Source organism: Paenibacillus sp. NEAU-GSW1 (assembly GCF_009737085.1).
Taxonomy (GTDB): domain Bacteria; phylum Bacillota; class Bacilli; order Paenibacillales; family Paenibacillaceae; genus Pristimantibacillus.
This window is the reverse complement of sequence record NZ_WOVL01000020.1, coordinates 1-57,671: the sequence shown is the minus strand read 5'-3', so window position 1 is coordinate 57,671 and position 57,671 is coordinate 1. Positions and strand designations below refer to the sequence as shown.

Sequence of the window (57,671 nt, the reverse complement as noted above, 5' to 3'; positions counted from 1 at the left end):
TCCTCGACATGGTCGAGGAGCGCATCAGGAAGCACTTCCGCTCGGCGCAGCAATTCAATGTCCTGCTGAGCTTTGATAATTCTCATTCTTACATCCCTCCTGAAAATGGAAATGACCCCTCGAAAAAGGGGACTTGGTATGGATCACGAATATGATATATGACTGAAAAGGTATTTGAAGCGATATTGAGGGGTGTTAGGATGCTACAAATGCGAAGAGCTAATATCATTGACCACGAGTTTTTGGTACGAATTGACTTGAAAAACGATGGGTACACAGTTTCGGATGAAGTTGAAATTACAGAACAAGAAAGAGAGGAGCATAGTAAGAAAATAGAACGGTTTCTCACTGACTCGGATAAAGGTGCGTTTATTATTGATGATTCCGATTTTAACAAACCGATTGCAATGATAATGTACTCTATAGCAAATAGGGATTCTGTGTATCCCTGGACAATTTTCCATGAGTTAGATGAAAAGTTATTTCAAAGTGATGGTCGGTTTATGGAAATATTCCAATTGTGGGTTCATCCGAATTATCGCAGACTAGGATTAGCGACAAAGTTAAAACTCAAGTTGGAGGAAGAGTCCCAACATCATCAAGTTGATTTGATTTACACACATACTGAGGAAGCAAATCGCCATGTAATTGAACTCAATGAGAAGATTGGGTACAAAGAGGTTCGGCGTGGTCCAATTTGGGATGAAGTTATCCGAGTAAGTTTAATCAAGAAACTAACGGATGACGCAAGCGTAGTAATGCCTGTTCTATGAGAAAAGGCCATCCGCAAAGGATGGCCTTAAAACTTGCCGTTTCAGACAGCGCGGAGAACCGTATCACAAGTAACGGCGAATTTTCCGAAAAAACGAAGCATTTACGAACAGTAAGCCATTTTGCACACGGTTATTGAGATTGACGATATCGCTAGAGCTGCGATGTCATCGAAGAACTATTTTCACCGAATATGTAAGTAACCGTTGGCTTACGCTTGCGGCGGAAGAGTTAGCAGGCACGGATAGTAAGGTCATCCATATTGCTCGGAAGTATGGTTATGAGAGTCCGGATGCATGGCGTAACGCCTATCGCATAGTACAGGAAAAGGCTCCGGAAACCGCTATGCCGTTTGAACGGAGATATTGGTGATAGGTGAGGAAATCATGCCGCGATTACACTCACTTCAATTTGAAACGAAAGTAATCCGTACGCAAAGGGTTCTTTCCCTGGGTGTTTTCGGCGGCGTAGAAGCTAATATCCATACTGCAATCTCTCGTGTTGTATAAATTATGCCATAAAGTGCGATGGGGATAAGCTTCTGGCAGACAAGCATGGGCACAGGAAAGAATGTGCATCATATCTTCATCTGTATAATGAGATTTCCTATTTAACTCATTCTGCAGGGAGATAAAACGTTGATACATTCCATGCGGACTCGGATCATCCGGGAGGTTAACTGCGGAAGAATAACGATGCAGCAAGAAGTTCGTTACCTCTTGCGGTTTGTTCTCTCCGCTGATCATGTAATAGCGATTTGTTGTATAGGAGTTCTCCCAAACGAAAGACTGTCCATTTCGGTCCCCGATGATATAATGCAGTGGAATATGCGCATAGCTGTGTTTTAGAGAAAGCAGCGCTTCTTTTGCTTCATCAACATTACGGCATCGGTCTAACAAATAACGCATGATTTGTAATTCGTGGAGACCAACATGCAACCCGCCATTTGGTTCTGCAGGGCAGGTTATGAAACTTTCATCATCTGCCAACACGGCCACGGTCAATCCCTCGGAATTGATACCATCAAGCACTCCGCTAACGAGGTCAAAGCTGCACAAATAGAGAGAGGGGTATCCTTTATCGGGATAAACCTCGAAAATATAAGGCTCATTTACAACAGTCACCGGGAAATCGAAATTTCTGCTAAGCATGACAGCACCTGTCGCGGTCGTATGGTTTGGAAAGTAGACGGCAGAGCATCCGAATGATTGCTTCTGATAGATAATACCGCTGCAATCGCTCGAACCTTCGTCGAGCTGAACGCCGAAAGCCTCTGCAATACCCTCCATTCGTTCGTAGTGCTCGGGGTAGTTCTTTTTTAAGTACATGTGTTGGTTTCGGATTCTGATCGGGTCATCTCCACTAATCTGGCGGAGCAAGGTGTATCGATCCAATGCCATTCTCCCAATGTAGTATCCAATATCATGGTTGTTTCCTTGCAGTTCAATGTGTCTGACTGTAAGACCGTTATCCGAAGCGTGTACCATGGTTTCTTTAAGGAATAAGGTCATTGAGATTTTCCTCCGAAAGGTTAATTTTGTAAACAATTATATAACTGATCAGTCAATTAATCAACACGAATTCAAAAAAATATGGTAAGCTTACAACAGAGGTGAGTAAAACTTATGGCCCGCCCAATAAATGAAGAACTTAGACGGGAGAAACGAGCTTTGATTTGCGACGCTGCGAGAAGGCTTTTTGCCGCGAATGGGTTCACTTTAACTACCGTCTCCAACATTGCCAAGGAAGCGGGGATTAGTCACGCTTCTGTATTTACATACTTTTCGAGTAAAGAAGAGCTCATCCATTCGCTAGTGTTAGAACCGCTAGAGGAGAGTCTTATGTTCTACGAATCTATTATTAGTGAACACAACGAACCCATCCAAACGTTAAGAAAATTGATAGAAGTTCAAATGCGTTCGGTCATCGAGCAAGGTACGTATTTGCGACTGTTTCAGCAGGTGTTGGGGCAGCCAAAGCAATTTCCTGAGTTGACCAGAGCTTTGACTGATTTTGGTGAGCAATTCGTAAATTTACTTGAGCCGCTCATCCGTAAAGGGCAAGAATCGGGAAAGTTAAGCGAAGGGGATGCGAAAGTCATCGGCTGGACCTATTTCGCTTATTTTAATGGAGCAGGGTTAATCTATCTGGATTTAAATGACGGTTTAGCTCAATTCACAGTCGAAGGCGCTATGCGTATTTTTGGTTTGCGGGCATGATAATGTATCTGAATTTAAGGCAGCTTGGGATGCAGCAATTGATTAGGATGGTTCTGTGATATCGAGAGAAACCCCGTCATCATTGACTGCCTGCGCGGCGACGACGGCGGCAATCGGGGTAATTTGGGCAACTGGATGATTACATACCAAATGGGTGCCTTTCAATTTCGCCATTAGAGTAAAACGGAGAACTGTATCACAAGTAAAGGCAAGTTTTATCGAACGTGTATTTGAAGTCTTTTTGAAGTTTCAGAAAAGGAAGAGGATGATGTGAACAAGACCGAACGGATGTTGGCTATCGTCATTGAGTTGCAGCGTAAAGGCGTGCTGCGCGCCGAGGATTTGGCTGCCAAGTTCGAGACGAGTATCCGCACGATTTACCGTGACGTTCAAGCGCTAAGCGAAGCGGGCGTTCCGGTGGCGGGTGCGCCGGGGGTAGGCTACTCCTTAATGGAGGGCTACTTTCTCCCTCCTGTCAGCTTCACGGCGGAGGAAGCGGTGGCGCTGCTCATCGGGTCGGACTTCGTCGAAATGAGGCTAGATGCTGAGTACGGCGCGAAGGCCCGCAGTTCGCAGGAAAAGATCGAGGCGATTTTACCGGAAAACGTACGCGAGGAGACCGAACGGATCCGATCGGCGATTCGGCTGCTGGATGAAAGAGGAGCGAAAACGCGCGGGCAGGAAAAAGAGACGTTCGAACAGTTGCGCCGAGCGATTCTGCGGAAGCGCAGGGTTCGTTTCCGTTACTCCAAAAGCTTGCCGGATCCGGACGGATGTCGGCATAGCGAGCGAACGGTTGATCCTTACGGGCTCGTTTTTTCCCAAGGGGTGTGGATGCTTGTTGCGTTCTGCGGGCTGAGGCACGACATCCGGCACTTTCGGCTGTCTCGCATGAACGAGCTTGCCGTACTGGAAGATTCGTTCAGGATCGTACCGGGTTTTCGCTTTCAGGATCACCGGTCTATAGACGATCGGAATGTGACCGTCCTTATGTTGGTCGACCAAGCCATTGCGGACCGGGTTCAGGAATCGGATAATTTCTACATGGAGTCGTTCGAGCCGGGGGAAGAAGGCTGGTTAGCGACGTTCCGTGTCCGGCGGGTGGAGGAACTCCTTCAATGGACGCTCGGATGGGGTGCAGCGGTGCGTGTGCTGGAGCCGGAATCGCTGCGAGAACGGGTGCGCGTGGAAATCAAAAAAATGCTTGAACGCTACTGACAAACTGCTGTCAGTAGCGTTTTTGTATGCTGGATTCAGGTTAAACAAAAAGGAGCTGGTTTCGGCAAATGGATACGAAAGAAACGTTGCGTAAATTCGAGGAGACGGTCAGCGTTTATATTCGAGAATTGGATGGCTCAAGTCTTGATCAGCTGCTTTGGAAGCCGGCGGAGGACGAATGGTCGCTTGGTCAGATGTACATGCATTTAATCCGTTCCGCGCAGTTTATGCAATTGAGGAACGCCGCATTGTGCCTTGAACCGGGCGGCAGCCCGGAAGTCTCACGGGCGGGAAAGACGAAGCCGGGGGAGGATTTGTTCAAGACGGGGAGCTTCCCGCCGGATCGAATTCGAGTTCCCCCGTCCCCGCAATACACGCCGCCGCAACCGGAAAGCAAGGAACAACTTGTCGGCGGGTTGCGGGATACGGTACGTCGGATGGTCGAGATCGAACCGACGATTGCGTCGGAGTTTGATCCGGTTACCCAAGTGCGATTAGAACCGGGTAAGGAGATCGTTCGAAATACGGTTCTCCATCCGCGATTCGGCGGATTGAACGCGTTGGAATGGTTCCGACTGATCGAGATGCACTATCGCCATCATTTGCTCCAGAAGATGCGTTTGGACGACGCTTGGAGGGAAGCGCATGGGTAGCCAGCCAGGGCCGGAAAGTGGAAACCCTTCTTATTGGATAGGCGTCGTCTCGGCGTCGCACGTGCAGCGGGGGGTTAGCGGCGGCTTCGCCCAGATGTGTCACGGTAAATCTGCGCCGTTACGCCGGATGCAACCGGGGGATTGGCTGGTGTACTGTTCTCCTCGCATGGAGATGGGAGACGGCGAGCCGTTGCAAGCGTTCACCGCCATCGGCCGGGTTATAGACGACCGTGTGTACGAATATGCGATGTCCGCGACGTTCGTACCTTACCGGCGGAACATCGAATATGTTCCCTGCAGGGAGGCGAGAATCGAAGGCTTGCTTGATCGGCTGTCCTTCACCCGCGACAAAAATAATTTCGCCTTAGCGATGATATGCTGAACCGCATCACAAATAGTGGTAAATCGTTGTAGTATGGTAAAATTAAGTAACGAAAGGAGTGTTGTCTTATGAAGATGCATGTAAACGATAATAGGGCTAATAAAATTAAGGGGATAACGTATAACTAGCCCGCTAAACTACGGGAGTCCCCAACATTAAGGGGAAGATAAAATGAATCAGCAGCCAGTATTGATCAAGTTAGATAGTGTTGAATTTAAGCTTCAGGGGCAGCACGATTTCTCATGGCTACAATCGCTTGGTAAAGTTTTTTGCGTGTTCGATCAACAGGATTCTGGAAACATTTGTTTCGGAATTGAGAAGGGTGGCAAAAAGCTATTTGTTAAGTATGCGGGTTGTAAACCAATGGACTTTTCCGGAAACCCTCGGGACGCAATCCTACGACTATCAACTGCAATACCGCTATACACAACCTTAGAACATCCGTATCTAATAAAGCTGGTTGATCATTTTGAAACCGAAAACGGGTACGCTGCCATTTTTGAATGGTTTAATGGTGAATGCTTGCATTCACATTGGTTATTTGTAGGAGAAGCATTTAAACATACTCATCCTGATTCACCGTTCTATAAATACAAACAGTTAACGGTTGAGAGAAGGCTGCATTCATTAGATGCCATTTATGAATTCCACAGATATGTCGAATCAAAAGGGTATATAGCCGTCGATTTCTATGACGGCAGTATTTTGTATGATTTTTCTCAGGATATTACTAAAATCTGCGATATTGATTTTTATAGAGAAGCCCCATCTGTCAATGATATTGGAGAAAAATTTTGGGGAGCAAGACGATCCAAGTCTCCAGAAGAATTTACATTAGGAGCTCCTATTGATTCAAAAACGAATGTTTTCACAATGGGGGCTATCGCATTTGGATTACTTGGTGGTGAGATGGATCAATCTTATTCAAAATGGGAAGCAAACAGATCCCTTTACGAAGTAGCTTTAAGAGCAATCAGTAAGGAACGAGAAAAACGATACAACAATATCAATGAATTTAAAAAAGCTTGGGATACAGCTAAGATTGAATAGAATAATAAATACCTTAGGCTGCCATTAAAACAGCCATTCCTTTACTAACGGACACGAGCGGCAAGTGTTTGTGAACGGCGTGGAAGACTGGCAGACGGTGAACGTGAATGGTTAGGCAGAAGAATAAACCGCTCAAAATCCTTATTGGATTTTGGGCGGTTATTCTTCTGATCATAGTTCGACAAAAGCAAGCTCCAAATCATCAAAAGAAGCTACCGTCTGCTTTCCTTTAATCGTTCTGAACTGCCAAGCCATTCAACTTGAGGTTCTGCCTATCTTTCAAAGTCGTATAGTTCCGTTATACGTCAATATCCCCAGTGAAGGGAGTAGCGACTCATGCGAAAGGATCAACTGTATTCCATTGGCCAAGCATCGAAAATTTGCAATTTGAGCATTCAGACGCTTCGTTTCTACGACAAGATCGGATTGGTCAATCCGAGCGAAACAGATAAGTTCACAGGCTACCGGTATTATTCTAATCATGATCTTCTTCATGTCAAAATCGTCCAAGGCTTGAAGTCGCTAAATTTCAAGCTTGAGGAAATCAGTCACACGTTGAAAAGCAATAAGCTAAACAGCATGATGGAAATGATGGAAGCCAAGCATGCGGAAGCTTTACAGGAGATTCGAAGGCTGGAGCAGATCACGACGGCAATTGAACAAAGAATGGCGCAAGTGAATTATCTCCAAGCGTTGAGCGATGAGTTCAAGGAGCTTGATGTCCTGATCGAACTGAAAAACTATCCGGACCGCTGTGTTGCGTTTGACCGTAGGCGCGATGCCGTCGGAATGGAACGTTCGGTTACGCGATTTACCGAGCTTTTTCACAAGATAGAAATGAATGGTCTGACTCCTCATGGATATACCATGTCGGTGTACCATGAGAATATCATGACCTTCGAGCAACATGATTGCGATATTGAAGTTTGTATCCCTGTCGAAAGCGGAGGGGCAGAATCAGCTTCCACGCGCATCATCGAGGGGGGAGAGTTTATTACGGCGCTCTACTGCGGCATTCCCAATAGAGAATCCTGCAAACGGATCTATGGGAAATTGCTCGAGTGGATGTCGACCAACGGCTATGACGAGATCGGCCCCTCCATGGAGCAATACTTAGTGGACATGACGCAAATGGGAAAACCTGAAGATTTTATCGTCGAATTGCAAGTGCCCGTAACGAAACGGTTGACTCTATAGTTGCTATAGGGTTTATTGTGTTCTCATCCGAACAAAAATAGGAGGAGAATGGCAATGAACTTCTTAGCCGCTAAGGAAATGGACGGGAGGCTGTTCGCAGGTGAACGATTGCTTGTCATGGTAGGTTTGCTAGGTATTGTGTTAGCCGCAATCGTTGCTCTTTATATCGGTTTCAATGGAGCGGCTGTACTGCCGGAAGGGGATCTGGAGAGTGCTTTTTCGTTCGATGCCGCACTCGGGGTATTCATCCTGTCTATAGCCGCAATCCTGCCGTTATCCGGCTTTGCTTCTCGCAAACGGGCAATGATCCGATGGGTATTTATTATAGGCGCTCTCTACTCGTACGCGGTGGAGACGATCCAGCATCTTCGCGGCATCAATCCGCGGTACACGCAAGTCGGCACGATCGCCGATTCGATATTCGGCTATTTATTCGCTCTGGAATCGCTCGTATTTATCGTCTTCACCGTGTTGCTTGCGATCCCTTTTTTCCGTAAGGATCGGCCTGTAACGCGTCCGCTGCTTGTTCTAGGCATCCGTTATGCATTCGTGTCAACGATGGTCGCCTTCGCCGGAGGATTATGGATGATTGCGCTGATGGGTCGCTATACAGGAGACGCCGGCAATCTGATCGTCCTTCACGGGCTGAGTTTCCATGCACTGCAAGCACTTCCACTGATCGGCTGGCTGCTTGAGCGGGCAAGAACAGACGGGAAGCTCGCCCGTAGGTGGATTCACGCCGGCAGCATCGCATGGACGATGTCGATCCTTCTCATCTCCATTCAAACTGGTCTCGGTCAAACCATGTTCGAACTGACTGCGCTCCCGGCTCTAACCGGCGTCATGCTGCTTGTATGGCTGGCTGTCGCCGTAGTCTCTGTTCGCAGACTGCTGAAGTCGACGGGGGGCGCATCGCTCTGCAATCTTTTGAAAGATAGAGGACTTTCACGATGATTGAAACCTTATTTTCGATTGCTGGAATTGCGATGCTGGGCTGGGTACTCCTGATCCTGCTGCCTAAGTGGCGGTTCACCCGGTTTTTGGCCAACACTGCTGTCTTCCCCATATACCTTGCACTGTTGTATGCCGTCGGAATCATAACTGCCATAGCGGAGGGCGGGCTCGGTTTCGTGAACGATTTCGGCTCGCCTGAAGGGGTAGTCCGACTCTTATCCGATCCCGACTTTGCTCTTCTCGTGTGGTTGCATGTGCTCTGCTTCGATCAGGCGGTCGGTCACTACGTGTACCGGGACAATATGGCGAATCGTTATGTTCCGCTGCCGTTACAATCGGTTCTGTTGTTTTTCATCCTCATGTTCGGTCCGTTCGGCTTCTTGTGTTATCTCGCTATACGGGCGTTACGCAAAAAGCCGAAAGTCGGATAACTCTTCTCGTAATCTGCCGCTCAATCTTCCCCATATAGCTCGTTTAAATGTGCGATATGAGCCATTCCCTAATCATTCATAGCTTGTAATAACGGCGGCATGCATTTGCCGTATTCGGTGATGGAATTTTCGACTTTGGGTGGAGTTTGGTGCTCCATAGGGACGGGGAAGTCGGCGCTCTTATTCAAGTTCGCCGCTAGAATGTTAAGCTGAACCGTATCACAAGTAACGGCAAGTTTTTAGGGAAAAATCTCGAAGGAGCCTACAATAACGCGTTGACCGGCGTGGGTTGGGGAAGGGCACGCTCAATGTCAAGCTGTACGTGCTGGACTTTCAGTCTGGCAGGATGGGCGATCTTCTTTATTTCCGGCACGTCGCTGTGCTAGACATGCCTTATATTCACTTTCGTTATCTTTTTGACACGGTGCAGAATGAAACGGACTAGCGTAATGTCAACCGCTAGTCCGTTTCTGTTTGTTCATTTTTCGCCTTTTTCAGCTGTTTTCGCTCGACATGGGCCAATCCCCATTGATGTAAGGTTTCCAACACCGGAGACAGGCTCATGCCGTATTCCGTGATGGAGTATTCCACTTTCGGCGGGATTTGCGGATAAATGACTCGTTTAACGAGCTCCTCCTCCTCCAATTCGCGCAGATGGAGTGTAAGCATCCTTTGAGTGATATCGGGCAGCAATCTTCTTAGCTCATTGAACCGCAGTGGTTTGCCTTGAAGCAAATGATAAAGGATAATCGGCTTCCACTTGCCGACGATCGAATCCAGCGCCGTAACAAATTGACATTGGAAAGGGTTCTTGTGCATGCGTTGGCCTCCATTACAGTACCTTTTTTAATACTATACCACATTATTTATCCTTCTTACCATAAGTGAGTTAGTATTATATGATAAATCTAGAAAGTGTATTTATTTTAATTACAGAAGGGAAGTTTTATTTCATGGCAACTGTACTGTACATCACCGCACATCCCCTTGATCCTCAGGAATCTTTTAGCCTCGCCGTAGGCAAACAATTTATTGAAGCATACCGTGAGTCAAATCCAACTGATAAAGTTATTCATTTGGATATGTACAAGGAGAATATTCCACAATTTGATGCTGATGTTTTACGCGGTTGGGGAAAGCTTCGATCGGGCTTGTCGTTCGATCAACTGTCTGATGCCGAGAAATCAAAAGTAGCTCGCCTTGAGGCGATTGTTGATCAATACGTGGCTGCCGATAAGTATGTGTATGTTTCCCCTATGTGGAATTTCTCGATCCCGCCGGTTTTGAAAGCATACACGGATGCGACTTCAATTCCGGGCAAGACGTTCAAATATACCCATAATGGTCCTGTCGGTCTGCTGTCCGGCAAGAAAGCCTTGCACATTCAAGCTAGCGGTTCCGTTTATTCGGAAGGTCCCCTTGCTGAAGTTGAAATGGGATACAGCTATCTGAAAAAGATTTTGCAGTTCTATGGGATTCAATCTATGGAGGCCATTTTTGCTGAAGGAACGGCATCATCAGAGCGAGCTCCAGCCATTAAAGAAGAGGCAATTGCGCATGCTAAGGAAGTTGCCAAACGTTTCTAATAAGGGGTTTGGCATTATTCTTCAAAGCTGATTAAGCCGCCATTCGATTATTTGAGTGGAACAACCCGCGTTTAGATACCGGCAACATGATATTTTTGTGCAAGAATTGCAAGGCCCCGCTTCACACCATTACTTATACTTAAAGCAGGATCTTGATCCGAGGCTTTTTCCAGAGCATTCAAAAAAATGCATGGCGTGGTGCCGATGTCAGCGCGCGACAAAGGCGTTACGCTCAAGACCTATCCGCGGCATGTTCGGGGTTACGACTTTGGTCAAAGCCGATGGCGAAAATCCGTATATTGAAATCCCTCAATTGTGGGAGAGGTGTATTTCCGACGGAACAGTAAAGCGAATTCGTTCCGCTGCAAGTTTGGGGGATCACGGTCAGATTCATGCGGTTTTATACAACAACCAAGGTGAGCGATTCTCCTATATGATCGGTTGTTTTTTGCCTCAGAATGGCTTGCCGCAAGGATTTGAAAAGCTGCGTATTCCCCCACAGATTTACGCGATTTTTTCAACAGGAATCAATCCCGATGGACAGAATGATATCCATGGGTTGTGGAAGCGTATTTGGGGCGAGTGGTTTCCGAGTTATGTACGAAATAGAAGTTTGGATCCCAGTCGTTAACAAAACGGAGTCTAAGGAGTAGTGTCAGAATGGATAATGCAAACCTTGCGCAGCATGCGCTTGCACAGTACGATATAAACGTTGTATCCGTATCGCCCATAGCTCAAAGCGGTGCTGCGGTTTTCAAAATTGAAGATGATCAGGGGTCATTATACAGTCTGCGTGTTCACGAATCGATAATCAGTACGCTTGAGAAAATGTGGACGAGTCCAGATGTGCTGGATTCCGAGTTGGTGTGGTTAGCTGCGCTTAATCGCGATACTGATCTCACCCTCCCCGTACCGCAACTCAATCGGCAAGGGTCGTATGTTACGCAGGTAGGCGATATGAATTGTACCATGCTCAGTTGGGTAGAAGGCGAGCAAAAGCCATTCTTTACTAATGAACAAGAAATGAAATCCACCGCTGAGATGACGGCAGCTTTGCACCAACATGCTAGTAAGTGGGAGCCACCTTCATCTTTTATCCGTCCAACTATTAATCGTGCACGCATAAGGTCTGCTTTGGACTTGCTCAAGCAGCAGATGCAGGAGGGGACGTTAGATGCACAAGATATGCAAATCCTTGAGGCCGCGGGGGAAAGAGCAATGGCCCTGCTTGACACGTTACCTAAAAATAAGTCGACTTGGGGCCTATTGCACGGGGATCTCGTTCCTCCGAATATCGTGTATGTAGACGGTTTTTCAAATCCCATTGATTTTGGCGCGAGTGGATTTGGTTATTTTCTCACCGACTTGGCCATCACATTCTTCTATATTCACCCCAGCGCCAGACAGCAATATATTGAATGGTATAGAGAGCACTTTCCGTTACCGGATGATTATGTGGCACAGATAGAAGGATTGTTTATTGCTATGCGGCTAATCGTGATGAGGAACGCTCTCGGTCTGCCTGACGTGAACGACTGGCTACCGATGGACGTGCAAAAGTCTGCGTCCCGTGAATTCGGCAGGTATGCAAATGGTGAAAGTTTTTTATTCACAGGCACTCCATTCTGGGAATGAGAAACCGTGATTGATTCGGGAAAGAAAACAATAGTTGAATTAATGCGAGTTCGAGTAAGGGCCATCACCGACAAAGTGAGGGCCCTTTCGTCTGCAGAAATCCCGAATTCGCGCCGTGTCGATCAGAACGATTCGATGTCCGTCCTTACGCAGCTCCTGATCGGGAATTGATCGTCGACACATATGCCCTATCTTCCTTAAGAGCCATCTTACTGAGGCTTCTGTACGATGATTGCAGCGCCATCCCCTCCATCAATCTTAGCTCGTTCTCAAATGGGAAGAAACGCTTAACTACCGGCACACGATTGCAATGGAATGGATGTACCATGCTGGACTTAAAGATGGCATGCAAATGGCTCGAATTTTTTTTAGTTATTAAATAATCAAAGCAAACAGATAGAATGTGAATGCCGATTGAGGCACTGTAAGTCAGGTCGTGCCACCTCGTAAGCACAATCGATTTTTAATGATTATCTTTCGACAACTTGAATTTCATACGATATCGTAGTAAAATGGTCGTGAGTTACGATTTCGTATTAATTGGAGAGTGCCTGTCTTGGAGCAAATATTGGAATTTTTTTTGAAAAGCGGTCTTAAACCCTTAAGTCTTATTCCCGAAACATCGGGATTAGAAAGAGAGGTTAATCGATCAGAATTGTCAGCGCTGATTGTGTTATCTTTTCGTGGTGAGATGGCGATGTCCGCACTTGCATCTGAATTAGGCGCGCCGCTTAGTACGATTACAAGCTTAGCCAAACGTCTCGTTCGCAAAGGTCTGATTGAGCGAAAACAGTCTAATGATGACCAACGCGTCATTCTTGTTACACTAACAGATAAGGGAAATCTCTTGGCTCAGCAGGCAAGGAGCGTCGTTGAAAGTGTAATAACCCGCGTTCAAAAAGCCTTAAGTCCAGAGGAGTTAAATCAATTTGTTACATTAGCTCTTAAAGTCGGGAAAGCATTGCAGCAAAAAAACGTGGAATCGGCTATTAATAAGGAACGGAAGTTCAGAAATATCCCGATCGAATAGTGTAACAAATAGAAAGCATATTTTTTTAAATAAATAATACGATTTCGTATTAAATGGAGGAAGCCGATGAGAATCATCATATACACCGGAAAAGGCGGAGTCGGGAAAACGAGCGTTGCCGCAGCAACTGCATTAAGGCTTGCTGAGCAAGGGAATCGAACATTGATATTGAGTACAGATGCAGCCCACAGTTTGTCTGATTCTTTCGATTTACAGTTAGGCAGCGAGCCGGTACAAATTAATGAGCGATTATGGGGACTGGAAGTGGACAGTCTTCAGGAAACTGAAAAACATTGGGGAATCGTTCAGAAATGGCTGTCAGGGATGATAAGTTGGGCCAAGCTGGACGACATTTCTACCGAGGAAATGCTCGTTATTCCTGGTTTGGAAGAACTCTTCAGTCTCATGGAAATCAGGAGCCATGCGATGAGTGGCCATTATGACGCGATCATTGTTGACTGCGCTCCGACTGGGGAAACGTTGAGGCTGTTAAGCTATCCCGATTTGCTCAATTGGTGGCTTGAAAAAGTATTTCCCGTTGAGCGGCGACTCTTGAAAATTGTTCGTCCGGTTGCGAAAGTCGTTACGGGAGGATTGGAACTCCCTGACGATAATGTTCTTAACAGTCTTGCGGCATTCGTACGTGAGTTGGAAAAGCTGCAAAAAATAATACTTGATCCTGAAATTACGTCGGTCAGATTAGTCGTTAATCCTGAAAAGATGGTGATCGCCGAAGCGAGGAGGGCATTTACCTACTTGAATCTTTCAGGGTTCAATACAGATGCGGTTATAATCAATCGGATATTTCCTGCAGAGGCTGGAACAGGTTACTGGACTGCTTGGCACGGTATTCATCAAATGTATGAAGAGGAAATCCGCGACTCCTTTAGTCCGCTTCCGATTCTCCGAATCCCCATGATGGAAACCGAAGTATGCGGGCTTACGATGTTGAAAAGGATCGGCGAAGCGGCATTTGTGCATAAAGATGCTGCCGCTGTACTTTATCGGGGAAAAGTACAGGAAATTCGCAAGGAAAATAACAAATACGCTTTGGAACTAGTTCTACCGTTTGTTCAAAAAGATCAACTTCAACTCAATCAAAGAGGCGACGAATTAACTGTAAAAGCAGGACCATACAAGCGCAAGGTACTCCTACCGAAGGCGTTATTGGGGAGACCCATTGCTGGAGCGCGGTTTTCAGATCAGAAATTGATCATCCAGTTTGGAGATAAAACAACTAAAGGAGAGGATCGGTCTTGACACAAGATACGTGCATTCGTATAGAGGGAGTCAATAAATATTTCGATAAAAAAAGCGTTCTTAATGATATCCGGTTATCCATTTCCCGATCTGAAGTTTTTGGCTTGCTCGGCCCTTCAGGATCGGGCAAAACGACTTTAATTAAATTGATTGTCGGGATTGAACGGGCAGCTTCCGGTGATTTGTATGTCTTAAACGAGAAGATGCCCAATCTATCCATGATGCATAAAATCGGATATATGGCACAGTCCGACGCTCTTTATTCGGAACTAACAGCTGTTCAAAATTTGGATTTTTTTGCTTCGATATTCGGATTAAAGGGCGCAATTAAAAAACAACGAATTGCCGAGGTTACGGAGCTCGTCAATTTGTCTCATGATTTGAATAAACTAGTGATCAACTACTCGGGCGGAATGAAGCGTCGCCTCTCCTTGGCAATCGCAATGCTGCATAAACCGGAAATTCTTATCCTTGACGAACCGACGGTTGGCATCGATCCCGTGCTTCGACAATCAATATGGGGAGAACTACGCAGATTGAGCAAAAACGGTACAACAGTACTCGTTACCACGCATGTAATGGACGAAGCGGAAAAGTGTGATCATCTAGGGATGATACGTGATGGGCGATTGATCGCGATTGGTTCTCCGGAGGAGTTAAAGCAAGAATCATCATCGGAATCGCTTGAACAGGCATTTCTTAAATTTGGAGGTGTAACAGCATGAGCAGAATATTAGCGCTTATCATTCGAATCATCCGTCAATTTTCTCACGACAAGCGGTCACTCGCACTGCTGTTTGTCGCTCCAATCGTGATTATGCTGATGCTGTATCTTGTATTTAATGGTTCCGAATACAAACCGGAGATCGCGGTAGTGAATGCTCCCGAAACATTAATAAGCAAGTTGGAGGAACAGGGGGCAAAAATCCATCGTTACGAAGCAGAAAAAGCAGAGCAGGAATTGAAAGACGATCATATTGACGCGGTGCTCAGCATAAACGATTCCGTACCAGATGTTAGGCTGGAAGGCAGTGATCCGTCCGTTAACAAGGCAGTGCTGCTTACTCTTCAGCAGATTTTTCAGGATGGTCAAATTGAGGAATTGTTTAAAACTCACGTTTCCTATTTGCATGGTTCGGAGGATATGGCGAAATTTGACAATTTCGGTCCCGTTTTGCTTGGATATTTCTCATTCATCTTGGTCTTCCTGCTTTCTGGGGTAGCTTTCTTAAGAGAGCGAACAGGAGGAACGTTAGAGCGATTGATGGCGTCACCGCTGAAACGATGGGAAATCGTTGCTGGTTATTTGGTGGGATTTGGGATATTTGCCGCGATACAGGCTGTGTTAATCGTTTTGTTTAGTATTAAAGTGCTTGGTATGATGATGAACGGTTCCTTCTGGTATGTACTGTTGATTGCACTTTTAATGGCATGCGCTGCCTTGACACTCGGCATATTTCTATCTACCTTCGCAAACAACGAAACGCAGATGAGTCAATTCATCCCGCTTGTCATCGTTCCTCAGATTTTCTTTTCCGGTTTATTTAATGTTGAGACTATGGCTGAGTGGCTACGTGGAATTGGAATTATAATGCCTCTTACTTATGCAGGGGATGCGCTAAGGAACATTATGATCCGAGGGGAAGGCTGGTCTGCTATTGCGGCTGATGTATATGTGCTCATTGGATTTTCTTTGTTGTTTGGTTCGGCAAACGTTCTTGCGTTAAAGAAACATCGGGTGTTATAGGGGAAGGAACGCAGGATCGGAATGAAGCAGTTTTCAACTTCGTGGTGCCTATAACATGACGGATACGCTTACAATGCAAATGGGCGTTATAATGTAAAAACAATAAGAGCGGGGCGCAGGCTACCACAACCTCACGTCCCGCTCTTATTTGCTTTTCTAGCCCTTCTTCCGTGCCTTCTCGTCGTCTACTATCTGATTCAATCTCCCGTCTCGGGTTGGCTCACCCTTAGTGCGTTCCTGGGAGCAAAACTTATCACTCCCATGCTGGCTAAGGTCGGAGTATCGGGGACCATCGCATCGGGAATGGCACTTGGAGGTATTGGCTTCCTGTTACTAACCCATTTATCGGCTTCAGGCAATGCCTGGGGAGTGATTCCAGGGACAATTATTATCGGAATCGGGCAAGCGCATATTAAAACGGATAACTTCAATAACTCACACCAATCTATAAGAAAAAAAGAATCAGTCACCATGCAATTTTTTTAAAGTGCCAATAAGGTCGAGATTATTAAACGGGTCGAGCATATGGAGGGTAAAACCAACAGCTACGAGAACAACAATTACAACCACTGTATTTCTAATTATTTTTGTCAAATCCAATCGTCCCTTCAACGATAGTAACCACTTTAAATATGAGCGAGCGTTTCCCGAATGGTCAGCCGTGAGGCTTGCTTAGCTGGATATGCACTTGCTGCAATGGATCCGAGTACGATAACCGTTAACCAAATAACAACAGCCATAGGTGACAAAACCAAGGGCAGCGGTGACTTAAATGCTAAATTGCCGATCAGCCTGCCGACGTAGAAGGATAACGGGAGCGAAATCACAATAGAGATCGTCCAGCTCAATAGACCGATGAAGACCCCTTCGCTTATGACATTTCGTAATACCGTACCTGATCTACCGCCGATGGTACGCATGATGCCGAATTCTCGGGTACGCTCCACTACATTAATGGCCATGGTGGACATGAGTCCAAGACCTCCAACAACGGCCATCAGCACGGCCATCATAATCAATGTGAATATGAGAATATAAACATGACCATTAAGCGCTGAGTCGAGTCTCGTCTCAGAAATGTCGGTTTTTATACTTACGTTTTCTTTCTCAAGTGCTCGTTCAATCTCTCTAGTAACAGAGCTTATTGTGTTAGTGTCGTGATTGTTTATGACGATTCGCAAGGCATTCGTTTGGCCTGTTTTACCCATTATTTTGGCAAATGCATCTGGAGATACGTAGGCTGATGCGGGCGTTATGATTTCTCGCGCAATGCCGACTACACGCAGATTGACGGGGCCGCCATTTGCGGTTAAGCTGATGCGATCCCCCACCTTGACAGTTGGAAATAAAGCATGCGCTGTATGGTTAAGCACCACAGCATCGGTATCGCCAGGTTGAAGCCAGCGTCCACTTAGCTGCGTTAATTGGATCATTGTGCTTCCCGCAGGAACCGAACGAATGTTAAAGCTGCCATGTCCCCCATCAGGATAGGTTCTTACGATTTCCAGACCATCTGATCGCTGTGCTGCGGCGGGAACAAGATTCCACGACTCTACTTGCTGAACACCAGGAACACTTGCGACGATAGCTATGATTTTTTGTTCTGCCTCAGGATGATTCAGACGAATTTCGAGATCGTAATGCCGGTCAGACGCTGCATCCGCAAGATTGTGTTCCCATGCTGATTTTACATTTAAACTTGTCATGAACATTCCGCCGGCGGCAGCAAGTAGACTAAGCGTGAGCAATAAGCGACCCCTTCGTCGGAAAGTGTTGCGTAAAGCCAAAATAAGGGTGCGATCCAACCCCCGTATTCTCCCGAGCCATGCATCCAACCGACGAGTGCCGAATTTCTTCTTGCTTGTTCCAAAATCGTTGATCGCTTCGCGAACCGTGGTCCGTGTGGCTTTTAAGATCGGGATAAGGGCGATTAACAAGGGCACGAGTACCCCAATGAACAACTGTACGATGTAAACCCAGCGAGGAATAGCCTCGCTGTATAATGTGAAATTCAGCAACTGGGCCACCACACTTGCAAAAAAGCGTCCGACTGCAATACTTGCCGGTAAGCCGATCATAACCGCCACGATGCCAATCAATACGATTAATACAAGATATAGGCTAGCTATTTGGACAGATCTTGCACCAATCGCTTTCATCACGCCGATCTGGCGAACCTGTTGCGCCAATAAACCACCGATCATCGTTGCAGTTAGTATGGCGCTTAATAGAAGTGTCAGTAAGCTAAAGATGAGCATCATGACCAGAATGGATTTCATCTGATTTTGATGCGGATGTTTGCCTGGAGGTGGGATGCGTATCTCATGTACCGTGTTCCCTTGCTGCTTCAACCATACGGATAACTCGCTAACTGTGCGTTCGATTGCTGTCACATGGAGAGGTTGGTCCTTTACAACGATTTTTAGGATGTGCAGTGTACGGCTTTCACCCAACAAGGCTAACGTTGAAGGGGTGATATATCCATATACGGTCTGCTCCTGTCCCGCAGGGGCCAAGCCCGGATCATGGACAAGTCCGGATAGGGTAACTTCTCGTTCGGGTCCATTTGGGGTTTGAATGCTAAGCGCATCGCCAATCTTAGCATTGACAAGCGGCAGCGCTTCTCGTTCCAATACAATAGAGCCATCCGGCGGTGGCCATGCACCAGAATCAGGTCGGAACGTATTGACACGCATCGCATTAAAATCCTTCACGACGAACAACAGAAGCGGCATCCATTCGTCTGGTTTGACCTCGACCCTCCCTACAAGCGTAGAACTTGCTTCTGCGTCTGCGATTCCAGGACGGAGTCGAACGGCATTGACCAACGAGTCGCTCACTTTATCCATCTCAATTAAAGCGGAAGCTGGATTAGTATTCAGATAATTCCTGCTAATCTCGCGGGTGAGAATGGTATATGCACTTAAGATGGTTCCAACGCCTAATACTCCGACAGCAATTGCGATTACCATCATCATGATGCGGCCCTTCGCTGTCCGAAGATCGCGCTGCAACTTCCTCCAACGGGGGCTAATCATTACATGCTCACCTCCGTTATCGCAGGCAATTCAGTGACAACAGATCCATCAGCTAATGTGATCGTTCTCGTAAAGTATCGGCTTAGATCACGCTCATGCGTCACCATTACAACCGTCTTTCCCTCCATCGCTAGGTTTGCGAATAATTGCATGACTGCATCTGACGTCTGGGAATCAAGATTGCCAGTAGGCTCATCGGCTACAAGAATAGGCGGATCGTTAGCAAGAGCCCGAGCAATTGCTGCACGCTGCTGTTGGCCTCCCGACAAATCTGCAGGAAGCTTATCTGCCTGTTCAGCAATTCCAACTTTACTCAATAGGGATATAGCTCTTTCACGCCGTTCACGTGCCGGATATGTTCTGCAAAAATCCATTGGCAGCATTACATTTTCAGCAACCGTAAGAGTCGGAAGTAATTGAAAAAATTGAAAAATGACTCCGACATTTATTCCCCGCCAAATCGCCAATTGCTCCTGACTCAGAGCGTGTATAGCCTTTGAAGCTACGTTTACTTTTCCAGAAGAGGGCGTATCGATACCGGTAATCAAATTGATTAAAGTCGATTTCCCACTGCCTGATTTGCCGACAATAGCGACAAACTCGCCTTTCCGTACCTCTAGGCTCACTTCTCGTAGAGCCATGAAGGAACCAGAGGGCGTATCATACCTTTTGGAGACCCGATTAATCGAAATTAGCTGCCCACTTAGCGATGATTTTTCGCTGGTTTGTTCTCGCATGATTTTTTGCTGGCTCAAAGGCCCAACCTCCCCTTACATAGGATTAGTTATTGAACACGATGTTTCATTTCGATTATAATGTTCTTAAATTACTGGAAACAATAATCAACATTCTTCAAATTGTTAGTTTTGAAACAAAACACTTCAAACTGTTCCTAAAGGGGGGCTACAATGACAGCAATGAAGGAAGACAGACGGATACGGCGTACCCGTAACATGCTGCTTGAAGCTTTGATGGATCTTATAATAGAAAAAGGGTACGACGCCATAACGATACAAGACATTATTGATCGGGCAAACGTAGGTCGAACCACTTTTTATTCTCATTTCCAAGATAAAGAACAGCTTCTGCTCGGAAGCATCGACCAACTACGCGAATTCCTTAAGGAGCAATGCAGCATGCATTCCCTATCGACAGAATCAGGTGGACATCGGTTCTCCTTCAGTTTAGCCATGCTGCAACACGTACAAGGAAATAGGCTTATTTTTAGAGCAGTAGTTGGAAAACAAAGCGGGGTTCTAGTCCTGTATCACATAAAACGTATGCTTACTGAAATAGCTCGAGAAGAAATCTCAGCACTTCTGCCAAGCTCAACTTCTTCAAAAATCCCACAAGATGTAGCGATCGAATTTGTTGTAAATACATTTTGGTCCATTTTGGCTTGGTGGATGGAACAGAATAATCCATATTCCGCAGTGGAGATGGATCAGATGTTTCACACACTGGCGCTTTCCGGCATCAGCGCGCTTTAATGAGTAGTAGTCTTTCTTGGAGTTAGTCGATATTTTTTACGAGGTACACGAAAAAGATCCAATCATCTAAAATGACTGGATCCTCGATAACAAACTAAATTTCAAAATCAATGGTACCATTTTCGGTCAATTCAAACGGACCAGGTGTGACATCTGCATCAGGTCTCTTTGTTCCGAAAAAGTCGGAGTCAAAGCGATATGGAGTGCTGTCCGGTTCCTCATACTTCATATCGGCGTGATAAGTCTTGCCAAGCAGGTCGGTGGTAACCAACATTGCAGAGGTTCCCCGAAGCAACTCGGGCTCATTGACCTGAATTTGCACCCTGCCTTGCGCAGGATTAATCTCAACTTGTATACCCTTCTGCGCATAGAACTTCGCATTGGATTCATGACTACTTGGAACCGCATTGTTAAGAAATAAATTTCCACCCATAGCCACCGGAAGAACTGCATTCCCTATAAAGAAATCCTTTGCGGCATCGCCAAGCTCAGCAAGCTCCTCTTTGGTGTATTCCCACCATTTCTTATCTTTTGCATCAGGATGTTTGTCATAGCCCTCCAGTCCCGCAGCATGCAGATAGCAAATGGAATTGTCCGGAACACCATCCATGACAGTCTTTCCGTCCTCTCCAACTTCATCCCTTGGTTTAAGTGGAAGATGCTCAAAAAAGGTGATTGGAACAGGTGCCTTATTTGTGTCATTATCCCCCAAAAAGATATTGTTGTAGTACCTGTCATCGCCTCCTGTGATATTGGAGTACCCTGCCATTGCCGTCTCGTGAGGGAAGTGATACGGCGTAGTACGGGTAATCTCGGAACGAACGACAAATCTACCTGTAAACAAATTGTGGACAAATGCTCCACCCTGCGCCATATTTCTGAAATTCATGGGAGAGAGGAACAGATTATTGTCGACCATATACGGACCATGGCAAACCTCAACGAAAAGATCTTCAGAAAGGTTGTCGAAAAATACATTGCGGCTGATGCGGGTGCCCTGTGCCTGCCAGTCAAGCCAAAAAGCACGGTAACAGCTATAGATTATATTTTCACTAATTTGAGTATCCAGGGAAGCATGCAGTTTTATTCCCGCTACTTCGGCACCGTGTCTGAGCCGTTTATGGTGAATGTTGTAAATACGGTTCCGATAAATGCTGCTGAAGGCTCCCCCCATATGACCCACAATACCTGCCTGTTCGCAATCATGAATCACATTACCTCGAACGATGTGACTGCCGACTCTATCCTTATGCCAGCCGGAGCGTAATGCTCGCAGAATAACCTCCTGCTCACGTTGAGTACCGCCTTTAATATGCTTCTCCGAAGACTTGGTGTGACCAGTACCGATTTCGGTGCCCAGGCTGATACCAACGCATTTGGATTCACTGATCCTATTGTTTTCAATAATCCAACCCTTGCTCCAGTGAGGTCCGATCAAGCCTTCCTGGTAGTCGGTAGGCGGCGCCCATTGAGGAGAGGCTTGACGAAGTGTGAAGCCGCTTACGGTTATATAGTTAAGTCCTGGTTTCTCGGGCCAGAAGCAATAAGGACGGACACTAATTTCTACATTTTCCTTACGAGGATCTTTTCCGCCAAAATTGGCCCAGATTTTTGTTGTCGTAGAGCCAACTTCGGCATACCACTTTAACAGTGAGTCCTTGGGATATTTGGCTTCGGGCCAAACTTCGGGCTTGTGAACGTGCTCAACACTATCGCATTCATATAGAGATTTGCAATCCAAATATACATCACCGAGATGAACCGGGAAGGGACCGTCAAACACCCAGTCTCCGCTCAATTCCACTTCAAAGGGATTACGAACGGAAAACATGGAATTGGGTACTTCCGTGCTCCAAGCATTGCCTCCTTCAGACTTCCAGTCGGTAATCCGTTCAGCTCCTGTAATGACGACTTCCCCGTCTCCTGCGGATCGATATATGATTCTATGCTCCGCTGTTCCGCCATTAGCCGGGTTAACCCATTCCCTGTATACTCCGGCATGAACAATAACCGTATCACCAGCCATGGCATGAGCCGCAGCGCGTGATATTGTACGAAAGGGTTGATCAGCTGTTCCTTTTAGCTGATCATTCCCTTGTATGGATACATGAAATTCCATAAAGACTCTCCTTCTTCCTACCTTAAAAAAGTCGTAAGAATTCCTTACAAGCTGAAGGCAGGCAATGTATAAAATTATTGTTGTATTAAGTCATTATACTAGAAAAATATTATGGGAGAGATCAGAGAATAGATCAGGATCGTCTTTGTAACAGGCGATAAATTTTTCTATCGACTCTTCATGATGACGATTCATTGTTTTTCAAGCCACAAAATACTTGTAACGCCTCGCGGGTAATACCGGCTGCCGCACGGCACGCCATTCAGCATCTGGTCGCTCCAGCTCCAAATCGCGGATTCGGGGCGGAGCAGCCAATCGACGTGCGCGGCGTCGGCCGCGGCGGCGGATGCGTCCTGCGGCAAACCGAGCAACCGGTGCGCAACGAATTGGCAAAGATAAATTTTACTCAGCCACGAGTTGGAGCTCGTCGACGAAAGCTTCCAGCCTCCGTCTTCGAACAAGCATACGCCAGGAACGAGCACCGTTTGCAAATGCGTCTTCAAAGCGCGGATGTAGCGGCCGAATCGGCCTTCCTCTTCCAAAGCTTCTGCGTTGCCGGTGAAATAAGGGAATACGAGCCCTTCGATTGCGGGGATGATGCGCGAATCGTTGTTCTCCCCGATGACAGCGGGAATGTAACCGCCTTCCGTCATGCTGCCGGCCTGTGTCGCCGCGCAGCGCTCTGCTTGCAAGCCAGCTGCTTGTGCCCACTCGGCCCGGCCGAAATCCCGGAAAATCTTTTCGAGCGCAACGTATGCTGCCCAGCATTTGCCGGCCAAATAAATATTGTTGCGGGCCTGTCCGAGCGACACGTCGAGGCTGTCGTATGTTGTAATTTCCGCGCCGCCCATCGTGCGGCTGCTGTCGAGTCCCATCAGCCCGTTGCGCTGCGTCGGATCCGGATGGTCGCGGTTCATCATGCTTTCCAAGCACTCGCCGAGCAGTGAAAGCCGCTGCCCCAGCCAGTCGCGGTCGCCGGTCTGTTCCGCATACACGGCCGCAGTCAGCACCCAGTTCACGAGCTGCTCGTGCGTCATTTGGGAGAAGCAGTCTGTGATGCCGTGCAGCTCATACGAAGAGTAGCCCGGACGCGAGAATACGTTGGCGACGCCCATGTCATGGGTGAAGCTGATGCCGCCCGGATACGCTTTGTCGTTGCCGGGGAAATGGGCTTCATCGTAATAGGAATAGCGTTCCGCGAACAGATCGAGCTCGTTTTTAACGGTCCATGGATTCATCTTCAATTCGTAGAACAGTTGGTCGACGGTCAGATCGAAAGTATTGATCATCCGATATTCGCCTTCATTGACGATCCACAGCGGCGAACCGTCGCGGTCGAGCAGCTGGGTGTTGCCGTAATAGCTTCGGATGGAGTGCGCCATCATGAATTTCTGATCGGCAGACAACGGGGCGTCGTCGATCATCCGGTTGGCATCATGGCAATCTTGCACATAGTCGTCGAACCGGGCAAGCGCGGCCTCGGTGACCGACTCGAGGTTGCGGTAGTATCGAGAATACCAGTAGGAGCAATCCATACCGGAGGTGACGAGACCGTCCCGGTGGAAAGCGAGCGCGAATCGGTACGTCCGTTTTTGGCCGGCTGGGGTATCGAACAACAGAGCGCCGACGCCCCCGAGACCGAACTGCCGGTTTTCGACGCGAATCGGCTTCAGAATAGCTTCTAGGTTGAAGCCTTGCGCAGATGTGACGTTCGTATCGTTCGTCGCGATGGCGACGTTGCGCCCTTGCCCGACGCCGCGCAAACGACCGTCGGTCGAGTCGTCTAGGCGCCTCATCGCGGCGTACGGATCGTTGCCTCTGAAGCCAAAGAACGCTTGCCGAGGCTGATCGCCTTGGGTGTTGTCGATCGTGATTTCCGCGAGCACGGCGGGAAGCAGCGCTTCGCGCAGCTCTTGTTCGGTTGCCGTCAACGGATCGGGGACCGAGCGGACCTGGGAATAGATGCGGAACGTGAGATCGCCGGCCTGCCAAGTGTCGGTGCATAGCCGGAAATCGCGTGTGATCGCGTCAGGCGGGAATACGGAGACGATCTGGCCGCTGTCGCTAAGGGAAGAACCATGCTCGGCTGCATAACGCTTCGTTTCATCGTCTGCTCCTTCGTAGAAAGGGAGCGCCTCGTAGCTATATCCGTCACGCTTTTGCAGACCAATGTAGACGTTTTGTTTCGGCGGAACGCCGCGCTCGAGATCAAAGCCGCCGGTTGCGCCGGGGAATCCGAGGGTGAAGCTGGCGAAAGCGCCGATCGGGGAATGGTGGGCGTTGAAGAATGAATTTAAAGTCATGCATGTGCCTCCTCAAGGTTAATGGTTGCGAAGATGGGATTCTGCTTTTATCCTAAATATAAATCACATTTTACTTAGGAAGTATAGCAAATCGAACCTGTTTTTACCCAAATCGCAACTAGGAGGGACGTGCCTTGTGGAAGCTGCCGACAGGCGAAAGGCATAGCCGGGAAGCATATATGCTGCCCAATATGGAGGCGACGGTATCGCTGCATTACGCGCATATGCGCACGGTGGAACCGAACTGGTCGTATCCCGTTCACTATCATTCTTTGTTTGAAATTAACTGGGTGCTGGCGGGGAAACAGCTCATGCACGTCAACGGTATGCCCATCGCGCAGGAAACGGGCGACATCTTGCTTATTCGGTCGGGAGAGCGCCATCGCAGCGAGGTGCAGGGCGGGGAAGAAATGTCTTATTTTTGTCTGCACTTCGACATTGGGGAAGCTCGTTTTCGCCGGAGGATGCAGCATACGAACACGGTCGTTTTTCCTCAAGGTTCCGGAATTGCCCGCAAGCTTTACGAGCCGCTCGGCAAGCTGCTCGAAATGACGCGAACGATCCCGCAAGCTGCGGACCCGAACTCGCACATTCGCGTGCTGTCGGCGCTTTTCGAGTTGTGCTCCGTGCTGGGGGATGCGCTGGAGGAGGAAGGAACGGCTGCGGATACCCCTTCGTCTTCGCGGCTTCCCGTGGCGCGGGAAATGGCCCGCATGCTCGAAGAGGCGGCGGAGAACGCCGCGAGCGCAAGCGAGCCGGCAGTCCTGGACGATGCAGGCGGCGAGGGGCGTACTGTGGAACGGATCGCAGGCCGGCTCGGATTTAGCACGGCGTATTGCAATCGGTTGTTTCACGAAGCCTTCGGCTTGTCGCCGCGGCAGTATTTGTCCCAAGTGAAGCTGCAACTGGCTAAACGCTGGCTGCTCGATCTGAGCATTTCGGTATCCGATATCGCGCTCAGACTCGGTTACCGGGACATCGCCCACTTCAGCCGGCAGTTCAAACGCTGGTCGGGCGTCTCTCCGAGCGATTACCGAAAATCGCTTATGTAGCTCTTGGGGCTCGTCAAGCGGAGAGTCGAGCTTTTGGTGAGTATTAGTGAGGGAAATTGTTAATGCCAATTTTCTGTTGACAGGTAATATTTGCTAATTATATACTGAGTCCAATTAGAACATGGCCAAACGCAATGATTGGGAGTATTAAGGAATAGCTATTGCCCAGAGAACTGTCGGTAGGTGCAAGACAGTCAATAGTTTCCCCAACTCGCCCATGAGCGGTAAGATCGAAAATTTGTAGATCCTAACGGCTAACCCCCGTAATCAGGTTCTAAGATTCGTTGTCTTTTTACTTCCAACAACGATCAAGAAGAGTGGTACCGCGAAGGTTAAACCTATCGCCTCTTTGCAGGCGATAGGTTTTTTCTGTTTTCTCAAAAAGTTTGTGATAAGGCAGGTGTTTTGGTAGATGGATCATGTTATTGATTACTACTCCCAATTTGATGAATGGGGAAGGTTGGATAGGGAACCACTTGAGTTTACTATTAATATGCACTATATCAAACAGTATTTAGCTGCATCCGGAACTGTATTAGATAATGGCGCAGGACCAGGTAAGTACGCAATAGAGTTGGCGAAGCTAGGATATAACGTAACGCTATCTGACCTAACACCTAAGTTAGTTGAAATAGCGAAACAGAAGGCATCTGAATTAGGATTGACAGAACAATTTAATGGGTTTCATTTATTAAATGCAACAAATTTAGAAGGGATATCGGACGAGGTATACGATGCTTCTTTGATGCTTGGTCCACTATACCATTTGCAAAAAGAAGAGGAACGAATATCAGCAGTTAGGGAGTTGCATCGCGTAACAAAGAGAAACGGCATCGTTTTTGTTGCTTTCCAGAGTCGGATGAGAATGACAATTACATCTTTACAATACCCACAGCATTGGAAGCCGAATGATAACCTAGATACAATAAATGAGTTCTACGAGAACGGGGTTTTCAATCATAACGATAAAGGCCGATTTACAGGGGCGTTTTATTTTAACATTGATGAAGTAAAACCTTTTATGGAGGAGAATGGATTCGATGCGATAGATTTAATTGGTTCTTCTAGCATTGGTGCAATGCTTTCAAATGAACAAAAGCAGTATTGGGCAGATCAAGGTGAGTATGATAGAATGATTCATTTTCTTATCTCCATTGCTAATGATCCATCCGTTTTGGGGATATCATCTCACTTGCTATATATAGGGAGAAGAAAATAATTGAAAAGAGGCGATATACATGTCTTGTTTCATTTGTAACAAACATTCCGGGACTTCAAACCAACCGCCGGGTGGATATATTTATGAAGATGAACATTGGATGGTTTGCCATTTTCCGGCGGAACAATCAGTTATAGGTCAATTGGTGATAGAATCCAAAAGGCATTTCCTTGATTTCTCTGATATGAATGATGAAGAAGCGAGATCATATGGATATGTAGTCAAGAAACTTTATGCAGCGCTTAAACAGATAACCGGTGCCGAACGGGTTTATTCACTTATAACGATTGATGGTGTCCCACATTTCCATGCACACTTCATCCCTCGAATGAGTCATAGCTTGACCAAAGGTATGACATTTATTTCTCAAGAAAAGTCATGCAATGAAAATGAAGCTGTAGAAATTGCCCAGAAACTGCGCAATATGTTTACCTCTGAGCGGGACGGTTGGGGCCTGAGCCGCCATGAGTGAAGAAATCGGTTCTCGTGGTGCCCCTCTTTAGCGTCCGGTTATTCTATTGGATGATCCAATATTGGTTGTCTCGAAGGCCTTGCCGGCCTTCGGGACAACCTTATTTTTTGCCCCCGCTATCGACTTCATCGAATAAATCAATGATACACCTATATTTTTGTCGGCTAGCCGACTGTTTTTGGTTTAAACCATGAACTATAATCGTAAATACCGATAAGTAAACTTAGAATTACCCAAACAGCCAGAGAGGGGCGCAACGACGATGGACCAAGAGGGTATGTCCTCCTATTCGGAAGGAACCGTAACGGATAGCGGCGAAGCCGAGCAACTCGCGTTAGCGAAGCTCTTCGAGGAATTCGGCACTTCTCGCGACATGAAGAAGAACTCCTTTATCTTCAGGGGCGAGGAAGAGAGTCAGGAGATCTACTTCGTCCAGGACGGACTGGTGAAGATCTCGCAGTTTGCGCAAGAGGGCCAGAGCATCACCTTGTTCCTGCGGCACAAGGGCGAGGTGTTTGGCGCGGCAGAGGTGCTGACGGGGCAGAAGAGGCAACGCTATGCGCGATGCATCATGGACAGCCGCATTCTCTCGATTCCGGCTTCCCAATTCACCGGCTTGCTGAAGAGACATCCGGATGCCCTCTACGCGCTAACGGTGACCAACGCCCGCCGTCTGCTGCAGACACAACGGTACGTGGAGATGCTCATCTCGCGTCCGGTTGCCTGGAGGCTGGCTCAGCTATTAATGCAGCTCGGAGTTCGTGCAGGGAAGGAGACGGTTGTCACGCTTCCGCTTAGCCATGAGGAGATCTCCTATGTCATCGGCTGCAGCAGGCAGACGGTTACGGAAACGTTGGGCCGGTGGCGGGACGAAGGCATCATTCGCTATGAGAAGAAGATGGTTGTCATTCTCGATACCGACGAGTTCCAACAGCACTTGTAATGAAATGGAAGGCTATGGGGGGGCGGAGCATGATCCGGATAGAAGAAGTCGGCAAGACGTTCGCGCAACGGGGCGGGGCGGGCTACACCGCGCTGGAGGACATCGCCTTCGAGATAGGTAAGGGAGAGTTCGTCTCCATCCTCGGCCCTTCCGGCTGCGGCAAGTCCACACTGCTTAATTTGGTGGCGGGGCTGGAGCGGGCGGATCGCGGGCGCGTCGAAGCGAACGGCAAGGAAGTCACAGCTCCGGGGCCTGACCGGATCGTTGTGTTCCAGGACCATGCGCTGTACCCTTGGCTCACCGTGTTGGAGAATGTCGCTTTCGGTCTCAAGCAAAAGGGAATCAAAAAGAAGGAACGCCGCGAGCGGGCCATGGAGCAGATCCGGGCAGTCCATCTTGGCAAGTTCGCAGACCGCTATCCCCATGAGCTGTCGGGCGGGATGAAGCAGCGGGTGGCAATTGCGCGGGCGCTCGTCATGGACCCGGAGATTCTGCTCATGGATGAGCCGTTCGCTGCGCTGGACGAACAGACGAGGCTGCTGCTGCACAAGGAATTGGAGCAGATATGGCTGAACACGCGGAAGACCATTCTGTTCATCACGCATAACATCCGGGAGGCGGTCACATTGTCGGAAAGGGTGCTCGTCATGTCCACTCGACCGGGACGGATCAAGAAGGAGTTCCGCATAAGGGCGGTCCGGCCGCGGGAGCCCGGCGATTCCGTTCTGCACCATATCGAGAGTCAGATCATGGATACGTTAGCCGCTGAACTGGAGAAGGTGGCGAAGGAGGAATACGGCAATGACTACACTCTGGAGAAAAGTCCTCTTTCTCATTCTGCTGTTAGTAATCTGGGAGACGGCATATAGGACGATGCATTGGGGCTGGCGCTTCCCATCGGCACTACAGACGGTGCAGACGTTCTACGACGGGATTGCGAATGGGCAACTGCTCGAAGCGACGCTTAGCAGCTTGAGGCGAATCCTCATCGCATTCGTCCTCTCGTGCGTTATCGGCATGACACTCGGCGTCCTGTTCGCCCGGAGCCGGCTGCTGGACGAGACGTTCGGCTTTGTCGTCGTCGCTTTGCAGACGGTGCCGAGCATCGCTTGGCTACCGTTCGCTATTATCTGGTTCGGGCTGAACGACTTTGCCGTCGTGTTCATCACGACGATCGGGGCGACGTGGACGATGACGATTGCGAGCCGGAGCGGGATCAAGAACATTCCTCCGATCTATCTGAAATCGGCGCAGATGTTTGGAACGGGCCGCGGGTTTCAGCTCTTCTACCAAGTGATGATCCCCGCCGCCATCCCTCAGCTCATTACGGGTATGCGCATGGCCTGGGCTTTCGCCTGGCGGGCGCTCGTCTCCGGCGAGCTCATCGCGCGCGGCATCGGGTTAGGGCAGCTGTTGGAGGAGGGGCGGAGCCTCGGCGACACCTCCCTCATGCTCTGCATCGTGCTCGTGATCGCGATTCTCGGTACCATCTCTGACCATCTTGTTTTCAAGCGCATAGAGAATCGAATCTGGACCCAGTACGGTCTGAATGCTGCAAAAACTTAAGCTTAATTAGGAAGAGGGGAATGATCCATGTTTAAAAAAGCTGCTTATTCGAGTCTTGCGATCGTCTTGATTCTGACTCTGCTGTCTGGCTGCGGCTCCTCTGGTTCGGGGAACAACGGGAGCTCCAAGTCGGCCGACCCAATTACGGTGAAGATCGGCTTGCTCAAGAACGTGACCCATGCTCCGGCCTTCGTAGCGATCAAAAAGGGCTACCTGCAAGACCGTCTTGGCGCTAATGTGAAGATCGAAGTTCAGGGCTTCAACAACGGCTCCGACTTATCGACCGCGATGGCGACAGGCCAGATCGACATCGGCTACGTCGGGCCAAGCCCAGTCATTAACCAATACGTAAGGAGCAAGAACATCAAGATTCTGTCCGGAGCGAACAACGGCGGCGCCGTGCTGGTGGTGAGGAAGGGCTCCGGCGTGACAAGCGTCAAGGACTTGGCGGGCAAGCTGGTCGCTATCCCGACCAAGGGGAGCACGAACGAAATCTCTCTCCGTCTGCTGCTTCAGGAGCAGGGCTTGAAGGTAACGACGGACAAGAGCGGGGCGCAGCTCATTGCAATGGCTCCGGCGGATACGCTGACGGCCATGAAGCAAGGCCAGGTTGACGCGGCGCTATTGCCGGAGCCATGGGGCACGCAGATCGCGAACGAAGGCATCGGCGATATTGCCGTCGAGTGGGATCAGATCCCGCCAAACAAGGGGAATTATCCACTCACGATTATTGTATCAAGTGACGACTTCCTGAAAGATCATCGGGATCTGGCCAAATCCGTTCTTCACGCCAACGAGGACGCAATCAAGTTCATTAAGGATAGCCCGGATGACACGTATTCTCTCGTTGGCGACGAGCTGAAGGAACTGACGGGCAAGGGCTTGGACGCCGAATTGATCAAGGCCACACTGTCGCATCTAAGCCTGACGACGAACATCGACCAAGACGCCTTGAAGACAATGGCTCAGGTAGCGGTCGATGCCGGCTACGTCAAGGGTGTCGGAGCAGACGGCTTGGATCTGGCAGGCATGTACGATTTGTCGCTGCTGAAGGAGACGCAGGAAGGCAAATAAAACCGAAGATGAGAGGGACGATAGCGATGTATATCCAACCACAAGAGAATTTGCGGCCAGACTATCACCCAGATCTGACCGTCGTTCTGCTCGGAACGGGTTCTCCCCGCGCCTTCTATGGTCGAGCGAAGCCTGGATCCGTGGTGCTTGCGGGAGACAAGGTGTTCCTAGTGGATTGCGGGGGCGCTGCGGTAGACCAGCTGATCAAAGCGGGCATCATGCCTCAGCGGATATCCGATGTCCTGTTCACCCATCACCATTACGATCATAACAGTGGATTCTTCGACGTGTTTATCACGAGCTGGCGCACGCATATTACCGCGGAGCGTGTTTTCGAAGGCCGTTCGGTCCCCATGCAAGTGTACGGACCAGAGACAACGAAGGCGATCATCGGCAAAATGCGGGAGTCCTTCGAGTTCGATGTCAAGCTCCGAATCAGCTATAATCTGTCGGATGAAGCGGGCTCGCGAATCGAGTATACGGAATGCAACGAGGGCGTTGTCTACGACAAGGACGGTATCCGGATTACCGCCTTCGAGGTGGACCATCGCCCTGTCTATCCGGCTATCGCTTACAAGTTCGAGTATAACGGCAAGACGGTCGTTATCTCGGGCGATACGATTCCGGTGGCAAACATGGAGAAGCATGCGACCGGGGCGGATCTGCTCGTTCACGAAGCGTATAACAAGCCGTGGCTCGATGCCCTGATCGCGCAATATCCGAAGTACGAGAAGGCGCTGTCGAACCCCGCGAAGTATCATACAACGACGCTAGAAGCGGCGGACATCGCGCAGCGGGCGGGCGTCAAGCATCTCGTGCTCACGCATCACATTCCCGCGCCGGCAGCGAATCCGGAGGCGGAGCAAGCGTATATCGAGGGGATGGCCGGAATTTACACCGGTCCGATCTCAGTCGGTCGCGACTTGATGGTCTTCGAATTAAAGTAGCGGACAACCGTTTAAAGAAGGGCACCCGACTCGGTGCCCTTCTTTTTTCGCTCTATCGATGATATGCTGAACCGTACCACAAGTAACGGCAAGTTTTTGTATTCGACATGCTGACTTTTTCGTGCATGAAATGCACGGCACTCATTTTTTATCCGCGATACTATTTATCTCGTAGGGAGGAGAAACGATGGATTGGTTGGGTAGGATGAACAACGCCATGGAGTATATCGAAACAAATCTAGCGGACGATATCTCATATGATAAAATAGCGCAGATCGCCTGTTGCTCTACATATCACTTTCAGCGAATGTTTCCGTTTATTACCGGAGTATCGTTATCGGAGTACATTAGACGCCGACGGATGACATTAGCAGCATTTGAACTGCAGACAACAGATGCAAAGGTTATTGATGTAGCTATGAAATATGGATACGATTCGCCGGAAGCGTTTACACGGGCGTTTAAGAATCTTCATGGGATCATACCGACATCAGCGCGCGATAAAGGGATTTCTCTAAAAGCCTATCCTCGTATGTCCTTTCATATTTCAATAAAAGGAGATGTCGAGATGAACTACCGAATTGAACAAAGAGGATCTTTTGAAATGTTTGGAGTCTATGGTTTAATAAATTCGGACCAGAAAACAGCATTTTCTGAAGTTCCTCAATTCCGCGAAAAATGTGATGATGATGGCAGCGTTGATCTAATGAACGAATTACTGGGACGTTTCGGTGACACCGTTCTGCACGCTGCCTTATATGATCACACTAAAGAGTCTTTCAAATACATGATTTGCTACAATCTTCCAAAGGGACTGGAGATACCGGAGAGATTTACAAAACTTTCTGTCCCGGCATTAACGTGGGCTATTTTCCCGGAGCCGCAATGCGATTTGCAAAAACTATGGGAACGAATATATTCGGAGTGGTTTCCGACGTCTGAATATGAACAGGTTGAAGGTCCAAGTTTCGAAATGTATTACGGAATGGCAATGCATGTTACCGGGGAGATTTGGATACCAGTAAAGAAAAAGTAATTCGGAGTTAGGTCAAATTAGGGCCATCCCGCAAAGGATGGCCTTAAAAACTTGCCGTTAGAACTGCCGTATTATATTAATAACAAATGGAGAATTCATATGATTAGATTCAATAACAAATATATGATTTCATTTATACTGCTATTTCTAGCGGAACTTGTAATCGCTCTATTTTTGCACGACTCATTCATTCGTCCATATATAGGTGATATGCTGGTTGTTGTTTTAATGTACTGTTTTATAAAATCAATATTTTCTGTTCATACAAAATTACTGCCTTTTTATATATTTGTTTTCTCTATAAACATTGAAATTTGTCAATGGTATGAATTTGTGAAGCTCATACATATGGAAACGAATGTGTTCATTAAAACGTTATTCGGCTCTGTATTTGACATAAAAGATATATATAGTTACTTTGCAGGGTGTTTAATATTATATATTTTGCAAAAAATCCAACAATTGAATAAATCAAATGTAAGAGTAACTAGAAAAACGATTTGCATGATTTTTGCTTGTATTGTACTTACAATGGGCAATCTTGTAGCAGCACTTGTTTACAACGGAATCATATGATTTGGGGAGAACGGGACTATTCCGAAATTATTCAGGGGCTGTTAGGCATTGGGGCGGCAGATATTGATGATATCATCCTAAATGTTTTAGGTGGATGGATTGGTATTTTAGTGTATAAGTCTTTACTGTTCATATTACGGGATGGATGTGAAGAGAGTACAAACTGCAATCGCAGTAGTATCTGTGATTATAGGATTACCTGTAATCTATTATTACTTATTCATAATAAAAATGAGATTCTGAACTGTTATATGACTAGGCTGCAGGGTCAAAATCTTTCTTGACTTGATTATAGTCATTTGCTACTTTTACTTTAGGAGAGTAATGAAAGGGGATTCACTCTATGCCAACAACTTTGTAATGGATGCCTATTATGAGACAATCTTTCTTTTGGCTGCTTTTTATCCAAGGGAGTAGTTTGTTCATTTAATCCATTACAAGGATGCAATGTATGGAGCGTTATTAGCCATCAGTGCAGTTACCTTTATGGTTGCTGCATTTTTTGCGCTCATTTTCTCCTATAACCTCGGTATTTTGTTTCCTTCCAATTAGGAGGAACTGAAATGAATATCCAAGTTGATGAGTTGAAATTTTCTGTTATTAGTAACTATAAAAACGATGAAATACTAAGGAAAAGCTTTAATCAATTAGCAAACGACGTTTTCGGAATCGATTTCGAGCAATTTTATCAAAAGGGCTTCTGGGATGATCATTATATTTGCCACTCAGTTGTAATTGACCATAATGTCGTTTCCAATGTTTCGATAAGCAAAATGAACTTAATAATTGGTGGAACAAACCAAAGAGCAATTCAGATTGGGACAGTTATGACGCACCCCGACTATAGAGGTAACGGATTTTCTAGCGCATTAATGAAGCATGTTTTAGAAACTTATCGAGATGAATGTGAAGTGTTCTATTTGTTTGCGAACGACAGCGTGCATCACTTTTATCCGAAATTCGGGTTCACTCCTTGTAGTGAGGCGCACTTCAGCATGAAAGTTGCTCCAATCTCAATCGTTAATAGCGGGTTGCGAAAAATAGATTGCGCCAATGAAGAAGATCTGAAAATGATCAATAAAATCCTTCAAACGCGCACTCCTGTTTCAAATCAATTTGGTATTAGCGATAATCAGGGAATTTTTATGTTCTATGCATTACATGTCTTTCAAGATTCGATTTATCTTTTTGAAGACGAAGAGGCTATCATCGTTTATCAACATGAAGGGAATGTACTTCACCTGTATGATGTGGTGAGTAAGTACAAGGTCGATTTAATAAGATTACTTTCTCATATTGGTAATAGTGATACTGAAATCATTCAATTTCACTTCACGCCTGATCGTTTTACTGAAAATGCGAATTATGAGCTTAAGAGTCAAAGTGACTTATTATTTATGAAGTCGAAGAATGATTTGAACTTAAACTTCGCATTTTGTGCCCCTATGTTATCGCATGCTTAAGAATGCTGATGGAGATTCCGTTGTCATGATTCCTTTTACAGGCCATGCGACAGGCAAGTGCTTCAACGGAGAGGTGCTTGACGGAGGAATAGATACGCAAATTATTGGGAAGTCCGGTGAGCGGCATACATTATCGGCAAGGCACATGCTTCAAGGTGAGAAGGACTGCCTACGGAGTCGGGAGTCGATATCAAAATCTATAGATGGGTTAACTAATATCGGAGTCCTTGACGCCTGATCGGTTGACGGACAAGCCATCACAAGTAAGAAAGGAGCCGTAGAGTAAATCTGCGGCTTTTTATTTTTGCCATCCCTACATGGAACGCAGGGGAATTCAGGAATAAGAGGGGATACAAATGGTTTGAAGTTAGTTGTAAACGGTGTTACTCTAACAACGGTAAACTTAAAACCGATGTTCTGCAAAAAAAATCTAATGCTAATCACTATTTTGGTAATAAAGAAAGGTCATACGATGATAAAAGTTGAAAACTTATCCTTCTCATTTCCGCAAAAAGAACTATATAACAACATTTCATTTACGTTAGAAGAAGCACAACATTGCGCTTTTATAGGAACAAGCGGCAGTGGGAAAAGTACATTGATCGATATACTAATGGACCCCGAAAGATATCTTTTCGATGGCAAATTAGAGATAGACCCCGAATGCACAATTGGATATGTAAGTCAGTTCTCAGAGCTGGACAACACGAAAGAAACAACCGTTTTTGAATATATAGGAGAACAATTTATAAAGCTTCAAAATGAAATTCAATCGATTTGCGTGGAAATGGAAACTTCATCAGATATAGAACCGTTACTGGAAAAGTATCAATTAGCTTTAGACGCATTTGATGCAATGGGCGGGGATGATTTTGAAAGCAACATTCATAAGCAGCTAGGTCTAGCAAACCTCATGAAGCGAAGAGATCTTAAGGTATCCGCCCTGAGCGGCGGGGAATTCAAACTTATTCAAGTGATGAAGGAAATGCTTAATCGTCCCGACTTAATGATTATGGACGAACCGGATGTATTTCTAGACTTCGAAAACCTAAATGCGCTTAAAAAACTTATTAATGCTCACAAAGGAATGCTGCTAGTTGTTACGCACAACCGTTATCTATTGAATCATTGTTTTAACAAAATTATCCACCTTGAAAACACGGAGATCCAAGAGTTTGATGGGCGATATATGGAGTATAACTTCTCATTGCTTCAGACAAAAATTGAGCTGCAAGAACTCGCAGTCGCTGAACATGAAGAGATTGAGAGAAATGACAACATCATCAATAATCTAAGAGCGATCGCAACTTACAATTCAGAAGCATCAAGAGGGAGAGCGTTAAAAGCTAGAGTTAGGTTTCAAGAAAGATTGGAAGCGCGCAGAATTAAAGCGCCATTTGTTGATATCAAGCAACCGAATATTCGTTTTGGTAGTGGTAATGAAATGGAAGACGCCATTGTTGTAAATGTCAATAATTATAGTGTTGCCTTTGATGAGCTGCTTTTAGACCATGTTAACTTTGAGATAAAGTCTACGGATAAAGTAGCTATTATCGGTCCAAACGGTACCGGGAAAACGACGTTACTCCGAGACATCTTTAAAAATAATCATGATTCAATTGAAATAAATGCTGATGTTACAGTGGCTTATTTATCTCAGCTTCAAGGAGAAGTGCTGAAGGATTCTAATACCATACTTGAAGAATTCATCGATGCGGGATTTAAAACTTATGATGAGATCAGATTGTATCTTTCAGACTATGGTTTTGAAGGAGAAATCGTTAATCAAAAGATACAATCCTTATCAGGCGGAGAAAAAAATATACTTCAATTAGCTAAAATTTCTGCGAGTAAAGCAAACCTATTGCTTCTTGATGAACCGACAAGCCATTTGGATACCTATACACAGCTAGCACTGGAGAAAGCCATTAAACAATTTAAAGGTGCAATTCTCATGATTTCTCATGATTTCTATTCTGTTGTAAACGGTATGGATTATGTTTTAATCATTGAGGATAAGACGATTAGAAAAATGGCTATGCGTAAATTTAAACAGATGATTTATACTAGTCATTTTGATAAAGACTATTTAGAAACGGAACAAAAGAAAAAATCAGTTGAAATGAAAATAGAATTGGCTCTAAAAGATACTGATTTTGAACTTGCAAAAGGGTTGGTTGATGAGCTGGAAGAGCTCATTAAGTTACTTTAGATAACGTGGAAAACAAACGATATTACCGAAACGACCGCTTCCCGGTATTTTACCGGGGAACGGTCGTTTCATTTTGGCTGCAATGTAAAAGGGATAATTTCCCTTGATTCCCAATGGCTTATCTGTTATGTTGATAGTAACAAAATGAAAATATCAACTTATTACGAAGTGAAACAAGCGGAGGGGATGCAGAGTGAGGCGTTTTGCAGGCAGTTGGAACTTGTTTGAAATCGTTTGGTTGGTTTTATTTACTTTGATTGCTGTAGGGTTTACCGTTATTTCCAAGGATTCTATTTTCGGGTTCACGGTTTTTATCACCGGGGTGCTGTGCGTGGTACTCGCGGCGAAGGGAATGCTGATGAGTTATGTCTTCGGCATGTATAATACGGTTGGTTACGCCTATTTAGCCTATATAAACGGGTTATTCGGAGAGGTTATGTTGAATATGCTCTTCTTTGTCCCGATGAATGTCGTTGGTTTCTATATGTGGAAAAAGAATTTGCAAGGCGGCAAGTTATCCATGCGCCAGATGGAGCTTAAGGGTATGTTCCTCGCGGGGGCCATCTGTCTATTGGGCTCCCTGCTTTTGGGATTTGGATTATCGTTCATTAAAGGTCAGAACTCTCCTTATATCGATGCCCTAACGACGGTGTTATCTGTCGTAGCTACTATTCTAATGGTGAGAAGATTCAAGGAACAATGGCTCATCTATATTGTTCTGAATATATTTACGGTGCTGCTATGGGTAGTCCGAATGCTGGATGGAAGCGACGAGGGCCTGATGATGATCGTCATGTGGAGTGCCTATTTGGTTAATGCGGGATACGGCTACTATAACTGGAATAGAGGGGCAAAGGAGGCGTTGGCATGAAGAAGCTAGGATTAACGCTTGGGAAGTTCGCGCCGCTGCATAAGGGGCATCAGTTCATGATTAACACAGCGCTACAGGAGGTCGACGAATTAATTGTAGTGATTTACGATACGACGGTTACCCCGATTCCGCTTCATATTCGGGCAAACTGGATTCGCACACTCTATCCGTCCGTTCGGGTAATCGAGGCATGGGATGGTCCAGACGGGTACTCTGACGACAGAGAGCATGAGATTCGGGAAGAGCAGTACATTCTAGGGCTATTGAATGGAGAGCAAGTGACTCACTTCTACTCGAGTGAGTTTTATGGCAAACATATGAGCATCGCTTTAGGCGCAGTAGACCGCCGAGTGGACGAAGCCCGCCAGAGCGTACCGATTTCTGCGACAATGATTCGTTCCGATCCCTATCAATATCGGGAATATGTCAGTGATATCGTGTACAGGGATCTAATCACAAAAATAGTCTTCGTAGGAGCGATGTCGACAGGTAAATCAACGATCACCGAAGCGCTAGCCCGTCAGTATCAGACGACTTTCGCCAGTGAATATGGTCGGGATTATTGGACCGAGCATCAGGTGGACCGCCGGATCGGCTTTGAGGCGTTTGATGAAATTGCCGTGGGCCATATCGAGCGGGAAGAGCAAGCATTGCTGGAAGCCAACCGATATCTTTTTGTCGATACCAATGCGATTACCACTTATATGTTTGCTTTGGATTACCACGGACGTGCTCCTGAACTCTTATCTAGAATCGCACTGACAAATGCACAGCGGTATGATTTATTTTTCCTTTGCGACGATGATATTCCTTATGACGATACTTGGGATCGAAGCGGGGATCAGAAACGACATGTTTTTCACAAGCAAATTATTGCGGATTTAAAGGAGCGGCGAATCCCCTTTATCACATTGAGGGGGACATTGGAGGAACGCATGCGTAAGGTAAACAAGGTGCTGGAGAAATTTGAACCTTACCGCAACTATTTCGGAGAGCTGCAGGACTAGGGGGTGAGGGATTTGTTGGATCGTGATGGACTCACGGAGCGGGAATTTTTGGAACAATACCGAGCGGGGGATTACGAGCAACCTTCCGTAGCGGCAGATATGGTCATTTTCACGGTGACGAACACGGCGACGGACAACTATCGCAAGCTTCCAGAAAAAGAGCTGCGTATTCTGCTTATTCGCCGTGGTGGGCATCCTTTTCTGGGAAAATGGGCACTGCCAGGCGGTTTTGTCCGATCCAATGAGACTGCGGAGCAGGCTGCCGTTCGGGAATTGCGCGAGGAAACCGGTGTTAATGACGTCTATTTGGAGCAATTATATACCTTTACCGATATCGGGAGGGATCCCCGCACCCGGGTGATGAGCTGCAGCTATATGGCTTTGATTGATAGCAGCCGGTTCCAGTTGAAGGCTGGGGATGACGCCGAAGATGCCGACTGGTTTAAGGTAAGCTATCGGCTTTTGCAAGAGCAACAAGAACGCCTGGACGAGGGATACGCTAAAACAAGAACGTATGAGCTAAAGCTCAATTCTGCAGAGAGGGAGCTTACAGCGGTTGTAAATCAGACCGTAAAGGCAATGCCGACCTCTAAGTCGACCGTGTACTCGATCGTATCGAATGACGGATTGGCTTTCGATCATGCGAAAATAATTGCCTGCGCGATTGAGCGATTGCGAGGAAAAACGAATAATACAGATATTGCCCTGCACTTGATGCCAAAGCTGTTTACCTTGACGGAATTGCAGCAGGTGTACGAGGTGATTCTGGACAAAGAACTGCTGAAGGCTGCCTTCCGGCGCAAGGTGGCCGACCTCGTAGCAGAGACCGATCATTATACAGAAAATGCCGGGCACCGTCCTTCACGCTTGTATCGAAGAAATTGGGAGGAAGCCTGATGATCTATCATATTGAGGGTAAGGTGTAATTCTATCAAAAGAAGAGGTGTAATTAATGAGAGCCTATATCCAGGCAAACAAGAACGGAGAGTTTTACAATGTAAATGCATTTATTGCTTATGAAGGGTTCGCTTCGTTAGGATGGGAGACGATTAAGTTTTATGATTTAAATGAAATACAGGGACAGATTCCAGAAGAGCTAGTGGTCGGCGGAATTGGTAACGTGAGAAAGCGTCTTGAAATGTTGGGTGTAGGAAGAAGTCAAGGGGAGATCGATTATCCAACCTCCTTATCCAGTTATTTTGGCAGAAAAATATGGACTTCAACCATTCAAACCCTATTAGAGAACAAACAAGATTGGAATGTTTTTATTAAACCGAAAGAAACCACGAAAAAGTTCGCTGGAAAGGTAATTAGAGAATACAAAGATTTCATTGGATTGGTTGACCAGAATGAGGATACGATTATTTGGTGTTCAGAAATAGTTGATTTTATTACTGAATGGCGTTGTTTTATACGATACGGAGAAATACTTGATATTAGGCACTATAAAGGTGCGTGGGATTCAAAATTAGATCTAAGTGTTGTAAAACGGGCTGTTAAGGATTTCGCTGAAGCGCCAGCTGCATATGCTTTGGATATTGGAATTGATCGAGAAGGAAATATGAAATTGGTGGAAATAAACGATGGTCACTCTCTAGGCACATATGGAATGAACCCTATAAAATATGCGAAATTTCTTTCGGCCAGATGGTCAGAATTAGCAGGGACTACAGATTATTTAAGACACTTATAGTGACATGTCTAGAAGGGAAGGCGATCACTCATGCGATCGTCAAGGGATGCTTTCCTTCCTCCTCATAAGGAAGGAAACACCTAGACCGGCGAGGAGCAAAATCCACAATTGATAGGCATACGCATTGATTTCTACGGCGATGGACGATCCGGCCCACTCTAGAACACCGGCTATGATACCGAGTCCGCTTAAATCGGAGAGATAAGCCGCCCACTTCGGTAAATAACCGGATTGGTACAAAGCTATAGCCGTAAGGATCGCCCATACTCCCATCGTTGTAAAACCGAGGGTTTCCCCGATTGTGACTCCTAAATACTGATGGAGCGTATTAACAACAAGCTCCACAGCTTCTTTCTTAGATTTGAAAGCGGCGTTAATCTTATTCGTTTGGAGAATGAGACTTTGCAGTATCCAATTATTTTCTCGAGCAAGGAATTGCTGCGTACGTTCGAGGCGTATGCGGAAGAGGCGAGAAGCCATTTGCTTTATGGCCGAACATTTGCGGATCAAGTATATAAATGGATTACCCGCTGTATGCCATCCTCGTTTCCGAACGTTAATGATGCGGCCATACATTTCAATGTCAGCGTCAGAACGCTTCAAGCCAATTTAAAGCAAGAGCAAACGACTTATAATCGTCTATTTAACAAAGCTCGAATGGAATTTGCCGTTCAATATTTGAAAATCCCTCGTTTTACGGTGGGGGAGATCGCTTATTTGCTTCAATTCTCGGAGCCCAGCGCGTTTCAGAGCGCCTTTAAGAGATGGACGGGATTGCCGCCTGGGCAATTTCGGAATATTAGCCGTTAAAGTTAGCGCGGAGAACCTGAAAGGATGAGAGCATGCGACCAATCAAGCTTATTCTGTTTGATCTAGACGATACACTTGTTCATTTTGATGATTATTACGAGGCTAGCGTTAAGGATACATTTAAAAGTCATTTTTTTACCAGAGATATGAACATCGACGATTTGTACGGGGTTTTTGATGAAGTAAACCGTGCTCTAGTTCAGAAATTGGACAGTCAACAAATCTCAATTGACGAATTTCGGATTAAGCGATTTCTCTTTTCAATGGAGAGAGTCGGGAAAATGACGGATGTTGACACGGCACTTGAGTTCGAGCGCCTTTATCAACGAGTGGCCAAGAGTAATATGAAACCGAATGAGGGAGTAAACAAGCTCATAGCAGAGCTTAAGGATTTTTATCAAATAGGGGTCATAACCAATGGGAGTAAGGATTGGCAGTATGATAAGCTTCAGGCCATCGGGTTGAATAGCGTCTTTCCTAAAGATTATGTGTTCATATCCGGTGAAATTGGATTTGAGAAGCCAAGTCCGGAAATTTATCATCACGTTTTGAGAAGCTCATCAGTTCAATCGGATCAAGTGCTCGTTGTGGGAGATTCATGGATAAATGATGTTATGGGCCCCATCCAACAGGGTATGCAAGCGGTCTGGTTAAATAAGAAAAATCAAGCCCCCGGTGGGCCTGGTCCCCTTGCCGTTATTTCCGAATTAGAAGAGTTGCGAAAAATATTGTTGTAAAATAGCGCCGACAAAAGCGCCCGAAGCTGCGTGAAGAGCCTTGTGAGTATGAGGCGCTTTATTAAGCTGATACAGCAAACCGAAAGTAATCAAATTAAGGCCTAGCTGTAGGATCAGCTAGGCTTTTTTGCCGGCGGGCGGTCGTTTCTCCGGCTCTGCTAATGTACAGGGGTTGTTATTAATAGTTGTATTGCCGGGCTTTAATTTGGTCTCAAGAAAATCAACAATTTGTTGTAAGGAAGCGATTTGATTTACAATTTTTCTTTTGTGTGCTTCCATCATTAAGATTAGCTCTGGATATGCGCTCAAGTCATCGTCATGAGACAGTTGAAGATAGGGCTTCATGCTTTCCAAGGACATCCCTGTTTTTTTGAAACAAGAAATCATCCTCATGGTTTCCACGTCCTCCAAGCGATACACGCGATGGCTATTTAGCTTCCTCCCTGCACGGGGCAACAGACCAATTTTCTCGTAGTATCGAATGGTGGCAACCGTTAATCCAGTTTGAGCAGCGATCTCCTTTATTGAGAACGTTAATGCTCCGTCCATAGCTTCAACCTCCTTTAACCTAACAAAATTATCTTATAACTTGAAGTAGACTTTAAGTCAATACTTGCTTTTCATTCTTGACTTGAAGTCGACTTCAACTTGTAGACTGAACGCATGGAGTAAATCCAAACAGTATGAACTATGGAGGGAGCATGAGAACATGAGGACGGAAATGAATGGTTTAACAGCGCTCGTTACAGGCGCAAGCAGTGGAATTGGGCTTGAATTGACTCGCAAATTGCTATCCGAGGATTGGCATGTTATAGGTCTAAACCGCTCGAATTTCCCAGTAGAAGACGAATGGATCCAAAGCGCGATGCGTAACGGAAAGCTTCGGGAATACAAGGCAGATTTGACCGACTTTGGACAATTAAAGCAGGCTTTGGATACGATTAAAGCTAGAGAGACAAGAATTGATGTTTTATTCAACAACGCTGGCGGGAGTTTAGCGGAAATACGTTACTCTAAACAAAATCGTGAGATGCACTTCGAACTGCAGACGGTGACCCCCTATATTATTTTTATGGAATTAAAGGAGCTATTGCATAAAGGATCTATTAGGACAGTCGTCAACACCTCAACTAACGCTTTTACCATGCTCAAATCATTTCATCCGGAAACGTTAGAGCGTCCGACTAAGTTTAAAAAGTTATTTGGGCCATACGCTGCCACAAAGCTTGCACTTTCATTATGGACTCGTGAAATTGCTCCGCTTGCCGAGTTGGAGGGCATAACAATTAGAAGCGCGGACCCTGGCGGCAACAACACTATACGTAAAGGGAACCGTTCGGGTTTGCCTTTTTATTTGAAACCTGTAATGAAATTATTTTTTTCCTCTCCCAGTAAAGGAGCATCCCTGCTCTATGACGCAGCACTGGGTCATCATGGCGGCTTAAATGGTGTTTTCTTTATGAAAGGGAAAGTGGCAGAGTTGAAATTTATTGATCAAGGGCGGCGTGTACTAGACAAAATTGATGTGATTTATAAGCAGGAATTTAAAAGTCTCACCTGATGCAGCAATCGGCGGTTAATACGGCATTCGCGCATTATTCGGATAGAATACGCCAAGCTGAATGCCGCTGTCGAAGTAGTCGGCGAGCTTGATCTTGTATAGCTCAGTTTAATTATAAGCTTGAATGACTGGGCGAAAGATTCGTTGTAGAACTTCAGTTCTTCGGCGGACGGCGGCGAGCGCGGCGGCTCAGGCGACAGCGTCGGAGGAGATTCCGACAACATTTGATTGGATACGAACAACGTGAATTTATGAATGATACATTCCGCGATTTTGTCTTTCGAAGTGAAAACCTAAGTGATTAGGTGCGCTAGAAATTTCGGTGACATTAAGCTTGACGTGCGTACGTCTTGGAGACGAGGCAAAGGCGGAAACGCACTTGACATTCTACCTACTGGTAGGTAATATATGGGTATGAACAAAAACACATTAGATCAGATTCTGGATACGGCGCAGCTGTTAGTTCAAACAGTAGGCTTTAATGCATTTAGCTATGCTGACATTTCCCAAGCCATTGGAATCCGCAAAGCAAGCATTCATTATCACTTTCCCAACAAAGCTGACTTGGGAGAGGCGTTAGTTGCTAGGTACCATATGAATTTTATGGCTGCTTTAACGCAAATTGATGCACAAACGCCAAATGAGCTAGAGAGGCTGCGTGAATTTGCTGCACTTTACAAAGCTGGGCCCAATCAAGACTTTCGGCTTTGTTTAGGTGTTATGTATTCAACTGACTACATTACGCTGCCAGAGAAAGTACAAGAGAAGCTTACGCAATACTTTGCTACTAACTTAATATGGCTGGGGCAAGTAATGGCTCATGGATTAAAGGCTGGAACGCTTACTTTCAAGGGTACAGCAGAAACGCAAGCCCATAAATTCCTTGCGGCACTTCAAGGCGCACAATTGCTAGCCCGAAGTTTCAAGGACATCAAGAAATTCGACGAGATCGCCGAAGAATTAATAACTGCTTTAGATCCTGGCTAAAGCAGTTATTTTCTAAATAAAACCTACCTATTAGTAGGTATACAAAGGAGCTTGTGAATATGAATTTTCAAGGCAAAGTAGCTGTTATTACAGGCGGCGGAAGCGGCATAGGGAAAGCGGTAGCAACTGAATTGGTGAAGATGGGAGCCAATGTTGTCATTAATGGCCGTCGGGAGCAGGTATTATTGGATACTGCGAGAGAAATTGATCCAACAGGGCAATATGTGCTTCCGGTAGCAGGAGATATCAGACAGCTTGAAACCTCTGCAACTATTGTCAAAGAGGCCGTTAGTAAATTTGGCGGCATCGATATATTGATTTCAAGCACAGGCATTTTTAAGCCTACCCCTTTTTTGGAGCACACTGAGGCTGATTTTTACTCCTATACGGATACGATTATGAAAGGCACCTTTGTTATTGCGCAAGCCGTCATCCCTGAAATGATCAAGCGTGGTGGCGGAGCGATCGTCTCTGTCGGTTCTATGTGGGCAAGTCAAGCAATCGGAGCGACGCCCTCAAGTGCATACTCGGCTGCCATGGCGGGCAGGCATGCATTAACGCGAAATCTGGCCATAGAGTTTGCCAAAAATCAGATACGGGTCAATACCGTCGCTCCTGCTGTAGTAGAAACACCGGTATACAACAGCTTTATTCCTCAAGATCAAATCAGGGATGTATTGGATAGCTTTCATGCATTTCATCCTATCGGAAGAATTGGCCAGCCTAAGGACATGGTGTCTGCCATCTTATTCTTGGCTAGCGATGAAGCAAGCTGGATAACGGGAGCTATTCTGCCTGTTGATGGTGGAGTAACCGCCGGTAGGCATTAGCCGTTGGAGTGATACGGTGAACCGTATCACAAATAACGTTCCTTACGGGGCATAAACAGCAAAGAGCCGTCACCGTGCGTGGTGACAGGCTCTTTGTGTTATTCTAACGGTTAGCTCAGTTTGGTTACGAGTATTTCATAGTTGCAGTTTACATTTACTTGGGTTGCGTCATTGCCATATATCCAAATCCCGTACCCCGAATGCTGTGTAGCATCTATAACGGTAAATCCGGTATCAGAAATTTTCTTTTATAAACTCGCAATATCGCATGGCAGTCTCAATCATTTGCTCTTCTCTGTCTTTCTGAGGCGCAATTCACTCTATTTTACCATACCGCGTACTCGCTCTTGTAACGCTTCAAACAGTTGCTCCGGCGCTTCCCTGATCTGAATATCTTCACCCAGGAAAAGAAGCCAATTTGTCATTTCGGCCAACTCTTCGGGCTTATCCGCATGGACAAAAGTTTTTAGAATCGCTGTCGATTGGTATGGATTCGTATAGGAAATTGAAACCTTTAAAGGATGGTACTTTTTATACTGCGCAATTGCTGTTGGACCAAGCTCAAAGACAAGGTTGATTTCTTCTGCCTGCTTGCTTAGTTTGTCTAAAATCTTCTTCTGGCTCAGCCGCTTCTTCGGCGGGTACGGTTTAACATCGGCAAGCCTATCGACGGGGAAAATCCTTTTCTTTTCCTCCTCTAAGTCAAAGCCTTCCATGAGCCAAAGGCTTTTCTCGTGATAAAGCCGCAAGAGACAGATGGAATAAGGCTTTATTGCTTTTTCTTCTTCAATGGCAATCCATAAATAGTTATCGATAAGCAGGCTTTGGATGAGTTTTTCTAACATCGGATGAGGGAGGTCCGAAAGCTCAAGCAGGTCGGGATTATGCGGGTTCGTTCCTTCAAAAAACAACATTTGATTTAAAAGAACGAGGTCATCTTGCTGGTTTGTTGAGATGAGGCCCAGCAACTTCTCAGCTAAAGATTGGCGACTCTTTAAATAGGGAAGCTGCGCATTTCTTGTGGCCATAAAGGCTATAAAAAGAGCTTTAACCTCCGTATCGGTAAAACGCACACCGGGCAGGAGAGAGTTGTGCATGACGAAATAGCCGCCGTCTCTTCCCACTTCCGCAACAAGCGGCATTCCCAAGGACTCGATTTCTCTAATATCCCGAATAGCTGTCGAACGGGAAATATTAAATTCCAGCATGATTTCAGAAATGGTAAATCGGGACCGATTGTTGATATACCGCATGATGGTGTTAATTCGCTCAACTTTTTTCATGGGGGCTCCTAAACAGTGTCATTTTTTGACATGATTAAAGGATATCATAAACTCATCAAGGGAAGAACACAAAACAATACAAATTAAAAAGAAGGAAGGTAATCAATTTGGCAAACTATACACTGGAAGAAAAACAGAGCTTTATCGTCTTTGGTCTTGGAACGGAGCTTAAGAGCAATTACACCGACTATGTCGGCATTAACAAGGAAAAATCGGACTTTTGGCAGGCAGTCAGCGAAGACGGAAGGCTCGACGCTTTAAAAGCGGCAGCTGCAAATGACTACATTTTTGCTGTGAACGAAGCGGTGAATCACAAGATGATGTATTATGCCGGTGTCATGACAGAAGAAACGTTACCCGCATCAGAAGGCTCCAGGGTTATTCAATTTCCTAAGGGAGAATACCTGATCGTTAAAGGGGAAGGGCAAACATCGGATGAATTGAGCAATAAGCTTGCCGGCATTGCCTTTGGGCAAGTTTTGCCGGAGGTCAACCATGTTGCTTATGTTGGCGGGCCGAATGCAGCCGTTATGATGGGAGAGCGGGACGGCTTGGTTTTTGGTGAAATGTGGATTCCTGTCGTTCAAAAATAAGGAGATGAAAGGGTGAATGAGCATGTCCCATATCGTTGATTTTAAAAATGTGTCAAAGGCCGGTTTAGAGTCTTCCCCTGTAGCTGACGCGCTTGCCGGGTTACGGGCGAATGAAGCCAGATACTATATGAACAAATATAGGCATGAATTTACGGTTGTACCGGCTAGCGAAAGCCAAGACACTCTCGATTACGTCAACCGGATTTTGAAAGAAGAACGTAATATTGAGTTTTCGGCCAAGCCATTAGAAACATCGTCTTTTCAAGTGGAAAATATTAGAATGGCCTATGTCTTCTATGAGGATGGTCTGGGGCTGAACGTTATGTATACGGTGGATGACCCGAAGAAGCGGGCTGTCGGGTTCAAGCTTTCGGAAGGGATGGAGGTATCCAAGGAGCTGGAAGGTAAGTTTAAGTTTGCTAGGCAGAAGTCCAAACTGGCTGGAACCATTCGGGGTTCGTTCTTTGTAATTAAAGGAGAATATTAGAACGTATTGAAAGTATAGAGCGCTTCCCTATGTAGGGGCGCTCTTATTTTGCTCGGAGGTATCCATTTTGTGGAATTAATTCAAGAGCCGATCGTACTGAGCATCTCGACTTGGAGCTTCGGAGACCTTTGGATGAGAATCAGGCTTAACTGGGCATCAGTCGGGAGCAGTCCATATTTTTAATCAAGTCAAAGGATCAAGGAAACGTAACCTGTACGGAAATTAATGGGTCGGAACAATGTGGGGTGGCTTTTGTGTCGTACAAGAAATGGCTGTCTTATGGATACGGCGCGTTGGATGATGATACAATGTAGCTATTCTGTGATTTTCGGACAGATTAGTTATGGAGGGTTGAGCAGTGGAATCGTCAGAGCAAAACAAAAAGGCATGGAACAATGGTACATACGAATCATGGGTTAATCGGTTTGGTACGCCGAAGGAAGCTGCTGAGAAGATCAAGCAAGACCCTATAAAGAGAATCGGAACGGCTTTCAAATTTTTGAGTAATGACGTTGAGGGAAAGAGGATCGTCAATTTACTTGGTTCAAACGGAAATAAAGCAGTAGCGTTGGCGCTTTTAGGAGCAGCTGTAACGGTTGTCGATTTTTCGAGCGAAAATGAACGCTATGCAACAGAATTAGCGGATCAGGCAGGCGTTGACTTAAGATATATCGTTTCGGATGTATTAAAGCTGCCCCCGCGAGAGTTGGCGAATCCGTATGATATTGTATTTATGGAATTTGGCATCCTTCATTATTTCACCGATTTATATCCTTTATTTCATTTGGTTCATAGCCTTCTGAACGAAGGCGGAACGATGATTTTGCAGGATTTTCACCCTGTGTCCACTAAGCTGATAACCTCAAGGGGAACAACGGCAAACATTAGGAAACATAAAGTGACCGGCGACTATTTTGACACCTCTCTCATTGAAAAAAATGTATCTTATTCGAAGTATTCGGAATCGGAACAGAGCGACGAAACGGCGAATAAGGTCTATCTGCGTAATTGGACGCTAGGTGAAATCGTCACGTCTATTGCGAGCGCCGGCTTAACGATTAAGGTGTTGGAGGAGCTGCCCAATATGTCTTCTGAGGTGTTCGATAAAGGCATACCTAAAACATTCACCATAATAGCGCAAAGATAACGAATAAAGCACAGTCGGCGACTCTTGAGCGCAACTTATTTGGGAACTATAGATAAGGAAACACGCGCTGAATATAATCGGCTCGCCAACGTGCTGCGTAAAGCCAGTGGCCAGAAGCCGCAATAGTAAAAAGGCCGATCTTCGTTTGAAGATCGGCCTTTTTTTAATTAATTCCCGTTAGCGTTGCATTGTAGAATGCACCAGAATACATGGTTTGAATAACTAAGATTTCAACACCACGCAAGTCAACTGTAAGAGATACAGGGTCATCTCCAGCTTCAGCTGAATATTCTTGAATTAATGTCTGATTTCCTTTTTTATCAACACTATAAAAATATACCTTGCCTGTTGAGTCATCGCCTAGTGATGTGTATGGTATTACAAATTGCCCGTTAATTTGGCTGTAATTCGAATGAAGCATATAAGTGAAACTTGAATAGCTATCCAATCTATTGAACGGTGTTATTGTTTTATCCAATAGTTGAAATGCTGCTTCTTCTCCCGTTCGAACATTGACGTCGTTATTGTTGTACGTTTTCAAGTCTGCAAGGTCAGTTTGAGCAGCAACAGGAGCTTGGCCTACATAAATAGATGAAGTGGCGCTATCCCAATTAACTGGCTTTTCATAATTTGTTAGAGCATTCGATAACGCTCGAAGTGGGAGATATGTTGTGCCATCATAAATGAATGGCTCAACAACTTTTCCGTTCCCATCAGTTGGTTTAATCAATTTTCCATCAACGAATAATTTAATACCGCCGGAAATAACTTTAATGTTGGTCAGCTTACCAGTAGAAGCAGCGAAAGCAGTTCCTACCAGTGAACCAAACAATGCGACAGTAAGGGCGCCCATGGCAAAGCCCTTCAGTGTGTCTTTGTTCACTTTTGAACATCTCCTTATGTTGTATAATTTCTTTTTTGGAATACCATATTATACCTGTAACAATTTCAAATAAGATTATACTTTATAACCTAATTTTAGCCAATAACCAGATCGCGATATATGTATTAATTATTATTAAAATGAAATAGGGACGTTCTTAAATAGTTTTTTAAAGTTACAATGAACAGAAAGCCCGCCGATCTGATATAGACCGGTGGGCTTTCTTTATTATCTCAAGATCCTCGGGAGAGAGGGACCAGGCCGTTATTTCAATTATCCGCGCAAAACGTACGATCGTATCTCGACGATCAATTGCGCAAGTTGCTGTTTAACCAAATCAAAGGGGTGTCCCTCGTCGTTTAGTTGACTGGGGATACCCTCTTTGATTTTTCTACTGTACGAAATGACCCAATACCTACATCGGATGATCGCATGGACTTTACTAAGTGAAAATATCACTATTTCTTGCATCCGTAATAATAGGACTACCATCTATTATTTTCCAATGATATAATCCTAAAGAACTAGATTTCACATAAACACAAGAATTGAGGAGATTACACGATGTTTGCACAGCACAGAAAATGGATTAAATTGTTAATTGCATTCACGTTGGTAGCGCAGTTAATGACGTTGTCCATGGTCCAAGTTTTCGCCGCAGCAACAGGAACAGATGTGAAAATTACCATCACGATTTCGGATGCTGCACACGAACACAGATTGAATAATGTCAGCGTAGTCTATAAAGAAGTTTGGGGGCAGAACGCTGAAGATTATTACTATCATCCAGATTATGCTTACGAGACCGAAGAAACCGCCTCGGGTTGGAAGGTCGAGGAAACGTTTACGATTCCTATGAACGAGGAAATTCCAGTTTATTTGTCGGCATCGACAGACGAAAAGCTCTATTTCATTCCGATTGACAAACAACAAATTCAAGCGGGTGCTCTGGCGATTTCCTTGGACAATCAGGACCAAGTGCCTGTTAGCTTTCCGGACCCCTATAGTGGAAATGCGTACGTAACGACGTACATTAATGCTTCCCCGGTCGATGAGTTGGGCAAGCCAATCATGTATTCTCCCGTGAAAGGCTTGCGATCAATGTCGCCTTTCGACTATTCGTTCCAAATTTCCGGCCAAGATGCTTCGCATTTGTATATGTTAAACAAATCGAGACAACCCTTGCAAGCAGGGCAAAATACCATTACATTCGATACCGGCAATACGATGAACGTACATACAAGAATGTCAGATGGATCTTATCATCTTAAAAGCGCATCCACTTTTTCTACGGGCAGCGTTGGCGCCTGGCCGCAAGCCGAAGGACAAAACGAGTTTGTCGTCACCGCTGGAGCATATGAAGACATTTCATTAATCTATGCGAACGACAATGATTCGATCGAAATGGAGCAACGGATCGATCCCGAATTATTCGTAGACGGCGCTACGATTACCTCGGATACGCAACTAAAAGTTAATTTGAATGTAAAACCGTCTTATTATCCTAACGCTAATCTTGGAGACAGGTCTTACAACGTTACAGATAGCTATGGAAATGTTGTACAGAGCATTCGCGGTTTCAACCCTTGGGTCGATGTTACATTGACTTCTACCTATCTTAATACGGCAACTAATGAGGAGGTTATTAAACCTAATCTTGGTTTAAATAATCCTTACAATGCGACGTTGCCTTCTTCCGACGGCGAATATACGTTGACTTTAGCAGCGCCCGAAAGTCCGATTCCGATTCAACCGGCGTCAGCTCCGATTGTGATCGGCACCGGCAACAGCAATAGCGGCAATAATTACGTTACTTTAAACTTTCCTGATCCGAACATAGACGGATTTGGCGGTTTACAGATTGTTTCTAAAGTCGTATGGGGAACAGGCCCAGGCCAGCACTATTACTCCTATTCCGGTTATTCGGAAACGACTGTCATTCGAAACGCCAGCAGCACTAAAGTTCAGGTCAATCAAATGAATTGGGACGCGCCAGGCGACAAATTCATATTGTTTAGCAGCCGTCAGTATGCGATGTTGATTCCGATAGCGAATGAGGACCGCGGAACCACGAAGGAGATCAGTCTGAATGGTTTCGTTCCCGTCTCCTATGAATGGCCGAATAAAACCGTGGAAGGCTTCGACTTCCGGGCTGGGCACTTCAACCTGATTGACAATGACGGCGTTAGTATCGGCGCTTTAAGCGTCGAGTCTGGAGCGAAAGTAAAGCCCGGCACTTATAATGTGTCTGCCGCCGCCCAAGACAAGGAGAATGCTTATGTTGTCTATAAGAAGAACGAAGCAGTATCCGGTCAGGGTTATACATTTAGGGTCAACAATGCGGATTTGGGCAAGTTGACGATCAATCAAGCCAACTCCAACTTGCAACTTAACGAATTAAATTTTAGTGTCGCAGACTTTTATAGCGAGTACCTGAATATCACTAAGCCGAAGCCGATTTATGCTACTAAAATGGTGTACAGGCAAATCAGTGCCTACTATGTCACGCCGGATCATTGGGAATATAATTACGGTGCAAATAATGTGGCAGTAGCAGGAGACAAAACGATTCCATTTAATACGGCTTTTTCAGCTCATTTGAATTGGTCGCAGCGGGTTTATGAACCAGGGTCAACACTTTCCTATCAGGATATCCCAACCTTGGTAGATGGCTTCGGCAACGAAGTATACTACATCGGCTACCGTGAAGATCGATCTAGTGCAGGCCAGAAATTGACGCATCACATTTCGTTCAAGAATCAAGCGACGAACGAGAAGGTAGTGGATAAAGATGTTCCAATGAAAGAAAGTTTCCAACTGCCTGAGAACGAAGGGACGTACCAGTTCACCTTTACGCCTGGAGCTTCGTCATCCTTTGTGAATACGCCGGCTCCAGCGACTGCTCTGGTCAAGGTCGGAAGTCCTCCTGTACCTAAGACTGTGGTGATGAGCAAAGAGGGTGAAATCAACTTGGCGGTAGGACAAACCTACTCTGTATCCGCGCAAGTTACTTATGAGGACGATACATCGGAAGATATCACTAATTACGCAGATTGGTCTTCTAACAATGAAGAGGTTGCGACTGCAAGTAAAGGGGTCATCACGGCGGTTGGAGAAGGAAGCACTTATATTTTTGCTGTCGTTGGTTGGAGTAGCGGCGGCGATCTCGTGTATGACTGGTTGCAGGTTAATGTAGGAACAGCCGAGGATAAGCCGGTTAAATCCATTGCGATAACGCCTTCCAAGATTGCAGCGCGCAATGGGGACCTCGTCGACGTAAGCGTAACGGCTACCTATACGGACGGTACGACGAGCGATGTAACGAATAGAATTGCGTCTAGTGATTGGCAGATCAGCAAACCGATCGCCACTCTGGAAAACGGCAAGCTGCGGATTACCGGTTACGGTACGGCCACCTTGTCTGTGAAGTATAAAGGTAAAACCGCGACCGCATCGATGGATACGTCGATTAAGAAATCTTACATTGGTCTCGCAGCTACGGATCAAGTTACGACGTTGGACGGCGCGGTCGGAATGGAAAAGGATTTGCTGCTTCGAGTTCAGTTCAGCGATAGCGCCTCTGCGGAAATTGCGACTGAAAAAGTACAGTGGGTTTCTGACCATCCAGAGATCGTAAGCGTCGATGAACATTCGGGTCACATCAAGGTGTTGGCAGCAGGTAAAGCCAAGATTACAGCTGTCTATGACAAACTGGCACCGGGGGCTTCCATCACTGTCGATGCTACCGATAAAACGGTACAAACGTTATCCGCAAACGTTACGAAAATTGCTGGACTGCCTTCTGCGAATACTGTGCCAATGGTCTTTACCGCGAAAATGAGCAATGGCGCTTCGGTCACGGTCGATAACGCCGATTTGCAGTGGACGATCAGCGATAATTATACGGATGTAATTGAAGCAGTTGGAACAGGTCTTCGCATCACGGATTATGTATCGACAAAAGTAACGGCAAGCTATGGCGGCAAATCTGTCGAAATCGCCATTGATACAACAATTAAGAAGCTGAGCTTTAAGCAAGGCACAAAAGCAGCTGCGTCGCTTGCTCTTAAACCAGGCAGCACGACCGCGCTTACTCTATGGGCAACGTTAAACGGCACCGGGAAAGAGGTGGATGTCACGGGGCTTGCGGACTGGACATTAGCGAAGAACGATACGGATCCGCTCCAAGGATCGCTTGACGGCAGCACGCTGCAAGTCGAAGGCTTTGGTAAAGGAACCGTACATGCTTCTTTGGCATCGTATTATGCGGAGATTCCGGTTACCGCAAACGCTAAAGCGATTACGCTGGTGACGACTAAGCTCACAGGGAACATCAACACAACGCTTTCCAACGTGAAGCTGTCCTCGCTCACGTACGCGGACAGCTCGAAAGCGACAAAAGCAGAGCTCGATGCGATTACAGGCATTACGTTCAGAAGCAGTGATGAAGCCATTGCTGCCGTTGAAGAGAATAGCGTCATCAGAATCGTCGGTTTCGGTAAAACGAATGTAACCGCATCGTATGGCGGGGCCACAGCTATCATTGCCGTGGATTCGGCGATTAAATCGGTCTCAGCTCTCGACGCTGCGAACCGCACAACGAAGACGATTCAGCTTCATCTGGGTCAAGAGAAGAACGATTTGAAGCTGTCGGTTACCTATGCGGATGGTAAAACCGGAATAATCAATGCCAGCGAAGCAACGGGCTGGACTGTGCAAAAAGCGAAGGTAACCGATCCTGCCGTAGTTACGGTTGATGAAGACGGCAATCTAATCGTTGTTGGAATGGGCAAAGCGACTGTCAAAGCGACATTCGGCGGGGCAGCCTTGTCCTTCGATGCGGTTGTCGGCGTAACCTCTTTGAATTGGAATGGAGAAGGAAAAGATGCCAAGGGCAATCTAATCGCCAAGATGGGATCGACTTACGCAGTTCAGATCAATGCTGTATTCGGTGACGGAACATCGGTCGACGTAACCGATAGCGAGCTGGTCAAATGGAGCAGCAGCAATGCGCTTATCGTTACGAGAAAAGATGGCGTTATTACGCCTGTAGGCGGCGGAAAGGCTAATATTATAGCGGATCTCGGCGGTAAGAAAGTGACGATCCCGGTCGATCTGACCGTCAAGAAGCTAGAGATTGCCGATGGCAGCGTTAAAACGTACACAGGAGCTCCTGGTGACCAGTTGACCATTGGACTTAAATCGACGGGGAACGACGGAGCACCGGTGTCCGAAGAGAGCCTGCTGCAATATGCAGTATGGACCACAAGCGACGCGAGAGTTGCCACGGTAGAGAATGGCGGGCAAATAACTATTGTTGGCCCAGGCAAAGCGACCATTACGGCAAGCTACGGAGGTCAGAAAGTTACGGTTACGATTCAATCGACGGTAACCAAGCTTACTGCGCTAACCGAAGGACAGCCGGAAGGGGCGACGATCAACTTAACGCTAATAAAGGGAGACACAACCTCTTATCAAGTGAATGCCCTCTTTGACAAGGTGGCAGATCCCCAGGACGTTACGAATAAAGTGACGATTACGAACTCGAAGAAGGATGTAGCTTCCGTTCTGGATGGCGTTATAACAGCTAATGTTGCAGGCAAAACAACGATTACGTTGACCTACGGCGGCAAGAAAGTTACGATTAACGTTACCGTAACTCCATAACCATCGAGAAAAGTAAGGAAGGCGCAAAGTGAGAATTGCGCCTTCCTTTTACGTTATTGCAATACTCCGATCAACAGAAAGGAAGTCAATCATGCTGTTTCGAAAAGCTATGGCAACCGATATACCGCAGTTAATTCAATTTCGTAAAGATATTTGATCTAGATTACATTTCTACTCTACTGAATGTTCCAAATCCGGCTTCAATTTGTTCCGCAGAACATGTTCCTTGCACCGTGGCTTGGAAGATCCCCGTAAACAAGGTGGTCATTCCCGTAATGAAGAAGGATAGAAGAGCAATTCGAAGTGATATCTGGCAAACTCACAGTGACTCTAGGTAAAACAAATCATTTGTTACAAGCGGGAGACCGTCGTATTGCTCTGATTGGAACGCCGCACACCTTTACAAACAATGAAGACGTGCCGGTTGTATTCCGCGTTCGGCTAACGCCGCCAAGCCAATTTGAGCAGTCCGTTCGCGTCCACTATGGGCTCATGGACGATGGATTGTCGGAACAGGCATTGGCGGCATATCATATGGCTTATTCCATATAGCGAATTTGTTGGTACTAACATTTGGCCGACCCCTTATTCGGGGAGTCGTTTAATTATACGTATAAATTAGACCTCAATATCGACGCCGATACTATCCAGTCTGCCAACTTCGCGAATGTATGAGATGACGGCCTGATGTTCTTCATTTACGCTGTAAGCATCCAATGCGGCTTGATCTTCAAATCTCACCATCAGCACCACTTGGTATTCTTTACTTCTTTCGGCGATGTTAAGTCCGGCTTGAATGTCATCAATTCCTTTGACGGCGTCCTTTAACGCCTTGAAGCGTTTTGCGACCTCCAGCAGTTGATCTTGTGTTGTTGTCTCAGCAAATTTCAAAAGTACAGTGCGTTGAATCATTGCATTTCCCTCCAATAATGAACGTCATATCTTTGTCCATCTTACCGTTACACCAAATAGATATCAATATCGGGAATAGGAATGATGGGATCAACCTTTTTTTGTGGAAAATAGTGTATGATTTGTAGAAATGTAAACCCTGTTGTCAGGGCCTATAGAGAGGAATGAATGGAATGTCGTATATCGTTGATTTTAAACATGTATCTGCGGTCGGCTTGGAATCTTCGCACGTATGAAGGGATGGAGGTGCCCGCTGAGCTGGAAGGCAAGTTTAAGTTTGCCAGGTAGAGGTCCAAACTGGCGGGAACCATTCGCGGCTCGTTTTTTGTCATCAAGGGAGAATATTAAACAAAGGAACGGGGGTGTCCCATAAGTCATTAAAATGACGATGGGATACCCCCCCTGTTTTATTTGGGTAAAACAGCAAACTGCACATTTAAATGTTCTTCCGATCGCCATTGCTCAGGGATTCCTTTGAATCAACGAGGTAAGGTTGGGATCCCTTCACAAAAACGAACGCTGACGCTTCTCCAGAATCATTTAAATGCTCCGTCTACCCT

Annotated in this window: 57 protein-coding genes, 1 pseudogene and 1 other annotated feature (1 of these 59 running past the window's edge); of the genes and pseudogenes, 44 read left to right on the top strand and 14 right to left on the bottom strand. The window is 46.2% G+C overall.

Going from position 1 to position 57,671, the window contains the following annotated elements:
- Nucleotides 1-86: the beginning of a hypothetical protein gene (locus GOM71_RS16095; protein ID WP_156282875.1), read on the bottom strand. The gene continues 319 nt to the left of window position 1, outside the view; the window shows 86 of its 405 coding nt (coding positions 1-86); it begins with the start codon at nucleotides 84-86; its stop codon lies beyond the left edge, outside the window.
- 72 nt (nucleotides 87-158) lie between these two features.
- Between GOM71_RS16095 and GOM71_RS16090 the strand changes: the two genes are divergently transcribed.
- Nucleotides 159-773: a GNAT family N-acetyltransferase gene (locus tag GOM71_RS16090; protein ID WP_156282873.1), complete on the top strand. Its 615-nt coding sequence runs from the start codon at nucleotides 159-161 to the stop codon at nucleotides 771-773.
- A 399-nt stretch (nucleotides 774-1,172) separates the two neighbouring features.
- Here the strand turns inward: GOM71_RS16090 and GOM71_RS16085 are convergent, their stop codons facing one another.
- The gene (locus tag GOM71_RS16085) at nucleotides 1,173-2,282 is read right to left on the bottom strand and encodes a C45 family autoproteolytic acyltransferase/hydrolase (protein ID WP_156282871.1); all 1,110 of its coding nucleotides are present in this window, start codon (nucleotides 2,280-2,282) and stop codon (nucleotides 1,173-1,175) included.
- A 114-nt stretch (nucleotides 2,283-2,396) separates the two neighbouring features.
- Between GOM71_RS16085 and GOM71_RS16080 the strand changes: the two genes are divergently transcribed.
- From GOM71_RS16080 to GOM71_RS16045, 8 genes are all read left to right on the top strand, one after another.
- Nucleotides 2,397-2,990: a TetR/AcrR family transcriptional regulator gene (locus GOM71_RS16080; protein ID WP_156282869.1), complete on the top strand. Its 594-nt coding sequence runs from the start codon at nucleotides 2,397-2,399 to the stop codon at nucleotides 2,988-2,990.
- Between the two features lie 270 nt (nucleotides 2,991-3,260).
- A complete protein-coding gene (locus GOM71_RS16075) occupies nucleotides 3,261-4,208 on the top strand; it encodes a helix-turn-helix transcriptional regulator (protein ID WP_367649649.1) in 948 nt (315 codons plus the stop codon).
- A gap of 68 nt (nucleotides 4,209-4,276) precedes the next feature.
- Nucleotides 4,277-4,861 carry a DinB family protein gene (locus GOM71_RS16070; RefSeq protein ID WP_156282867.1) on the top strand — a complete coding sequence of 195 codons (585 nt, stop codon included), beginning with the start codon at nucleotides 4,277-4,279 and terminating at the stop codon, nucleotides 4,859-4,861.
- Nucleotides 4,854-5,243, top strand: coding sequence for an EVE domain-containing protein (locus GOM71_RS16065; RefSeq protein ID WP_156282865.1), 390 nt, complete (start codon nucleotides 4,854-4,856; stop codon nucleotides 5,241-5,243). The genes GOM71_RS16070 and GOM71_RS16065 overlap by 8 nt, the downstream gene beginning before the upstream one ends.
- 171 nt (nucleotides 5,244-5,414) lie before the next feature.
- The gene (locus GOM71_RS16060) at nucleotides 5,415-6,293 is read left to right on the top strand and encodes a protein kinase family protein (protein ID WP_156282863.1); all 879 of its coding nucleotides are present in this window, start codon (nucleotides 5,415-5,417) and stop codon (nucleotides 6,291-6,293) included.
- 336 nt (nucleotides 6,294-6,629) lie between these two features.
- Entirely contained in the window at nucleotides 6,630-7,490 is an 861-nt protein-coding gene (locus tag GOM71_RS16055; protein ID WP_156282862.1) for a MerR family transcriptional regulator, read from the top strand.
- A 54-nt stretch (nucleotides 7,491-7,544) separates the two neighbouring features.
- On the top strand, nucleotides 7,545-8,444 hold the full coding sequence (locus GOM71_RS16050) for a hypothetical protein (protein WP_253944882.1): 900 nt from the start codon (nucleotides 7,545-7,547) through the stop codon (nucleotides 8,442-8,444).
- A complete protein-coding gene (locus GOM71_RS16045) occupies nucleotides 8,441-8,875 on the top strand; it encodes an ABA4-like family protein (RefSeq protein WP_156282858.1) in 435 nt (144 codons plus the stop codon). Before GOM71_RS16050 ends, GOM71_RS16045 begins: the two co-directional genes overlap by 4 nt.
- 68 nt (nucleotides 8,876-8,943) lie before the next feature.
- On the opposite strand, the gene GOM71_RS25030 is transcribed toward GOM71_RS16045, so the two are convergent.
- Nucleotides 8,944-9,033, bottom strand: coding sequence for a winged helix-turn-helix transcriptional regulator (locus GOM71_RS25030; protein WP_367649648.1), 90 nt, complete (start codon nucleotides 9,031-9,033; stop codon nucleotides 8,944-8,946).
- Between the two features lie 301 nt (nucleotides 9,034-9,334).
- Nucleotides 9,335-9,694: a winged helix-turn-helix transcriptional regulator gene (locus GOM71_RS16040; RefSeq protein WP_156282856.1), complete on the bottom strand. Its 360-nt coding sequence runs from the start codon at nucleotides 9,692-9,694 to the stop codon at nucleotides 9,335-9,337.
- Between the two features lie 134 nt (nucleotides 9,695-9,828).
- Between GOM71_RS16040 and GOM71_RS16035 the strand changes: the two genes are divergently transcribed.
- Nucleotides 9,829-10,461, top strand: a complete 633-nt coding sequence (locus tag GOM71_RS16035; RefSeq protein WP_156282854.1) for an FMN-dependent NADH-azoreductase — start codon at nucleotides 9,829-9,831, stop codon at nucleotides 10,459-10,461.
- A gap of 71 nt (nucleotides 10,462-10,532) precedes the next feature.
- Here GOM71_RS16035 and GOM71_RS24125 read toward each other — a convergent pair whose 3' ends face one another.
- Nucleotides 10,533-10,697, bottom strand: a complete 165-nt coding sequence (locus GOM71_RS24125; RefSeq protein WP_216651762.1) for a hypothetical protein — start codon at nucleotides 10,695-10,697, stop codon at nucleotides 10,533-10,535.
- On the opposite strand from GOM71_RS24125, the pseudogene GOM71_RS23920 reads away from it, so the two are divergent.
- The 7 genes and pseudogenes from GOM71_RS23920 to GOM71_RS16000 all read left to right on the top strand — a co-directional run.
- A pseudogene (locus GOM71_RS23920) lies at nucleotides 10,618-11,114 on the top strand (GyrI-like domain-containing protein); the annotation flags it as partial. The gene GOM71_RS24125 and the pseudogene GOM71_RS23920 sit on opposite strands and share 80 nt — an antisense overlap.
- Nucleotides 11,115-11,121: 7 nt before the next feature.
- Nucleotides 11,122-12,096 (top strand): phosphotransferase enzyme family protein, encoded by a 975-nt coding sequence (locus GOM71_RS16025; RefSeq protein ID WP_156282850.1) that lies wholly within the window; start codon nucleotides 11,122-11,124, stop codon nucleotides 12,094-12,096.
- Nucleotides 12,097-12,643: 547 nt separating this feature from the next.
- Entirely contained in the window at nucleotides 12,644-13,126 is a 483-nt protein-coding gene (locus GOM71_RS16020; protein WP_367649647.1) for a MarR family winged helix-turn-helix transcriptional regulator, read from the top strand.
- 66 nt (nucleotides 13,127-13,192) lie between these two features.
- Nucleotides 13,193-14,386 carry an ArsA family ATPase gene (locus GOM71_RS16015; RefSeq protein ID WP_156282846.1) on the top strand — a complete coding sequence of 398 codons (1,194 nt, stop codon included), beginning with the start codon at nucleotides 13,193-13,195 and terminating at the stop codon, nucleotides 14,384-14,386.
- Nucleotides 14,383-15,111 carry an ABC transporter ATP-binding protein gene (locus GOM71_RS16010; protein ID WP_156282844.1) on the top strand — a complete coding sequence of 243 codons (729 nt, stop codon included), beginning with the start codon at nucleotides 14,383-14,385 and terminating at the stop codon, nucleotides 15,109-15,111. Before GOM71_RS16015 ends, GOM71_RS16010 begins: the two co-directional genes overlap by 4 nt.
- Nucleotides 15,108-16,133, top strand: a complete 1,026-nt coding sequence (locus tag GOM71_RS16005; RefSeq protein ID WP_156282842.1) for an ABC transporter permease — start codon at nucleotides 15,108-15,110, stop codon at nucleotides 16,131-16,133. The genes GOM71_RS16010 and GOM71_RS16005 overlap by 4 nt, the downstream gene beginning before the upstream one ends.
- Nucleotides 16,134-16,394: 261 nt before the next feature.
- Complete coding sequence (locus GOM71_RS16000; RefSeq protein ID WP_253944881.1) at nucleotides 16,395-16,619, top strand: hypothetical protein; 225 nt, start codon at nucleotides 16,395-16,397, stop codon at nucleotides 16,617-16,619.
- A gap of 140 nt (nucleotides 16,620-16,759) precedes the next feature.
- On the opposite strand, the gene GOM71_RS15995 is transcribed toward GOM71_RS16000, so the two are convergent.
- Nucleotides 16,760-19,111: an FtsX-like permease family protein gene (locus GOM71_RS15995; RefSeq protein ID WP_173275714.1), complete on the bottom strand. Its 2,352-nt coding sequence runs from the start codon at nucleotides 19,109-19,111 to the stop codon at nucleotides 16,760-16,762.
- A gap of 59 nt (nucleotides 19,112-19,170) precedes the next feature.
- Entirely contained in the window at nucleotides 19,171-19,926 is a 756-nt protein-coding gene (locus tag GOM71_RS15990; protein WP_216651760.1) for an ABC transporter ATP-binding protein, read from the bottom strand.
- Nucleotides 19,927-20,079: 153 nt separating this feature from the next.
- Between GOM71_RS15990 and GOM71_RS15985 the strand changes: the two genes are divergently transcribed.
- Entirely contained in the window at nucleotides 20,080-20,661 is a 582-nt protein-coding gene (locus tag GOM71_RS15985) for a TetR/AcrR family transcriptional regulator (protein ID WP_156282838.1), read from the top strand.
- 94 nt (nucleotides 20,662-20,755) lie between these two features.
- Here the strand turns inward: GOM71_RS15985 and GOM71_RS15980 are convergent, their stop codons facing one another.
- Together GOM71_RS15980 and GOM71_RS15975 are read right to left on the bottom strand one after the other, a co-directional pair.
- Nucleotides 20,756-22,780: a right-handed parallel beta-helix repeat-containing protein gene (locus GOM71_RS15980; RefSeq protein WP_156282836.1), complete on the bottom strand. Its 2,025-nt coding sequence runs from the start codon at nucleotides 22,778-22,780 to the stop codon at nucleotides 20,756-20,758.
- 191 nt (nucleotides 22,781-22,971) lie between these two features.
- The gene (locus GOM71_RS15975) at nucleotides 22,972-25,083 is read right to left on the bottom strand and encodes a glycoside hydrolase family 52 protein (protein WP_156282834.1); all 2,112 of its coding nucleotides are present in this window, start codon (nucleotides 25,081-25,083) and stop codon (nucleotides 22,972-22,974) included.
- 134 nt (nucleotides 25,084-25,217) lie between these two features.
- Between GOM71_RS15975 and GOM71_RS15970 the strand changes: the two genes are divergently transcribed.
- The 16 genes from GOM71_RS15970 (at nucleotide 25,218) to GOM71_RS15890 (ending at nucleotide 41,214) form a co-directional block, all read left to right on the top strand.
- Nucleotides 25,218-26,135, top strand: coding sequence for a helix-turn-helix domain-containing protein (locus GOM71_RS15970; RefSeq protein WP_156282832.1), 918 nt, complete (start codon nucleotides 25,218-25,220; stop codon nucleotides 26,133-26,135).
- Between the two features lie 125 nt (nucleotides 26,136-26,260).
- Nucleotides 26,261-26,487 (top strand) — a binding site (T-box leader).
- A gap of 60 nt (nucleotides 26,488-26,547) precedes the next feature.
- On the top strand, nucleotides 26,548-27,354 hold the full coding sequence (locus tag GOM71_RS15965) for a class I SAM-dependent methyltransferase (RefSeq protein ID WP_156282830.1): 807 nt from the start codon (nucleotides 26,548-26,550) through the stop codon (nucleotides 27,352-27,354).
- Between the two features lie 19 nt (nucleotides 27,355-27,373).
- Nucleotides 27,374-27,826, top strand: coding sequence for an HIT family protein (locus GOM71_RS15960; protein WP_156282828.1), 453 nt, complete (start codon nucleotides 27,374-27,376; stop codon nucleotides 27,824-27,826).
- Nucleotides 27,827-28,088: 262 nt separating this feature from the next.
- Nucleotides 28,089-28,769: a Crp/Fnr family transcriptional regulator gene (locus GOM71_RS15955; protein WP_156282826.1), complete on the top strand. Its 681-nt coding sequence runs from the start codon at nucleotides 28,089-28,091 to the stop codon at nucleotides 28,767-28,769.
- Nucleotides 28,770-28,798: 29 nt separating this feature from the next.
- The gene (locus GOM71_RS15950) at nucleotides 28,799-29,638 is read left to right on the top strand and encodes an ABC transporter ATP-binding protein (protein WP_156282824.1); all 840 of its coding nucleotides are present in this window, start codon (nucleotides 28,799-28,801) and stop codon (nucleotides 29,636-29,638) included.
- A 4-nt stretch (nucleotides 29,639-29,642) separates the two neighbouring features.
- Entirely contained in the window at nucleotides 29,643-30,335 is a 693-nt protein-coding gene (locus GOM71_RS15945; RefSeq protein WP_253944880.1) for an ABC transporter permease, read from the top strand.
- A gap of 27 nt (nucleotides 30,336-30,362) precedes the next feature.
- Entirely contained in the window at nucleotides 30,363-31,409 is a 1,047-nt protein-coding gene (locus tag GOM71_RS15940; RefSeq protein ID WP_156282820.1) for an ABC transporter substrate-binding protein, read from the top strand.
- A gap of 26 nt (nucleotides 31,410-31,435) precedes the next feature.
- A complete protein-coding gene (locus tag GOM71_RS15935) occupies nucleotides 31,436-32,356 on the top strand; it encodes an MBL fold metallo-hydrolase (protein WP_253944879.1) in 921 nt (306 codons plus the stop codon).
- A gap of 187 nt (nucleotides 32,357-32,543) precedes the next feature.
- The gene (locus tag GOM71_RS15930) at nucleotides 32,544-33,392 is read left to right on the top strand and encodes an AraC family transcriptional regulator (protein ID WP_156282816.1); all 849 of its coding nucleotides are present in this window, start codon (nucleotides 32,544-32,546) and stop codon (nucleotides 33,390-33,392) included.
- 99 nt (nucleotides 33,393-33,491) lie between these two features.
- Nucleotides 33,492-33,968: a ribosomal maturation YjgA family protein gene (locus tag GOM71_RS25025; protein WP_156282814.1), complete on the top strand. Its 477-nt coding sequence runs from the start codon at nucleotides 33,492-33,494 to the stop codon at nucleotides 33,966-33,968.
- 563 nt (nucleotides 33,969-34,531) lie between these two features.
- Complete coding sequence (locus GOM71_RS15915; protein ID WP_156282812.1) at nucleotides 34,532-35,431, top strand: GNAT family N-acetyltransferase; 900 nt, start codon at nucleotides 34,532-34,534, stop codon at nucleotides 35,429-35,431.
- Nucleotides 35,432-35,903: 472 nt separating this feature from the next.
- Nucleotides 35,904-37,643 carry an ABC-F family ATP-binding cassette domain-containing protein gene (locus GOM71_RS15910; protein ID WP_156282935.1) on the top strand — a complete coding sequence of 580 codons (1,740 nt, stop codon included), beginning with the start codon at nucleotides 35,904-35,906 and terminating at the stop codon, nucleotides 37,641-37,643.
- Between the two features lie 193 nt (nucleotides 37,644-37,836).
- Entirely contained in the window at nucleotides 37,837-38,514 is a 678-nt protein-coding gene (pnuC, locus tag GOM71_RS15905) for a nicotinamide riboside transporter PnuC (RefSeq protein WP_367649645.1), read from the top strand.
- Nucleotides 38,511-39,521: an AAA family ATPase gene (locus GOM71_RS15900; RefSeq protein WP_156282810.1), complete on the top strand. Its 1,011-nt coding sequence runs from the start codon at nucleotides 38,511-38,513 to the stop codon at nucleotides 39,519-39,521. The genes pnuC and GOM71_RS15900 overlap by 4 nt, the downstream gene beginning before the upstream one ends.
- A gap of 3 nt (nucleotides 39,522-39,524) precedes the next feature.
- Entirely contained in the window at nucleotides 39,525-40,418 is an 894-nt protein-coding gene (locus tag GOM71_RS15895; RefSeq protein ID WP_367649644.1) for an NUDIX hydrolase, read from the top strand.
- Between the two features lie 55 nt (nucleotides 40,419-40,473).
- Entirely contained in the window at nucleotides 40,474-41,214 is a 741-nt protein-coding gene (locus GOM71_RS15890) for an ATP-grasp domain-containing protein (protein ID WP_156282805.1), read from the top strand.
- A 39-nt stretch (nucleotides 41,215-41,253) separates the two neighbouring features.
- Here the strand turns inward: GOM71_RS15890 and GOM71_RS15885 are convergent, their stop codons facing one another.
- A complete protein-coding gene (locus tag GOM71_RS15885; RefSeq protein ID WP_253944878.1) occupies nucleotides 41,254-41,694 on the bottom strand; it encodes a DUF4386 family protein in 441 nt (146 codons plus the stop codon).
- Between GOM71_RS15885 and GOM71_RS23915 the strand changes: the two genes are divergently transcribed.
- Nucleotides 41,617-42,024: a helix-turn-helix transcriptional regulator gene (locus GOM71_RS23915; protein WP_253944877.1), complete on the top strand. Its 408-nt coding sequence runs from the start codon at nucleotides 41,617-41,619 to the stop codon at nucleotides 42,022-42,024. The genes GOM71_RS15885 and GOM71_RS23915 overlap by 78 nt on opposite strands.
- Nucleotides 42,025-42,056: 32 nt before the next feature.
- Nucleotides 42,057-42,761 (top strand): HAD family hydrolase, encoded by a 705-nt coding sequence (locus tag GOM71_RS15875; RefSeq protein WP_156282801.1) that lies wholly within the window; start codon nucleotides 42,057-42,059, stop codon nucleotides 42,759-42,761.
- Nucleotides 42,762-42,878: 117 nt separating this feature from the next.
- Here the strand turns inward: GOM71_RS15875 and GOM71_RS15870 are convergent, their stop codons facing one another.
- Nucleotides 42,879-43,310 (bottom strand): MerR family transcriptional regulator, encoded by a 432-nt coding sequence (locus GOM71_RS15870; RefSeq protein WP_156282799.1) that lies wholly within the window; start codon nucleotides 43,308-43,310, stop codon nucleotides 42,879-42,881.
- Nucleotides 43,311-43,470: 160 nt separating this feature from the next.
- Here GOM71_RS15870 and GOM71_RS15865 point away from each other — a divergent pair, with 160 nt between their 5' ends.
- The 3 genes from GOM71_RS15865 to GOM71_RS15855 all read left to right on the top strand — a co-directional run bounded on the left by GOM71_RS15865 (nucleotide 43,471) and on the right by GOM71_RS15855 (nucleotide 46,139).
- Nucleotides 43,471-44,322, top strand: coding sequence for an SDR family NAD(P)-dependent oxidoreductase (locus GOM71_RS15865; RefSeq protein ID WP_156282797.1), 852 nt, complete (start codon nucleotides 43,471-43,473; stop codon nucleotides 44,320-44,322).
- Between the two features lie 414 nt (nucleotides 44,323-44,736).
- Nucleotides 44,737-45,309: a TetR/AcrR family transcriptional regulator gene (locus GOM71_RS15860; protein WP_216651759.1), complete on the top strand. Its 573-nt coding sequence runs from the start codon at nucleotides 44,737-44,739 to the stop codon at nucleotides 45,307-45,309.
- A 59-nt stretch (nucleotides 45,310-45,368) separates the two neighbouring features.
- Nucleotides 45,369-46,139 carry an SDR family NAD(P)-dependent oxidoreductase gene (locus tag GOM71_RS15855; RefSeq protein WP_156282793.1) on the top strand — a complete coding sequence of 257 codons (771 nt, stop codon included), beginning with the start codon at nucleotides 45,369-45,371 and terminating at the stop codon, nucleotides 46,137-46,139.
- A 320-nt stretch (nucleotides 46,140-46,459) separates the two neighbouring features.
- Here the strand turns inward: GOM71_RS15855 and GOM71_RS15850 are convergent, their stop codons facing one another.
- Nucleotides 46,460-47,422, bottom strand: coding sequence for a helix-turn-helix transcriptional regulator (locus GOM71_RS15850; RefSeq protein ID WP_156282791.1), 963 nt, complete (start codon nucleotides 47,420-47,422; stop codon nucleotides 46,460-46,462).
- 107 nt (nucleotides 47,423-47,529) lie between these two features.
- Here GOM71_RS15850 and GOM71_RS15845 point away from each other — a divergent pair, with 107 nt between their 5' ends.
- The 3 genes from GOM71_RS15845 to GOM71_RS15835 all read left to right on the top strand — a co-directional run bounded on the left by GOM71_RS15845 (nucleotide 47,530) and on the right by GOM71_RS15835 (nucleotide 49,649).
- Nucleotides 47,530-48,015 carry a GyrI-like domain-containing protein gene (locus tag GOM71_RS15845; RefSeq protein ID WP_156282789.1) on the top strand — a complete coding sequence of 162 codons (486 nt, stop codon included), beginning with the start codon at nucleotides 47,530-47,532 and terminating at the stop codon, nucleotides 48,013-48,015.
- 22 nt (nucleotides 48,016-48,037) lie between these two features.
- The gene (locus GOM71_RS15840; protein ID WP_156282932.1) at nucleotides 48,038-48,502 is read left to right on the top strand and encodes a phage tail protein; all 465 of its coding nucleotides are present in this window, start codon (nucleotides 48,038-48,040) and stop codon (nucleotides 48,500-48,502) included.
- A gap of 358 nt (nucleotides 48,503-48,860) precedes the next feature.
- Nucleotides 48,861-49,649, top strand: a complete 789-nt coding sequence (locus tag GOM71_RS15835; RefSeq protein ID WP_367649643.1) for a class I SAM-dependent methyltransferase — start codon at nucleotides 48,861-48,863, stop codon at nucleotides 49,647-49,649.
- Between the two features lie 163 nt (nucleotides 49,650-49,812).
- Here GOM71_RS15835 and GOM71_RS15825 read toward each other — a convergent pair whose 3' ends face one another.
- Nucleotides 49,813-50,532, bottom strand: coding sequence for a stalk domain-containing protein (locus GOM71_RS15825; protein ID WP_173275704.1), 720 nt, complete (start codon nucleotides 50,530-50,532; stop codon nucleotides 49,813-49,815).
- A 564-nt stretch (nucleotides 50,533-51,096) separates the two neighbouring features.
- Here GOM71_RS15825 and GOM71_RS15820 point away from each other — a divergent pair.
- Together GOM71_RS15820 and GOM71_RS15815 are read left to right on the top strand one after the other, a co-directional pair.
- On the top strand, nucleotides 51,097-56,199 hold the full coding sequence (locus tag GOM71_RS15820) for an Ig-like domain-containing protein (protein ID WP_156282787.1): 5,103 nt from the start codon (nucleotides 51,097-51,099) through the stop codon (nucleotides 56,197-56,199).
- 303 nt (nucleotides 56,200-56,502) lie between these two features.
- Nucleotides 56,503-56,751, top strand: a complete 249-nt coding sequence (locus GOM71_RS15815; RefSeq protein ID WP_156282785.1) for a cupin domain-containing protein — start codon at nucleotides 56,503-56,505, stop codon at nucleotides 56,749-56,751.
- A 66-nt stretch (nucleotides 56,752-56,817) separates the two neighbouring features.
- On the opposite strand, the gene GOM71_RS15810 is transcribed toward GOM71_RS15815, so the two are convergent.
- Complete coding sequence (locus tag GOM71_RS15810) at nucleotides 56,818-57,111, bottom strand: Dabb family protein (RefSeq protein WP_156282783.1); 294 nt, start codon at nucleotides 57,109-57,111, stop codon at nucleotides 56,818-56,820.
- Nucleotides 57,112-57,671: the final 560 nt, after the last annotated feature.

Excerpts from the sequence above, each read along its gene's own strand:
- GOM71_RS16090 (WP_156282873.1), top strand. The coding sequence starts at position 159 with ATGACTGAAAAGGTATTTGAAGCGATATTGAGGGGTGTTAGGATGCTA.
- GOM71_RS16085 (WP_156282871.1), bottom strand. The coding sequence starts at position 2,282 with ATGACCTTATTCCTTAAAGAAACCATGGTACACGCTTCGGATAACGGT.
- GOM71_RS16080 (WP_156282869.1), top strand. The coding sequence starts at position 2,397 with ATGGCCCGCCCAATAAATGAAGAACTTAGACGGGAGAAACGAGCTTTG.
- GOM71_RS16070 (WP_156282867.1), top strand. The coding sequence starts at position 4,277 with ATGGATACGAAAGAAACGTTGCGTAAATTCGAGGAGACGGTCAGCGTT.
- GOM71_RS16065 (WP_156282865.1), top strand. The coding sequence starts at position 4,854 with ATGGGTAGCCAGCCAGGGCCGGAAAGTGGAAACCCTTCTTATTGGATA.
- GOM71_RS16060 (WP_156282863.1), top strand. The coding sequence starts at position 5,415 with ATGAATCAGCAGCCAGTATTGATCAAGTTAGATAGTGTTGAATTTAAG.
- GOM71_RS16055 (WP_156282862.1), top strand. The coding sequence starts at position 6,630 with ATGCGAAAGGATCAACTGTATTCCATTGGCCAAGCATCGAAAATTTGC.
- GOM71_RS16050 (WP_253944882.1), top strand. The coding sequence starts at position 7,545 with ATGAACTTCTTAGCCGCTAAGGAAATGGACGGGAGGCTGTTCGCAGGT.
- GOM71_RS16045 (WP_156282858.1), top strand. The coding sequence starts at position 8,441 with ATGATTGAAACCTTATTTTCGATTGCTGGAATTGCGATGCTGGGCTGG.
- GOM71_RS25030 (WP_367649648.1), bottom strand. The coding sequence starts at position 9,033 with ATGGAGCACCAAACTCCACCCAAAGTCGAAAATTCCATCACCGAATAC.
- GOM71_RS16040 (WP_156282856.1), bottom strand. The coding sequence starts at position 9,694 with ATGCACAAGAACCCTTTCCAATGTCAATTTGTTACGGCGCTGGATTCG.
- GOM71_RS16035 (WP_156282854.1), top strand. The coding sequence starts at position 9,829 with ATGGCAACTGTACTGTACATCACCGCACATCCCCTTGATCCTCAGGAA.
- GOM71_RS16025 (WP_156282850.1), top strand. The coding sequence starts at position 11,122 with ATGGATAATGCAAACCTTGCGCAGCATGCGCTTGCACAGTACGATATA.
- GOM71_RS16015 (WP_156282846.1), top strand. The coding sequence starts at position 13,193 with ATGAGAATCATCATATACACCGGAAAAGGCGGAGTCGGGAAAACGAGC.
- GOM71_RS16005 (WP_156282842.1), top strand. The coding sequence starts at position 15,108 with ATGAGCAGAATATTAGCGCTTATCATTCGAATCATCCGTCAATTTTCT.
- GOM71_RS16000 (WP_253944881.1), top strand. The coding sequence starts at position 16,395 with ATGCTGGCTAAGGTCGGAGTATCGGGGACCATCGCATCGGGAATGGCA.
- GOM71_RS15995 (WP_173275714.1), bottom strand. The coding sequence starts at position 19,111 with ATGATGATGGTAATCGCAATTGCTGTCGGAGTATTAGGCGTTGGAACC.
- GOM71_RS15985 (WP_156282838.1), top strand. The coding sequence starts at position 20,080 with ATGACAGCAATGAAGGAAGACAGACGGATACGGCGTACCCGTAACATG.
- GOM71_RS15980 (WP_156282836.1), bottom strand. The coding sequence starts at position 22,780 with ATGGAATTTCATGTATCCATACAAGGGAATGATCAGCTAAAAGGAACA.
- GOM71_RS15975 (WP_156282834.1), bottom strand. The coding sequence starts at position 25,083 with ATGACTTTAAATTCATTCTTCAACGCCCACCATTCCCCGATCGGCGCT.
- GOM71_RS15965 (WP_156282830.1), top strand. The coding sequence starts at position 26,548 with ATGGATCATGTTATTGATTACTACTCCCAATTTGATGAATGGGGAAGG.
- GOM71_RS15960 (WP_156282828.1), top strand. The coding sequence starts at position 27,374 with ATGTCTTGTTTCATTTGTAACAAACATTCCGGGACTTCAAACCAACCG.
- GOM71_RS15955 (WP_156282826.1), top strand. The coding sequence starts at position 28,089 with ATGGACCAAGAGGGTATGTCCTCCTATTCGGAAGGAACCGTAACGGAT.
- GOM71_RS15950 (WP_156282824.1), top strand. The coding sequence starts at position 28,799 with ATGATCCGGATAGAAGAAGTCGGCAAGACGTTCGCGCAACGGGGCGGG.
- GOM71_RS15945 (WP_253944880.1), top strand. The coding sequence starts at position 29,643 with ATGCATTGGGGCTGGCGCTTCCCATCGGCACTACAGACGGTGCAGACG.
- GOM71_RS15940 (WP_156282820.1), top strand. The coding sequence starts at position 30,363 with ATGTTTAAAAAAGCTGCTTATTCGAGTCTTGCGATCGTCTTGATTCTG.
- GOM71_RS15935 (WP_253944879.1), top strand. The coding sequence starts at position 31,436 with ATGTATATCCAACCACAAGAGAATTTGCGGCCAGACTATCACCCAGAT.
- GOM71_RS15930 (WP_156282816.1), top strand. The coding sequence starts at position 32,544 with ATGGATTGGTTGGGTAGGATGAACAACGCCATGGAGTATATCGAAACA.
- GOM71_RS25025 (WP_156282814.1), top strand. The coding sequence starts at position 33,492 with ATGATTAGATTCAATAACAAATATATGATTTCATTTATACTGCTATTT.
- GOM71_RS15915 (WP_156282812.1), top strand. The coding sequence starts at position 34,532 with ATGAATATCCAAGTTGATGAGTTGAAATTTTCTGTTATTAGTAACTAT.
- GOM71_RS15910 (WP_156282935.1), top strand. The coding sequence starts at position 35,904 with ATGATAAAAGTTGAAAACTTATCCTTCTCATTTCCGCAAAAAGAACTA.
- GOM71_RS15900 (WP_156282810.1), top strand. The coding sequence starts at position 38,511 with ATGAAGAAGCTAGGATTAACGCTTGGGAAGTTCGCGCCGCTGCATAAG.
- GOM71_RS15890 (WP_156282805.1), top strand. The coding sequence starts at position 40,474 with ATGAGAGCCTATATCCAGGCAAACAAGAACGGAGAGTTTTACAATGTA.
- GOM71_RS15885 (WP_253944878.1), bottom strand. The coding sequence starts at position 41,694 with ATGGCTTCTCGCCTCTTCCGCATACGCCTCGAACGTACGCAGCAATTC.
- GOM71_RS15875 (WP_156282801.1), top strand. The coding sequence starts at position 42,057 with ATGCGACCAATCAAGCTTATTCTGTTTGATCTAGACGATACACTTGTT.
- GOM71_RS15870 (WP_156282799.1), bottom strand. The coding sequence starts at position 43,310 with ATGGACGGAGCATTAACGTTCTCAATAAAGGAGATCGCTGCTCAAACT.
- GOM71_RS15865 (WP_156282797.1), top strand. The coding sequence starts at position 43,471 with ATGAGGACGGAAATGAATGGTTTAACAGCGCTCGTTACAGGCGCAAGC.
- GOM71_RS15860 (WP_216651759.1), top strand. The coding sequence starts at position 44,737 with ATGAACAAAAACACATTAGATCAGATTCTGGATACGGCGCAGCTGTTA.
- GOM71_RS15855 (WP_156282793.1), top strand. The coding sequence starts at position 45,369 with ATGAATTTTCAAGGCAAAGTAGCTGTTATTACAGGCGGCGGAAGCGGC.
- GOM71_RS15850 (WP_156282791.1), bottom strand. The coding sequence starts at position 47,422 with ATGAAAAAAGTTGAGCGAATTAACACCATCATGCGGTATATCAACAAT.
- GOM71_RS15840 (WP_156282932.1), top strand. The coding sequence starts at position 48,038 with ATGTCCCATATCGTTGATTTTAAAAATGTGTCAAAGGCCGGTTTAGAG.
- GOM71_RS15820 (WP_156282787.1), top strand. The coding sequence starts at position 51,097 with ATGTTTGCACAGCACAGAAAATGGATTAAATTGTTAATTGCATTCACG.
- GOM71_RS15810 (WP_156282783.1), bottom strand. The coding sequence starts at position 57,111 with ATGATTCAACGCACTGTACTTTTGAAATTTGCTGAGACAACAACACAA.